The sequence below is a fragment of the Kitasatospora sp. NPDC032757 genome (genome assembly GCF_055579305.1).
Window position 1 is genome coordinate 1 of the sequence record NZ_JBVINN010000022.1, and the last position, 56,253, is coordinate 56,253.

The window sequence follows — 56,253 nt, forward strand, 5'->3', positions numbered from 1 at the left end:
TTTTTGCCCGGGAGGGGGTCCCCCCCCCCAAAACCAACCTCTACCCCGGGGCGTTAGGCACCAGATTCCTCCCCCTCCCCCCCCTCCCGGCCCCCCTCCCCCCCCCCCCCCCCCCTCCCCCCCCCCCCACGCACGGCATCCGGACAAAGGGGGCGCGGCTCACGTCTCCCGGCCGCGGGCCACCTCGGCCGCCCAGCCGATCCCGATCACCAGCGCGAGCACCACGAGCACCGCACCGAGCGCGATCGACGTCCAGCCCCCGCTGGTCAGGCTGTCCAACTGCTCCTGGTAGGTGGTGTCGTGCGGCTCGGGCATCCCCTCGGAGAACGATCCGGTGACCTTGGGGTGGCAGATGTCGCCCGGCTCCATCGGCCGGCCGTAGCAGGTGGGCACCACCGTGTGCAGTTTGCTGACGCCGGACAGGACCAGGCCGGCCCCGCCACCGAGCACAACGAGCAGGATCACGATTCCCATGACCGTCGCGGCCCCCGTCCCTCGTACGGCCGCCGGCCGGCGCGCCCTCGAACGCTTCGACGCGGCACCTACCCCGGCCGGTTCCGCCGAACCGGGCTCCCGCCGTGTCCTCGGGCACACGGCCGCCCGGCGGCGTCACGGCCTCCGAGGATGCGGCCGCCGGGCGGTGCGCCTCAGCCGTGGGCCGCCTTGCCGTCGGCGGCGATCGCCACCAGGCCCTTCTCGGTCGGGCCGTAGAGCCGGCCGCCGCCGGCCCAGTACGGCACAGGGGTCGCACTGCCGCCGCTGGGGTGGAAGTCGAAGGTCCAGCGGGGGGAGCCGGTGGCCGGATCCAGCGCCCGGACCTTGCCGTGGACCCAGATGTAGAGGGTCTCGTCCGCGTAGTGCGCGGCCATGTCGTGGAGCAGCCCGCTGGGCAGGGAGCCCGACCAGCGGACGGCACCGGTCTTGGCATCGAACGCCTGGACGACCGTACAGGCCTTCGCGTAGTGCGCTCCCAGGGCGTAGACGGTGGTGCCGTCGGGGCTCGCCACCGCCCCCTTGAAGGCCCACTCCCCGGCGGACTGCCAGGCCACCTTCCCGTCCGCCGGGTCGACCGCGTAGAGCCGGTCGCCCAGGTAGAGGAAGTAGCCTCCGGCCGAACTGTGCTGGCCGTCGCCGAAGAAGGGCAACATGTTGACCGTGGCGCCGCTGCCCGGAGCCAGCTGCTGCCAGAGGCTCTTGCCGCCGTCGTTGACGTCGAGGGCCTCCAGCTTCCCCGTCTTCTTGTAGGTGTTGAGGTCCAGGTCGTAGGTCTCCCACAGCAGGCGGGTCCCGGTGGAGGGGATCGAGAGCCTGGTGGTCTCCGTCACGCCTCGCGCTCGGACGAGCTGCCACCGGAGCTGACGCGTCGCCGGATCCACCGCCCACACGAAGCCCCCCGTGTAGGCGACCGGGGCCTTCGGGTCGGGGAGACGGAAGGTGCCGATCGCCTCCCCGTGGACGTAGACGAGGTTGTCGAGGAGTCCCACCACCGAGGCGGAGCGGGCGATCCGCAGGTCCGGCCGGTTCAAGGTCCAGGCGACGGTTCCGGTCGCGAGGTCGACGGCTTTGAAGACGTACGTCAGGTCGGTCTCGCCGCCGTACCCCATCACGTAGGCCATGCCCCCGCCGACCGCCACCGGGCAGTCGCCGCTGCCGACCCCGGCCGGCGCGGAGTAGTTGGTCAGCGGTCCCCAGCGGGGCTTCCCCGCCCGGTCGAACGCCGAGACGCCCTTCATTCCCGCGACGACGACGGTGTCACCCTCGCCCGTCACCGCGATCAGCGGCTCGTCCACCGGCGCCGTCCACAGCGGGGTCGCCAGGACGTCCGTGTCCAGCGAGCGCGAGTAGTCGGTCGGGTTCGCGGCCGGGGTCGGCGGCGGGCTGCCGGAGCCCGTCCCGGGCCCGGCAGCGGACTGCGGCTTGTCGCGGTCGCCCGTCCGGGTGAGGAACAGCGCGGTGCCACCGCCGGCCGCGGCCACCGCCCCGCCGGCCAGACCGAGCAGCAGCTTGCGGCGGCCGGGCCGGGCCGGGGGTGCGGGCGTGACCCGGCCGAGCAGCAGCGTCGGCTGCCCCGTCGGCACCTCGGCCGCAGGCCCCACCGGCGGCGGCCCGGCGGGTCCGCCCGGCCCGGGAGGCAGCGGCGGCTGGACCGGCGGGAGCGACGGGGGTGGCGGGGGCGCGGCGGCCGCCAGCGGGGCCATCACCGCTGCCGCCTCCTCGATCGCCGCGACCAGCACCGGGTGCAGCCACGTCCCCGGTGTCAGCGGTCCCACCCCCTGGGAGGCGGCGAGCTGCTGCGGCGTCGGCCGGTCCCCCGGGGCCTTGGCCAGGCAGGCCGCGACCAGCAGCCGCACCCCGCCGGGCACCGCCGCGAGGTCCGGCTCCTCGCTCACCACCTTGCGCAGCATCTCCAGCGGATGCCCGCCGTCGAACGGCCCGGTCCCGCCGGTGGCGGCGAACGCCAGGGTCGAGCCGAGCGAGAACACGTCGCTCGCCGCGCTCGCCCGCTCCCCCATGGCCTGCTCCGGCGACATGAAGGCGGGCGTGCCGAAGATCGCGCCCTCGGCGGTCAACGCGGTGCCGTCGGCCGCCCGCGCGATGCCGAAGTCGATGACGTGCGGCCCGTCCAGCGCCAGCAGCACATTGCTCGGCTTGAGGTCCCGGTGGGTCAGCCCGACGGCGTGGATGTTCCTCAGCTCCTCGGCGATCCCGGCCGCCAGGATGCGCAGCACGTGCTCGGGGAACGCGCCGACCAGCCGGACCGCCTCGTCCAGCGCGACCCCCGGCACGAAGGCGGTCGCCATCCAGGGCACCGGCGCGTCGGTGTCGGCGTCCACGACCGGAGCGGTGAACGCCGAGGAGGCAGCCCTGGCCGCCGAGACCTCGGCCCGGAACCGCGCGCGGAACTTCGCGTCACCGGCCAGCTCGGGCCGGACCAGTTTGACCGCGACGGTCCGTCCGCCGGCCGACCGGCCGAGGTAGACCACCCCCATGCCGCCGGCCCCCAGCCGGCCGAGCAGGGCGTACGGGCCGATCCTGGACGGGTCGTCGGATTCCAGCTGGCGCATGTTCAGGACCCCTTCGCGGGCAGGGAGGTGATCGTGCGGGTGGCCGTGTCGGAGACGCAGAGCCGCCCGGCACCGGCGGTCCAGGCCAGACTCAAGGTGTCCTTCCCCTTCAGCCCGGAGTACTTCCAGCGGGCCTTCCCGTTCGCCGGGTCGAGGGCCCAGATCACGGCGTCGGGCCCCATCCGGTAGAGGTTGCCGTCGGCGCAGAGCAGGCGGGCCCCGAGGAGGGCGGCCTCCGGAGAGTCGAGCGGCAGCGGCGTACTCCAGCCGGTGCGACCGTTCGCCGGGTCCAGCGTGCCCACCGAGTACCCGGCGTCCGCGTCCCTCCGGAGGAAGTACAGGACGCTGCCGTCCTCGCTGCCGGGGAAGCCGTCGCCGCGCGGGGTGGCGCCGACGACGCCGCTCACCGTCCACGCCGGGCTGCCCTTGTCGTCCGGGTCCAGGGCTGTCAGCGTGCTGTCCTTGTCGAGGGCGAGGACGTACTTCCCGGCGGCGCCGAGGCCGAGCGCCGGGAGCCTGCGCTCCCAGGCGACCCCGCCCTTCGCGTCCAGGGCCTTCAGCTGGTCGAAGTTGGAGACCACGATCCGGTCGCCCTGCGGCATCGCCGTCTGGACCAGCATCGTGTCCTCGCCGTACACCCAGAGGCTCCGGCGGGCGGCGAGGTCCACCGCCCAGACGTGGGTGCCACTCGGGGCGGCTCCACGGTCCTTGCCGTCGCCCGTGCCGAGCAGGTAGGCCTTGCCGGCGCGGATCCCGGCGAAGGCGACGACGCCCGTCAGGTTCTTCTGGTCCTGCGCCAGCCTCCAGTCGAGCTTCCCGTCGGCCAGGGTGAAGCTCAGGAGTTCGGGCGCCAGTGCCCCCTGGCCGGGGACGTAGAGCCGGCCGCCGTCCAGCGCGGCGACGGGCCGCGGGGTGGTCGGGTCGATCGCGAAGACGCCGCCAGTGGTGGTGCCGTCCACCGTCCACTTGGTCTTCCCGGCATCGTCCACGCCCCAGATCTTCAGGATGGAGACGCAGACCACCACGCCTTCGGCGGAGAGCACCTGGGGGCAGGGATTCGGCTGCGTCACCTGCCAGCTCGGTCTGGCCTCGGGAACGTCGAGGCCGGACGGCCGCACGAGGGCGGTCGGCGTACCGCTCGAACCGCCTGCCGTGGCCGTGCCGCCGGCACCGGTGCTGCCTCCGCGGTCGTCCAGCAGGGCGATCGTGGTGGCGGTCCCGGCCGCCGCGAGCACGCCGCCGCCGATGCCCAACAGCACGGCCCGGCGGCTCGGGCGGCGGCCGGGTAACGCCTCCGGGGGCACCGCGTCCGGGGGCACCAGGTCCGCAGGGAACGGCCGCATGGCCCCGGGCGGGCCCTGCGGCGTGGCGTGTGGCGGGCCGTCCGGTGGAGCGGCGGGAGGGGCCGGCATCGGCCCGGGCAGCGCCGTCAGGACACCCCGGACGCCGAGGACGTCCGCCGCGACGGCCTGCGGGAGCCAGCCGCCCGCCGGATCCGGGCGGCCGATCCGCTCCACCAGCTCGACGAGCTGGCCCGGCGCCGGGCGGTGGTTCGGATTCTTGGCCAGACACGCGGCGACCAGGTGCCGGATCCCGTCCGGCAGCCCGCCCAGGTCCGGTTCGGTGTTCACCACGCGGAAGAGCACCGCCGCCCCGACGCCGTCGCCGAACAGCCGGGTGCCGAGCGCCGCGTAGGCGACCGTCGAGCCGAGCGCGAACACGTCGCTCGCCGGGGTGAGCGGCTCCCCCAGCGCCTGCTCCGGCGACATGTACGGCGCGGAGCCGATGACCGCGCCGGTCGTGGTCAGCCCGGTGCCGTCGGCCGCCCGGGAGATGCCGAAGTCGATGACGTGCGGCCCGTCCAGCGCCAGCAGCACGTTGCCGGGCTTCAGGTCACGGTGGATCAGCCCGGCGCGGTGCACCTCGGCCAGCGCCTCCGCCAGCCCGGCGGCCAGCGTCCGCACGGTCTCCTCGGGCAGCGGGCCGTGCCGGGCCACCGCCTGCTGGAGCGAGACGCCGACCACGAACGCGGTCGCCATCCAGGGCGTCGCGGCCTCGGTGTCGGCGTCCACCACCGGCGCGGTGAACGCTCCGGCGACCCGGCGGGCCGCCGCGACCTCCTGCCGGAAGCGCGCTCGGAAGGACCCGTCCTCGGCCAGCTCCGGCCGCACCACCTTGACCGCGACGGTCCGCCCGCCGGCCGACCGCCCCAGATACACCGCGCCCATGCCACCGGCCCCGAGCCGCCCCACGAGCGTGTACGGCCCGACCTGTTGCGGGTCCGCGGCGCCGAGTTGCTCCAACGTCTCCCCCTCCCGTGAGCCCTCACAGGCTAGGGGGAACGCGGCGGGCATGACAGGCGATCAACCGCTTTCCCACAAGATGCCCTCGGGGGAGACGGCGGGAGCGGTCACCGGCGGCCGGTGCGGACAGCCGTCGCCGGGGCGGCAAAACGGTGGCACCGTCCCGTACCGGCGTTCCAGGCTCGCGCGTTTCCGCAGGTCGGCAGGTATGGAACGTCCCGGCGTCCCGGATCGGCGGCCGGGCCTGGCGAGTGGAACGGCCTCCGGGCCAGGGTGGTGCCCCGACGCACCGGACGCTGCGTCACACCGTACGAATGACAACGGGGAGTTCCGATGACCACCTTCCGCAGCCGCACCACCGCCCTGGCCACCGTGAGCACCGCCGCACTCGTGCTGACCCTCAGCGCCTGCAACGGCGACGGCGGCGCTGCCGGAGGCGGAGGCGGTGCTGCGGCCAAGGCCGCCGCACCGGCCGCACCGGCCGCCTCGCAGACGCAGCCTGCCCAGGGTGCCGGGGCCTCTCAGGGCTCCGGGGCTTCACAGGGCGCAGGGAGCGGGAGCGGCGCCGGGACCGGGAGCAGCGCCGGGGCCGCGCAGCCCGCCGCCACCAAGGCCCCCGCCCCGACGGCCGCCGGCTCCATACCCCTGTGCGCCGTCAAGGACGTGGCCATCAGCGCCGCCCACCAGGACGGCCCGCCGTACACCCACATCGTCCTGACCGCCAAGAACACCAGCGGCCACAGCTGCAGGCTCAATGACTACCCGCAGATCCAGTTCCTCGAAAGCCACCGCGAGAACGTCCCCGCCGTCGCCAAGAGCAAGCCCGCCGCCCCCGTCGTCCTCACCGCCGGCGCCCCCGCCTACGCCCTCGTGAAGCTCTCCAACGGCGGCGTCCACGAGAACAACGAGCCCGTGATCGCGTTCTCCGTCACCCTGAGCGGCAGCAACGGCCAGACCACCGTCAAGGCACCCGGCGCCGGAGGCATCGCCGTCGACCCGGCCGCCTGGGCCACCGGCTACTGGACGCCCGAGCTGCGCAACGGAGCCGACGAGTTCTGACCCGCGCGGGCCGGGGCTGCACTGCGGGGCCGCGGTCAGAACCCCGTGGTGTCGAGTTCGAACGCCAGCGGGGCCGGCAGTTGCAGCGGGGTGCCGAACGGATGCGGACCTTCCACGCGGGTGTAGCCGAGCTGTCCCGGCTGCGAGAACAGTGTGCACGTGCGTTCCTGGCGGTCCACCAGCAGGTAGACCGGAGCGCCGAACTGCGAGTAGCGGCGTCGCTTGGCCGTCCGGTCGGTGTCGCCGTTCGACGGGGACGTCACCTCGACGACCAGCACGGTCTGATCCGGCAGCAGCGCGCCTTCGGTCCTGGCCAGTGCGGCGGGTACCACCGCCAGATCCGGTACATAGAAGTTCTCCGTGCCGGGCAGGTCGAGGTTCCCGGACCCGGCGCGGAGATCGAGTTCGCGCATGCGGGGCCCGATCTGTTCGCGGATCAGGTCGACGGCGGTCTCATGGGCCCAGGACGGCGACACGAGGGTGATGACTCCCTCGACGATCTCGACGCGGTCACCCGCGATGTGCTGGATCGCGTATTTCAGGGCCTGCTCCGGGTTCGGCACCCGGCTGTAGTCCCCCGGGCCGGCCTGCGCTGTACTCACGTGCTGCTCTCCTGATCCGGACTTCAGCCCTCGGACCGGACCGGTGACAGTCGGGCGTGCCTGCCGCACCCCAACCGCTACCAACCGCACGGCCGGGGGCACCTCGTAACGTTACGCGCGTACGGGCCCGCCGGCGTCACGCACGGTACGCCGGCTGCCACTCGATCGGGCGAACGGGGTGGCAAAAGTCTCTGGCACGTGCCCTCCGACGCTGACACTGAGGCGATATCAACGCCTCCTGATCAGGGAAAGAGTGTGGTGGCCGATGGGGAAGAGCGCGGTCCTGCTGGCATTGCACGAGGGTCCGGTGCGGACGGGCGCCGCCGGTGAGCAGCTCCGGCGGGTCGGCAAGGAGTTGGAGAACCGGGGCTTCGAACTCCGGTGGGCCGCCACCGCCCGGGACGCGCAGGCCGTACTGCAGACGGAGGCGGGGCTCGCCGCGGCCGTCGTCGCCTGGGATCTCGCGCCCGGTGGCGGGCCCGGTGCCGGGCCGGACGGCGCGGAGGGCGGCGGTGCCGCCGTGCTGCGGACGATCGGGCGGCGTTTCAAGGGCCTCCCGTCGTTCCTCGTCCTGTCCGACGCGGAGCGGGAGTTCGAGGCGCTGCCGCTCTGGGTCTCGGAGGTGGTGACCGGCTACATCTGGCCCCTGGAGGACACTCCGGCCTTCGTCGCCGGCCGGGTCGCGGCCGCCGCGCGGACGTACCAGAGCGACATCCTGCCGCCGTTCTTCAAGGCGCTGTGCCGGTTCGACGACGCGCACGAGTACTCGTGGCACACCCCGGCCCACTCGGGCGGCGTCGCCTTCCTCAAGTCCCCGGCCGGGCGGGCGTTCTTCGACTACTACGGCGAGCGCCTGTTCCGCACGGACCTGTCGATCTCGGTCGGCGAGCTCGGCTCCCTCTTCGAACACAGCGGCCCGATCGGCGAGGCAGAGCGCAACGCCGCCAGGGTCTTCGGAGCCGACCGCACGTACTTCGTCCTGCACGGTGACTCCACGGCCGACCGTATGGTGGGCCACTACAGCGTCACTCGCGACGAGATCGCCCTGGTGGACCGCAACTGCCACAAGTCGGTGCTGCACGGGCTGGTGATCTCCGGCGCCCGCCCCGTCTACCTCGTACCGACCCGGAACGGCTACGGGCTCGCCGGGCCGCTGCCGCCGACGCGGACGGATCCCGCGGCGGTGCGCGCCCGGATCGCGGCCAACCCGCTGACGGCCGGGGCGGTCGCTCCGGACGCGCAGTACGCCGTGATCACCAACTCGACCTACGACGGTTTGTGTTACGACACCGTCCGGACCGCCCGCGCGTTCGCGCCCAGCACGCCCCGGCTGCACTTCGACGAGGCCTGGTTCGCCTACGCCCGCTTCCACCCGCTGTACGCGGGCCGCTACGGTATGGCGGTCGGCCCGGAGACCTTCGACGACCCGCTGCGGCCCACCGTCTTCTCCACGCAGTCGACGCACAAGCTCCTCGCCGCCATCTCGCAGAGCGCGATGGTCCACGTGCGGTCGGCTCCCCGGGCGCCGGTCGAGCACGAGCGGTTCAACGAGGCCTTCATGATGCACGGCACCACCTCGCCGTTCTACCCCGGGATCGCCTCGCTGGACGTCGCCGCGGCCATGATGGACGGCCCGCAGGGGCAGTGGCTGATCGACGAGGCGGTCACCGAGGCCATCCGGTTCCGCCAGGCCGTGGTGCGGACGGCGCGGCGGATCACCGGCGCCGGCGACCGGCCCTCGTGGTTCTTCGGGGTGTGGCAGCCGCCCACCGTCACCGATCCCGCCACCGGAGAGCGCTTCGACTTCGCCGACGCGCCGTCCGCGCTACTGAGCCGTGAGCCTCGGTGCTGGCATCTGGAGCCGGGGGCCGACTGGCACGGCTTCCCCGATCTCAGCGAGGGGTACTGCCTGCTCGACCCGATCAAGGTGACCATCACCTGTCCGGGCGTCACTGCCACCGGAGAGACGGCCGACTGGGGCGTTCCGGCCAGGATCCTGACCGCTTACCTGGCCGCCCGCGGCATCGTCGTCGAGAAGACCGACAGTTACAGCACCCTCGTCCTCTTCTCCATGGGCATCACCAAGGGGAAGTGGGGCACCCTGATGGACGCCCTGATGGACTTCAAGGCGCTGCACGACGGTGACACCCCGCTCGACCGCGTCCTGCCCGGCCTCGTCGAGCAGTATCCCCTCCGCTACGCCGGCCTCACGCTCAAGCAGCTCTGCCGGCAGATGCACGAGCACCTGACCGGGGCCGAGCTCATCGACGCCCTCGACACTGCGTTCCGCGAGCTGCCCGAACCGGTGGCGCCGCCCCAGCACTGCTACCAGCAGCTGATCCGGGGCGGTACCGAGCGGCTGCCACTGGCCCGGGCCGCCGGCCGGGTGGCCGCCGCGATGGTCACGGTCACGCCGCCGGGGATCCCGGTGCTGATGCCGGGCGAGGCCGTCGGCGAGGTCGGCGGTCCGCTGCTGCGCTACCTGGGAGCGTTGGAGGAGTTCGACCGGCAGTTCCCCGGGTTCCGCAGCGAGACGCACGGCGTCACGATCGACCCGGCGACCGGCGACTACCTGATCGAGTGCGTCCGGCAGTCGTGACCGGCTGCGCGGAACCGGCCCGGGCACCAGCGCCCGGGCCGGCAGGGGATCCGTCGCCGTGACCGCTCCTGTCCGATCCAGGCAGGCCTCGCCATAGCGGCGGGGCCTGCCTAATTCGCTTGCGGCGGCGCCCTCGCGACTGTAAACCATGTGACATGTTACTGAACGCGAAGGTCGCCCTCCGGGCCCGGCACGACAGCGACGTCCCCGTTCTGCAGGCGGAGCTGTACGACGACGTCGCGACCCGCTCCCGCGCCGACTCCCGCCCCTGGCAGCCCATCTCACCGGGCGCCGCCGAGTCCCCGTACGCCGTGGCGGCTCCGTCCGAGGAGGCGGCCTGCTTCTCGGTCGTCGAGCTCGCGTCGGGCGAGCTGGCCGGCGAGGCGCTGCTCTGGGGCATCGACACCCACAACCGCAGCGCCCACCTCGGCATCGCGCTGCGTCCCGCCTTCCGGGGCCGCGGCCTGGCGAACGAGGTGGTCGACGTCCTCTGTCTGTACGGCTTCACCGTGCGCGGGCTGCACCGGCTGCAGGTCGACACCCTCGCGGACAACGCGGCGATGATCGCCGCCGCGACCGGCGCGGGCTTCGTCCTCGAAGGCACCTTCCGGCGCTCCGTCTGGACGTACGGCACCTACAGCGACGAGGTCGTCCTCGGCCTGCTCGCCGAGGAGTGGGCCCGGCCGGCGGGGGCGGCCACCCCGGCCTGATCCACCGGCCCGACGCCGCACCTCGGCGTCGGGCCCGACGTCACGCGCCACCGGCGGGCCCGACCGTGCGGCCGTCGCGGCCGGGGTGTGCACGCCCCGGCTCGACGCGCCCGGGCAGACGACCCGGCCCGGCGGTGACCGGGAGGAGCCCGGGGCGAAGGCCCGGTCAGGCCGCCGACCAGCCCGGCCCGCCGGCCGCGGCGAGCGCGCCTCCCGTACGCGCTACCTGCCCTCCAACGCCTCCACCAGCTGAGGCAGGGCGCCGCCGGCCACGATGAGGGCGAGATGGTCGTGGAAGTCCCGGCTGCCGACGATCAGGCCGTCGCGGACCCGCAGCACCTGGATGTTGGCGCTCCGGAAGGTCCGTCCGGTCACCCGGTGGTGCACCTCGTAGTCGAACTCGGCGACGACCACCTCCGGGTCGTCGGTCTCCCGGACCACCACGTTCACCGGGGTCAGCTCCACCGGCGAACTCGCGGAGACCTCCGCGAACCGCTCCCTGAGCACGGCCCGCCCCTCGAACCGGCGCGGCCCGACCGGCTCGAAAACGGTCTCCACCACCGCATCTTCGGCGTAGAGCTCGGCCAGTTCCGAGAACCGCCCTGCACCGATGCCCTCGATCAGCTTCTGGAAGACCTCACGCGGTGACAGCGCTATGGACATGATCGACCCCCAGCAGTCTCTGCCGCTAGAATCGGACTAGCGACTCCGTTTTCAACGATACGGACTGGCGACTCCGGTTGTCCACAGTGGTACCGCCTTCGGTGCGGGAGGGAGAGTGGGATGAGCGACGCTCAGGATCGCCCGCTGCGGGCCGATGCGGCCCGCAACCGGGCCAGGCTGCTCGATGCGGCCACCGAGATCTTCACCACCCGCGGTGTCGGCGTGCCCACCGAGGAGGTCGCCCGGGCCGCCGGGGTCGGGGTCGGCACGCTCTTCCGCCACTTCCCCACCAAGGAGGCGCTGCTGGAGGCGGTGATGGTGCGCAGACTGGAGGAGCTGGCGGCCCTGACCGCGCGGCTGGCGGCCGAGGCCGATCCGGCCGAGGCCTTCTTCGGCTGCTTCCGCCTGGTGATCGAACAGTCCGCGGGCAAGAACGAGTTCACCCAGGCGCTCGCCGCGGCCGGGGTGGACGTGCACGCGTCCCTACGGGAGTCGACCGCGCAGATCCAGGCCCGGCTGGCCGAGCTGCTGTCCGGGGCTCAGCGGGCCGGGGTGGTCCGCGCGCAGCTGGGCCTGCCGGAACTGATGGCCCTCCTGGTCGGCACCGGCGCGTCGATGGAGCAGCTCGGGGCCGACCCGGCCGCCCGGGAGCGGATCTTCGAGGTGGTCTTCGACGGACTCCGGCCACGCTGACGGCCGGTGGGACGGCCGTTCGACCAGGGGCGGGCCCCGGCTACGACCCGTCAGGGAAGCGGCGCCCGGGGCCCACAGGCGGGAGCCACCTCCGCCGGCCGAACGTCAGGACGCCCGGAGCGGGATCGAGACGAGCCGGCGGCCGTCGTCGGTGCGCACCTCGAAGTGGTCGATCTCGGCGGCCGGGAAACCGACCCCGCCGTGGGTGACGAGCGGGTCGGTGGCCCCCGGCACGCCGTAGCCGGCCGGTGGGACGGCCCAGCTGGTGACGGGCTGTTCCCTGCCGGAGCGGGAGACCGCGATCAGGGAGCAGTTCAGCGGGCCCTGGACGTTGCCCAGCTGCAGGGCGACGTGGGTGCCCCACTTCTTGTCCTCCAGCGAGACGGTCGCCGCCGCGCCCGTCCCCGGGTCGGTGGCGCTGTGGAGCTCACCGGTGTCCATCAGCCAGGAGGCCGGGCTGGTCGGGTGGTGGTCTGCCGATGCGACGGTGTCGGCGCCGCGTACGGCCGCGCCGAGCAGGGGGCCGCCGATCAGCAGGGCGACGACGGCGGCCACCAGGAACAGCCGGCGGGTGCGGGCCGTGCGGCGGACGGCGGTGGTCCGGGCGACCAGGCGGTCGAGCAGCTGCGGGCCCGGCTGCGGCAGCGGGTCGAACGCGGCCGCGCCCTGCCCGGCGCCGGCCGGCCGGGTGGCCTCGGCGAACTCGGCCAGCAGCGGCTCCAGGCCGGAGAGCTCGGCCAGCTCGGCGGCGCACCGCGCGCAGCCTTCGAGGTGTTCCGCGAACCGCGCCGTCTCCCCGGGTTCGAGCAGCCCGAGGGCGTAGGCACCCACGTCCAGGTGCATTCCCTCCGGGGTGGTCACGATGTCACTCCTCGTTCCTCGAGTGCGATCTTGAGTGAGCGCAGCGCGTAGACGACCCTGGCCCGGACGGTGTCGGCCGGGAGGTCGAGCACCACGGCGGCTTCGTTCACGGTCCGGCCCTTGAGGCAGGTCTCGGCCAGCACCTCGCGATGGGCGGGGGTCAGCGCGTCCATGGCGTCGGCCATCGCCATCAGCCGCAGCGCCTTGTTGAGTTCCTCCTCGGCGGGCATCGACTCCAGGGCGGTGTCGTCGGCTTCGCGGAGTTTCGGGAGGCCGCTGCGGGGCCCGTGGAGGACGATCCGCCGGGCGACGGCGACCAGCCAGGGGCGCAGCGAGCCCTGGCGGCCGTCGAGCCGGTGGATGTTGCGCCAGGCGCGGAGGAGGGTTTCCTCGACCACGTCGTCGGCCCGCTGCCGGTCCCCGCCGACCAGGTGGAGGACGAAGCGCAGCAGCGGGGCGGCGTGCTCCCGGTGCAGGGCGCGGATCAGCTCCGCTCCCGCGTCGGTGTCGGTGCCGGCACCGGGCGCTTGCCCGGTGGCCGCCGGAGGGTAGTCGCTCACGGCCGTATCGTGCCGCATGGGTCTCTCCTCGTCGAGGCCGGGCGGGGCCGGGCGGGGCCGGGCGGGGCCGGGCGGGGCCGGGGCGGGGCCGGCCGCCGCCCGCGGTCCGAGGGTGCGTCAGTAGGAGGAGCCGCCGGTGGGCTGGGCCGCCTGGGCCTTCTTGCCGTCCGGGGTGCTGATGAACCAGGTGCCGCCGACGCCCTGGCCCTTGGTCTCGCCGGGCGCCTTGTCTTCGGCGAAGCGGTACAGGGGCCAGCCGTTCAGGGTGAGCTGCTTGGTGCCGTCGGCGCGGGTCACCGAGCCGACCAGCTTGGCGTCCACGCCCTTGACCGAGGCCTGCTCGCTCACCGGCACCGGCGGCCACTTCGCGGCGCAGGCGTCGTTGCAGTTGGAGGCGGAGGGCTTGGCGGTGTCCTTGTCGAAGCGGTACAGCGTGTAGTTGAGGCCGTCGACGACGATCGGCCCGAACTGCGGCGAGGTGACGGTGGCCAGCGAGCCCTTCGACGCCGCGTTGCCCGGGTCGGACGTGCCCGGCGCGGCGGGCGCGGCCCCGGTGGGTGCGGCCGACGTGGCCGGCGCGCTCGGCGTCGTCGGGGCCTGGGCCGCCGGGGCAGGGTCCCCGTCGGGGCCGCACGCCGTGGCGAGCAGGGCGACGGCCGTGGCGGCTGCGGCGAGGACGGCGGTGCGGCGGAACGCGTACATGGTGTTCTCCCCCGAGGGTATGAGGTCCGGTCGGCTACGGCGTTCGCCCGCCTCGTCGGCTGCGGCCCCGCCCGTTGACCGTCAGTACGGAGGGCGCGGCCGATGTACTCAACGACCCGGCAGATTTTTTCCGGGCCTGTCGGAGGGGAGCCGCCGGGGCCGCCACCGGCCCCCGTCGGAGGGAGCCACCGGTGCCGCCGGCCCCATCCACTTCACCGGCCACCCGGGCCGGCGGACCCTCGGCCCCTGAACGGTGGGCGGTCCACCCGGCCGGACACGGCAGGCGCGTCCGGGTCAGCCCCGTTCCTTCGCGGCGCCGCGTTCGGCGTCGCGGAACTGGCGGACGAGGCCGTCCAGTTCCTTGGTGGCCCGGTCGAAGGCGGTGCGGGAGCCGGGGGTGGTCATGCGGGTGGGGTAGGTGGCGGTGAAGTCCCTCACGGCTTCCAGGAGAAGGGCGGCCGCGGCCAGGAGGGGTGGTTCATCGGCCAGGACGACGCGGTCCCGGCCGCGCCGGCCCGGCGCGACGACGGTTTCGCGCAGCGCCTCCTCGACCTCGCGCACCGCATTGGTGATCGCCTTCAGCCCGTCGTCCATACCGGCCCCCGATCGTGGATAGATCTCTCGTCTCCCGCGAGTGTTCCCAGCGGCCCGCCGGGTTCATGCGCGCGGAAACGGTTCCGAGCGGAGTTGCGCCGTACGGCCGCTTCCTGAGCCGTGAGCGGAACTGATTGCTCGGCGCCTGTCATGGTCATCTTCGTTCATCCGCCGGCTCGGCGCACGTCCGACCGGGCTAGACTCGGGGCATGCTCAAAGCTGATCGCGCCGCCCGCATCCTCTCGCACGTCACCGAAGCGGGGAGCGCCGATGTGCACGCCCTCGCGGAGTTGCTGGGCGTCTCGACCGCGACCGTGCGCCGCGATCTCCAGGAGCTCCACGAACAGGGGCTGCTGCACCGCACGCGCGGCGGCGCGGTGACCGGCTCGGTCAACCTCGAACTGCCGCTGCGCCACCGGAGCGAGAAGCAGCGGGAGGAGAAGCGCAGGATCGCCCAGGCGGCGGCCGAACTCGTGCCGGACGGCGCGGTGGTGGGCCTCAGCGGCGGTACGACCACCAGCGAGCTGGCCCGGGTGCTCGCCGAGCGCAGCGGCCTCACCGTCGTGACCAATGCGGTGAACATCGCGGCGGACCTGATCGTCCGCCCCGAGGTGCGGCTGGTGGTGATCGGCGGGATCGCCCGCACGGCCAGCTACGAGCTGGTCGGGCCGGCCGCCGACCGGATGCTGTCGCAGTACCACCTGGACATCGCCTTCATCGGGGTGGACGGCCTGACCGCGGAGGAGGGCTGCACCACGCACGACGAGATGGAGGCCCAGACCGACCGGGCGTTCCTGCGCAGCAGCGCGCGCTCGGTCGTGCTCGCGGACAGCACGAAGGCCGGCAAGGTCACGTTCGCGCGCATCTGCCCGCTCTCCGACGTCCACGACCTGGTGACGGACGACGGCCTCTCGGACGAGCAGCAGACGGCGTTCACCAACTGCGGCGTGCGGGTCCGCCGGGCCTGACCAGGGCCGGCGGCACCCGCCTGCGCACGACCGCGCGCTCCGGCCCGCGGCGGCGCCGGGGTCTCAGGCCTTGACGCCGCCCGCCGTCAGGTCGGTGCGCCAGAACCGCTGAAGCAGCAGGAAGGCGACGACCAGCGGGACGACGGAGACCAGCGAGCCGGTGACGACCAGGTTGTACGGGGTGTGGTCCTTGAGGCCGTTCCAGTAGTAGAGGCCCAGGTTGACCGGCCAGAGCTTCTGGTCGGAGAGCGTGACCAGTGGCAGGAAGAAGTTGTTCCAGATGGTAGTGAACTGGAACAGGAAGACGGTCACCAGCGCCGGCGAGAAGATCCGCAGGACCACCGTGAAGAAGATCCGGAACTCCCCCGCGCCGTCCATCCGGGCCGCCTCCAGGATCTCGTCCGGGACGGACGCGGCGGCGTAGATCCGGCAGAGGTAGACACCGAACGGGCTGACCATGCTGGGCAGGAGGACCGCCCAGACGGTGTTGACCAGGTGGGCCTTGGAGAGCAGCAGGTAGACCGGCAGGGCGAGCAGCGGCGCCGGGACGAGCACGGCGGCGAGGATCGTGTTGAACACCGCCTCCCGGCCCCGGAACCGGTACTTGGTGAGGGCGTAGCCGGCCATCGCCGCGAGCAGCGTGGCGGCCGCGGCGCCGACCCCGGCGTACAGGACGGTGTTGAGCAGCCAGCGGAAGTAGAGGCCGTCGTTGGCGGTGGCCAGGTCGTGCAGGTTGTCGCCGAGGTGGAAGGCGGAGAACCGGAAGCCGTCACTGCCGAAGAGGTCGCTGCTGCTCTTGGTGGAGGCCACCAGCAGCCACCAGGCGGGCAGCAGGAAGTAGGCGGAGAGCACGAACAGGACGGCCGTGCCGAGGACGTTGGGCCGCGGCCGGCGGCCGGGAGCGGACGGACGGGCGGGCCCGGCGGTGCGGCCGGTGGCCGGGCCGGCGGCCTCGGGGCGCGGGTCGAGGTCGACGGTGCTCATGCGGTCACCCGGTTTCCGGTGAGGCGCACCGAGAGGCGCAGGAAGGTGAAGGACAGGACGCAGGTGGCGAGGGCCAGCAGGACGGCGATCGCCGCCGCCTTGCCGTAGTCGTTGTTGCCGAAGGCCGCGTTGTACGCCGCCATGTTGGGGGTGTAGTCGGCGGAGACGGTCGAGGCCAGCGAGTGCAGGACCATCGGCTCGGTGAAGAGCTGCAGGGTGCCGATGATGGAGAAGATGCCGGTCAGCACCAGGGCGGGGGCCACCAGGGGGATCTTGATGTGCCAGGCGATCCGCCAGGGGCCGGCGCCGTCGAGGTCGGCGGCCTCGTACAGCTCGCTGGGGATGGCCTGCAGGGCGGAGAGGATGACCAGCATGTTGTAGCCGGTCCAGGTCCAGGTGACGATGTTGGCCATCGACCACAGGACGGTGCCGGAGGAGAGGAAGTCGGCCTCGATGCCGAGGTCCTTGAGGCCGGAGACCAGCGGGCTGGTCCCGGGCAGGTAGAGGAACGCCCAGAGGATGGTGGCCACCACGCCGGGGATCGCGTACGGGAGGAAGTAGGCGAGCCGGAAGAACTTCCGCAGCCGGGTGCCCTTGGCGTCGATCAGCAGGGCGAGGCCGAGGGCCAGGCCGAGCATCACCGGCACCTGGACGGCGCCGAACAGCAGGACCCGCCCGATGCCCGCGACGAACGACCCGTCGCCGAGGGCGGCGGTGTAGTTGTCGAGGCCGGCGAAGACCGTTCTGGCCGGGCCGAAGCCCAGGCCGGAGCGCTCGATCCGGAAGAGGCTCTGCCAGACCGCGTACCCGATGGGCAGCAGGAACAGGGCGGTGAAGAGCAGGCCGAAGGGGAGCAGGAAGCCGAGGGCCGCGCGGTTGCGGGCCGGGCCGCGTCGTGCGGTGGCGGCCTTCGGGCCGGTGCGGCCCGTCACCACCGGGGTTGCTGCGCTCATCTGGGGTTTCTCTCTCGTGCTGGCGGTCGGTCCGTCAGTCGGTCGGTAGGGCCGCTGCTCGGTCCGTCAGGAGGACCGTCAGAAGGTCCGTTGATCAGTGCCGGGGCCGGCGGGCCGCGGCCCGTCAGGTGCGCGCGGTCCGCCGGCGGTGCGGGTCGACCGGCGGTGTCGGTCAACCGGCGGGGGGGTCAACCGGCGGTGACCGTCAGCCCCTTCGACTTCATCGCGTCGACCGTCTTGCCCTGGACGGTGCCCAGGGCCCCGGTCAGCCGGCCCTTGGACGCGACGGCCGCGCCGAAGGCGTCGGTGAGGTCGCTGGAGGTCTGCGTCATCGTCGGGCCCCAGCTGAACGGGGCGGCCTGCGCCGACGCCTGCTTGAAGACGTCGAAGACCGGCTGGTTGCCGAAGTACGCGCTCGGCTTCGCCAGCGCCGGGGCGGAGGTGCCGCTGGTGGAGGCGGGGTAGATGCCGGCCTTCTCGACGAGCGTGGCGACGGCCGCCGCGTCGGTGCTCATCCAGTTGGCGAACTGCAGCGCCGCCGCGGTGTTCTTGCAGCCCTTGACCACCGCGGTGGAGGAACCGCCGTCGTTGCCCACCGACTTGGCGCCGTCCTGCCACTGCGGCATCGGGGCCACCGCCCACTTGCCGGACGCCTGCGCCGCGTTCTGCTCGAGGATGGAGGAGAACCAGACCGGGCCGGGGTACGCGGCGAGCGTGCCGTCCTGCAACTCCTTGTAGAGGTCGGGGGTGCCGCTCTGCTCGGACTTGACCAGTCCCTTGTCGACCAGGCCCTGCCAGTAGTTCGCCACCTTCGCGGTCCCCGGGTCGCTACCGAGCGAGACCTTCCAGCCCTTGGTGTCGGTGCCGAACCAGCTGCCGCCGGCCTGGGCGGACATGCCGGCGAACCACCAGGGGTCGTCCGGGTTGAAGACGCTGAGGTAGCCGTTCGGGTTCGCGGCGCGCAGCTTGTCGGCGTCGGCGGCGAACTCCTCCCAGGTGGCCTGCGGCTTCAGGCCGTACTGCGCGTACAGGTCGCTGCGGTAGTAGAGCGCCATCGGGCCCATGTCGACCGGGATGCCGTACACCTGGCCGCCGACCTTGACGGAGTTCCAGGCGGCCTCGCCGTACTGCGGCTGGTACTGGGCGGCCTCCTTGGCGACGTCCTGGACCGCGCCCTCGACGACGAAGCTGGGCAGCGACTCGTAGCCGACCTGGGCGAGGCAGGGGGCGTTGCCGGCCTTGACCGCCGCGAAGATCTTCGCGTAGCCGCCCTTGCTGCCCGAGACGATCTTCTCGAACTTGACCCGGACGTCCTGGTGCGTCGCGTTGAACTGGGCCGCCGCCTCCTCGTAGCCCGGCGCCCAGCCCCAGAAGGTGACTTCGGTGGTTCCGCCGGCCTTCGGGCCGCCGTCGCCCGATCCGCCGTCACCGCCGGAGCTGCAGGCCGCGACGCCGGAGAGCAGCGGAAGCGCCACGGCGGCGGCCAGCAGTCGGGTGCGGATTCGTGTCTTCGCCATGGATCTGGTCCTTTGAGTACGGGAGGTGCTGGGGGATCTTGATTGGGTGTGCCCGAAGCTGTGCTCTTAGGTGTTTATTTCCGAGGAGTATTGTTCAGAATCGAGCATCTGCCTAGAGAGTGCGGAGCACGAAGCGGTCTCGGTTTCGACACGGCCGCGCGGCCCGCGGCAGGGGCGGACGGACGGCCGGTCACGGTGGGGTCAGCCGAGGTCCGGCCGGGGCCCGAGGTCCACGGCGGGGTCGGCGCAGTGGTCCAGTTCGAGGACGGTGATCTCGTTCGGCCCGCTGCGCAGGACGGGCCACGGCAGGTAGAGCGTGCGCTGGGGGCCGCGGTCCCAGTACCGGCCGAGCAGGAAGCCGTTGACCCAGACGTAGCCCTTGGTCCAGCCGGGCAGTGCCAGGTACCCGTCGGCGGGCTCCGCCACCTCGAAGCTGCCGCGGTGGAAGACCGGACCGGGACCACCGGCCGGCGCTGCGGCCGCGTCCCAGGGGAGGCGGTCGGGCGTGCCGTCGGCCAGCGGCATCGGGTCGATGGTCCAGCCGTGCAGGTACTGCTGGGTGTGCAGGGCTCCGGTGATGCCCTTGCGGTCGCCGATCCCGGCGCCGTAGTTGACCCGGCCCATCGACTCGACCAGGACCTCCAGCCGGGCCTCCGCCCCGGGCACCGCGACCTTGAGGGGTTCGTGCTCCACGTCCCGCTCCAGGGTGGCGAGGAGGACGCCGTCGACGTGGATCCGGGCCCGGTCGGCGAGCCCCTCGACCGTCAGCGGGTAGTCCGCACGCGGGCCGGGGATGGTGCTCCGGTAGCGGACGAGGCCGTGCGGGAGGCCGAGTTCCTCGAACGAGAGCGGGACGGCCGACCGAACCGCCCCGGTGGAGAGGTGGTCCACGACGTCCGCCAGCGGCAGCGACCGGTCGAGCTCCACCCGGCACGGTGCCAGCACGGGCGGGAGCTCCTCGGGCTCCGGCACGGCGCCGTCCGCGTACGCCGAGAGGACGTCGCGGAAGGCCCAGAACTTCGCGGTGGGGGCGCCGCGTTCGTCCAGCGGGGCGTCGTAGTCGTAGGAGGTGACGGTCGGCTGGTAGCCGCGGCCGGTGCGGGGGTCGGCGGTGTTGGCGCCCGCCCAGGTGCCGAAGTTGGTGCCACCGTGGGCCATGTAGAGGTTGACGGAGGCCCCGGCCGCCAGGATCTCCCGCAGGGCCCCGGCGGCGTCCTCCGCCCCGCGGGTGGTGTGCCGCTCGCCCCAGTGGTCGAACCAGCCGTTCCAGAACTCCATGCACATCGGCGGGTCCTGGGGGCGGTGGCGGCGCAGTTCGGCGAAGGCCTCGCCGGCGCGGCTGCCGAAGTTGACGGTGGCCAGGTGGCCGGGGAGGGTGCCGCCGGTGAGGAAGAAGTCCTCCGGCCCGTCGGAGGTGCAGAGCGGGACGTCGATCCCGCGGGCGCGCAGGCCGTCGGCGAGGTGGGCGAGATAGCCGCGGTCGGTGCCGTAGGAGCCGTACTCGTTCTCGATCTGGACCATCAGGACGTTGCCGCCGCGGGTGCTCTGGTGCTCGGCGAGGAGCGGGATCAGCGCGTCGTACCAGCGGTCGACGTGGGCCAGGTAGCGCGGGTCGCCGGTACGCAGCGGCAGGTTCCCCTCGGCCTGGAGCCACCAGGGCAGGCCGCCGTTCTCCCATTCCGCGCAGATGTAGGGGCTCGGGCGGACGATCGCGTGCAGTCCGGCGTCCGCGGCGGCGCGCAGGAAGGCCCCGAGGTCGGCCCGCCCGGTGAAGTCGTAGCTGCCGGGCCGCGGCTCGTGCAGGTTCCAGGGGACGTACGTCTCCACGGTGTTCAGGCCCATCGCCCGGAGCATGCGCAGGTGGCGGGGCCACTGCGCGGGCAGGCTGCGGAAGTAGTGCAGGGCGCCGGACAGCAGGCGCAGCGGGCGTCCGTCGAAGGTGAAGCCGGTCGGGGAGATCTGGAGCATGCGGTCCTCGGGGGGGTCGGTGCGTGCGGTGGGTGTGGCGGGCGAGGCGGGTCCGACGGGGCCTCGGCGCGGTGCCGCTTGCCGATACCTGGCGCGTTGGGGGTTGATTCAAGCATCTTTGAACAGATTAGGGAACCAGAGGTGCAGATTTCTGATCGAAGGTGTTGACATCTGTGTGTTCCCGGATCGGATACTGCAGCCGCTGGACCTGACACCGCGACCGGCCCCACCCGCCGCTCGCCCTCGCCCCCGCCGCGAAGGAGACCCCCGTGTCCGCCCCACCCCGCAGAGCACTCGCCGCCGTCCTCGCCCCCGCCCTCCTGGCGTTCGGCGCGGGCACCGCCGCGCCGGCCTCGGCCGCACCACCGGCGCCCGCCACGACCGCCGCCGCCACGTACACGGTGAGCGTCGGAACGCCCGTCACCTACCAGCACCCCACGGACACCCCCGCCGTCCCGTACACCGACAAGGACGGCACGTTCTGGTTCCAGCAGTCCGCCGCCCTCTACGGCGCGAACGACCCCCGCTACTGGGACTTCTTCACCGGCCGGGACTTCGACTCCGCCACCCGGTCGAGCGCGGTCAGCAACGCGGTCGACCCCGCCAACGCCAACGACCGGAACAACGACACCACCTGGCGCTGCAACAACAGCCCCACCGGCCGCGAGGCGAGCTACGCGCCCGCCGGGTCGTCCTACGCCCAGAAGAACTTCTGCGACCTGTCCGGCGTCTGGGTCGACCCGGACACCGGCCACTGGTACGGGCTGGTGCACAACGAGTTCACCCCGCAGCCCTTCGGAGACGGACTGCACTTCGACGCCATCGACTACGCGGTCTCCACCGACCAGGGCCGGACCTGGACCATCAAGGACCACGTCATCACCTCGCCGTACAGCACCAAGCGGGGCGACACCGCGGCCTTCCCCAACCAGACCTTCCACTACGGCGACGGCGACCAGCGCCTCTTCGTCGACACCGCCTCGGGCTACTTCTACGTCTTCTACGGCTCGCGGATCGTCGAGAAGGGCGGCGGCTGGAAGGCCTTCCACGAGCACGTGGCCCGGGCCCCGATCTCCGCGAAGATGGCGCCCGACTCGTGGCAGAAGTGGTACGACGGCGCCTGGTCCCAGCCCGGCGTGGGCGGCCGGGAGAGCAACATGGTGCCCGCCGACCAGGCCCACCCCACCGGCTACACCCCGGCCGCCGGCGAGTACGACCCGGCGAACCCCGGCACCGTCGCCCAGCAGGTCGCGGCCGGCACGATGCCCGCGACCTCGCCCCTGTTCGTCATGGACGTCACCTACAACGCCTACCTGGGCCTCTACATCGGCGAACCCCAGGCGGTCGACCAGAGCGGCTCGGCACCCCAGCAGTACTACGCCACCGCCGACCTCGCCAGTCAGAAGTGGGTCCCGATCGGCGACACCGGCGGCTACCACACCGCGTCCTGGTACCGGTGGTTCCTCGACGGCGCGAACCGGACGAGCTCCACGATCGTCGGCAAGTCCTTCCGCTCGTACTGCGCCTTCGGCTGCTCGGGCGGCGCGTCCGGCGAGTACGTGAACGTGACCATCGGCAGCTCCGCGCCGGCCGCTCCCCCGGTCGACCTCGGCAAGACCTACCGGATCGCCAACGCCGACGGCCGGGTGCTCGCCCAGGTCTCCGGCGGCTCCGCGACGACGTCGGTGGCCGCAGCGACCGGATCGGCCCTGGAGTCCTGGAGCTTCGCCTCCAACGGCGACGGCTCCTACCGCATCGCCAACGCCTCCACCGGCCGGCTGCTCGGCGTCGACTCCACGGCCGTCGCCGGCCGGGCCTGGGGCGCCCTGCCCACCGCGACCGCCGCCGGCGCCGGCGGGCCCGGCGTCGGCCAGCAGTGGTTCGTCGTCCCCCAGAACTCCTCCGCCGGGGAGGCCACCGGCTCCTTCAAGCTGGTCAACCGCTACAGCGGACTCGTCCTCGGCCTCTCCGCGGCCGGCGGCCGGCCCGCCGAGACCACCCCCGTCCGGAGCTGGAGCGACACCAGCGGCAACCCCGTCGGCGGCGCCCGGACCGCCGCCGAGCAGGCCCTCACCCTCACCGCCACCGGCACCGTGCCCAACCCGCCGCTGGACGGCACCCACACCCTGACCGTCTCCGGCAAGGCCCTCGACGACCCCGGCCACTCCACCGCCCAGGGCACCCAGCTGGTCACCTGGGCACCCAACGGCGGCGCCAACCAGGACTGGGTCCTCACCCGACAGGGCGACGGCAGCTACCAGATCGCCAACGGCGAGTCCAAGCTCTGCCTGGACGTCAGCGACGGCTCGACGGCCGCCGGCGCCAAGGTGGTCCAGTGGGCCTGCACCGGAGGCGGCAACCAGCGCTGGCTGGTCACGCCGGCCCCCGGCGGCTACCGGATCGCCTCACGCAAGAGCGGTCTGCTGCTCACCACCGCCTCGGCCGGCGACGGGGCCAAGGTCACCCAGCAGGCCGACACCGGGTCGGCGTTGCAGCTCTGGACGATCGGCTGACGCTGCGGCCCCGGTCCGCAGCACGTAAGGGGGAGCCGGCCCGGCGCACGACGCGCCGGGCCGGCTCCCCCGGTGTCGTCATCGGCCACAGCGCCCCGGCCCGGGGTGAACGCCCGCACGACGGCGACCTGGACCGCTCCCGGTCCCGGTCCCGGCGCCTGCTTCCGCTTCCCTGCCTCCCGCTGCCGACTGCCGGCTCCGGGAAGGGCGACGCCCTCAGCCCGGCAGAACCGCGTCGATCTCCACCTCGACCAGCCAGTCGGCGTCGATGAAGCGGGAGACCTCGACGAACGTGCACACGGGCCGGACGTCGGCGAACCGCTCGCCGTGCGCCCGCGCCGCCTCCTTCCACGTGGTCACGTCGACCAGCATGACGCGCGTCCGGATGACGTCCGCCATCGAGGCGCCGGCCGCCTCCAGCGCCCGCTCGGCGATGTCCAGGCACCGCACGGTCTGCGCATAGACGTCACCGGGCGCCGCCGTGGAGCCGTCGTCCGCGATCGGGGCCGTGCCGGCCACCGCCACGTGATCACCCACCCGGACCGCCCGCGAGAAGCCGATCTGCGGTTCCAGTGGCGACCCGGAGCTGACGGCCTGTCGAATTCCTGCCATCCGGCCATGCTGCCAGACCGCGCTCGCCGCCTTCCACCCGGGCCCTCACCCGCCCGCCGTCGCCCACGAGTTCGGAACCGGAGCACTTAGCACGGACCCCTGCGGCGCGGGGCGGTTTTCCCGTGACACCCCTCGCATGGGCGAACTGGGCGCGGGCTGCGGTCCGGCGAGCCCGGGGCGCGGTAAACCTGGTTCCCGCACAACCCGGACGACGGGACAGGAACCCTGCCCCGGTACGTCCCGGCGGTGTGCGCGACGCGTGGGACATCCGACCGGGGAGGCACCGAAATCAGCTGCAGAGCAAGGCCGTTGAGGCCCGACCGGAGGACCGCCGGCAGCCGGCCGTCCTCCTCACGGCCCGGCCGGCGGCCCGCCCGCCGCACGCTGCCCGCACGAGCCGGTGCCCGCTCGTCGTTCACTACTCTTCCGATCGTTTGAGGATGCTGATGCTTGGTGCTGGATCGTCACCCAGAGGTCGGCGCTCCGCTCCCGTGCTGGTGTGGCTCCTGCCCGTGGTGGTGACGGCGGCGGCCGCTGTCGTCGCGACGGTGGTGGTATCCGCCGGTGCCCGGGCGGGGGTCGCCTGGTGCGGGGTGGTGGGGACGGCGGCGGCCGCCGTGGTGGCCGGCGAGGCCGCGCGCCGGGGGCGTGCGCTGGACGCCCTACGGGCGCAGTGCGCGCGGCAGGAGCGCGAGTTGCTCGCCCGGCTGGCCCGACAGGAGAGCGAGACGGCGCGCCTGGCCCGGGAGGACCTGCCCGCGGCGGTCGCCCGGCTCCACGGCGGCACCTCCGTCACGGACGTGCTGATGGCGTACGAGTCCCACGACGCCATCGCCGGCCCGCAGTTCGAGGCCTCCCGGCACGCCGTGCTGCGCACCGTCCTGGAGGCGGTCGACAACGAGGAGGCGCTGCGCGAGTCCGCCCAGCGCGCCTTCGTCAACATCGCCCGCCGCGTCCAGGCCATCGTCCACCGGCAGGCCCAGGACCTGCGCGAGATGGAGAACCGCCACGGCACCGACCCGGCCGTCTTCGACGACCTGCTGCGCCTGGACCACGGCAACGCGCTGATCGGCCGTCTCGCCGACAGCATCGCCGTCCTGGGCGGTGCCCGCCCCGGCCGCCAGTGGGGCCGGGCGGTGCCGCTCTACAGCGTGCTGCGCGGCGGCATCTCGCGGATCCTGGACTACCGGCGCGTCGAGCTGCACCCGGTGTCCGAGGTCGCCGTGGTCGGACCGGCCGTCGAACCGCTCATCCACGCCGTCGCCGAACTCCTCGACAACGCCACCCGCTACTCCCCGCCGCAGACCAGCGTGCACCTGACCGCCGTCGAGGTGCAGACCGGCATCGCGATCGAGATCGAGGACGGCGGCCTCAGCCTCAGCGAGGAGGGCCGGGCCCGCGCCGAGCGGATGCTCCGGGAGGCGCAGGCCGGCATCGACCTCAACGACCTCGGCGAGACCCCCCGGCTCGGCCTGGCCGTCGTCGGCCGCCTCGCGCGGGCCTACGGCTTCCAGGTCTCGCTGCGGCCCTCCGCCTACGGCGGGGTGCGCGCCGTGCTGATCGTGCCGCAGGAGTGCATCACCACGGCCCCCGCCACCGGCCGTGCCCACGGCATCGGCGCCGCCGCCAAGTCCCGGGCGGCCGGTGCGCCCCGGCCCGCGGCGACGCCCCGTACGGCCGGGATCTCCCGGGCCGCGGGCGGACCGCAGCCGTGGGGGGCGCGGACGGTCTCCGTCTCCGGGACGGGCGCGCCGCCCGGATCGTCCCGCGGGTCCTTCCTCGGGTCGTCGCCCGGCTCCACCTCGGCGGGCGGCTCGGGGCGGTACCCGGCAGAGGACGACATCCCGGTGATCAACGGGCGGACCGCCAACGGCCTGCCGCAGCGCCGCCGTCACGCCGCCCCCTCCTCCCGCACCGTCACCCCCCGGCCGGCCGCCGTCCCCGAGCCGGCACAGGCGCCGGTCCAGCCCGGTCTGTGGCTGGCCGCGTTCACCGAAGGGGTCAACGGACAAGCACCGTCAACCGATGCGGCCGTCCGCACCGGTGAAGAGTCGGCAGAAAAGGGCGAGCAGTAATGCAGCAGCGCAGCAACATGGACTGGATGCTCAAGGACCTGGCGGAGAGCGTCCCGTACACCCGTCACGTCATCGTCCTCTCCGCCGACGGTCTGCGGATCGCCCAGCACGGCGCCGACACCGACACCGCCGACCGCCTCGCCGCCGCCTGTGCCGGGCTGCAGAGCCTGGCCGCCGCGGTCGGCCACGAGTTCCCGTACGGCGACGGCCGGATGCGGCTGGTCGTCATCGAGATGGGCGGCGGCTTCTTCTACCTGATGGCCGCCGGCGCCCGCGCCTTCCTGGCCGTGCTCGCGGACGAGGGCGTCGACGCGGGGCTGATGGGGCAGCGGATGCGCGACCTCGTCGCCCGGATCGGCGAGCATCTCACCACGCCCCCGCGCAACGGCGAGCAGGTCGCATGAGCGCAGCCGACCAGGGCCAGGGCTGGGACGAAGACGACCCCGAACGCCTCTACGTGATCACGCGCGGCCGCAGCGGCGTCACCGAGCAGACCACCTTCGACCTGGTCACCCTCATCGTCTCCCGTGCGGAGCCGACGCCCGCCATGCAGCCCGAGCATGCGGCGATCCTGCGGATCTGCGGCTCCCCGCTGTCCGTCGCCGAGATCTCCGCCTACCTGGGGCTGCCGATGAGCGCCGTCACCGTGCTGCTCTCCGACCTCCTCAACGAGGAACGGATCGAAGCCCGCGCCTGCGTCCCGCAGGCGATCCTCCCCGACCGCGCCCTCTTGGAGGCGGTGATGCATGGACTCCAGAAGCTCTGACACCGTGACGGGTCCGCCCAGCGCGGACCTGCTCCCGGACACGGCCACCATGGCCGTCAAGATCGTGATCGTGGGCGGTTTCGGTGTCGGCAAGACCACCATGGTCGGCTCCGTCAGCGAGATCCGCCCGCTGACCACGGAAGAGACGATGACCCAGGCCGGGGCCGACGTCGACGACACCGCCGGGATCGAACGCAAGACCTCCACCACCGTCGCCATGGACTTCGGCCGTATCAGCATCAACGAGGAGCTGGTGCTGTACGTCTTCGGCACCCCCGGGCAGGAGCGGTTCTGGTTCCTCTGGAACGGCCTGTTCGAAGGGGCGCTCGGCGCGGTCGTCCTGGTCGACACCCGCCGGCTCGAAGTCAGCTTCGACGTGATCGGACGGCTGGAGGACCGCGGCGTGCCGTTCGTCGTCGCCGCCAACACCTTCCCGGAGTCGCCGACGTACCCGACCGAGGAGCTGCGGGCCGCCCTCGACCTGCCGCCCGAGGTGCCGATCGTCCACTGCGACGCCCGGGCCCGCGAATCCAGCCGGGACGTCCTGCTGGCCCTGATGCGCTACCTGTACAACCTCTCGGCCCCGCCCGGGCGCTGAGGCCGCTCCGCCCAGGCACCCACCCGACCACCGCCTCCCGCTCACCCCGGAGAAACCGTGACCTCCCCGTTCACCGACGACGCCTCCCCCACGCCGCTGCCCGGCTGCCCCGCCCACCAGTACGGCGGCCTCGGCGCCGACGGACTCCGGCGGATCTACGGGCCGGAGGCCGAGGCCGACCCGGCCGGCCTGTACGAGAAGCTCCGCGCCGAGCACGGCGAAGTGGCCCCCGTCCTCCTGCACGGCGACCTCCCCGCCTGGCTGGTCCTCGGCCACTCCGCCAACCTCATCGCCATGCGCACCCCGTCCCGCTTCTCCCGGGACTCCCGCCGCTGGACGGCGTTCCGGAAGGGCCTCGTCGCCCCCGACTCCCCGCTGATGCCGGTCATCGCCTGGCAGCCGCTCTGCGTCTTCGCCGACGGCGCCGAGCACAAGCGCCTCCGGGGCGCCGTCACCGACGGCCTCAACCGCTTCGACCGGCGCGGCACCCGCCGTCACGTCACCCGCGCCGCCGACCGGCTGATCCGCGAGTTCGGGCCCACCGGCCGGGCGGAGCTCATCTCCCAGTTCGCCGAGCACCTCCCGATGCTGGTGATGACCCAACTGCTCGGCATGCCCGACGAGTACGGCCCCCGCCTGGTCGACGCCGCCCGCGACCTGATGAAGGGCACCGCGACGGCCATCGCCAGCAACGACTACGTCGTGGCGACGCTGCGCCGCACCATGGAGCGCAAGCGGCTCTCCCCCGGGCCCGACCTGGTGTCCTACCTCCTCCAGCACAGCGCCGGGCTCACCGACGACGAGGTGATGGAACACCTGCGGGTCGTCCTGCTCGCCGCCAACGAGACCACGGTCAACCTGATCGCCGACACGCTCAAGATGGTCCTCACCGACCGCCGCTTCCGCGCCCACCTGTCCGGCGGCCACATGACCCTGGCCGACGCCCTGGACCAGGTCCTCTGGGACTCCGCGCCGATGTCCCTCGTCGCGGGCCGCTGGGCCACCGGCGACACCGAACTCGGCGGCCAGCAGATCAGGACGGGCGACATGCTCCTGCTCGGCCTCGCCGCCGGCAACGTCGACCCGGTCGTCCGCCCCGACCTCGCCGCGCCCCTCCACGGCAACCGCTCCCATCTCGCGTTCGGCGCCGGCCCGCACGAGTGCCCCGGCCAGGACATCGGCCGGGCCATCGCCGAGAGCAGCATCGACATCCTCCTCACCCGGCTGCCGGACCTCGGACTCGCCGTCCCCGAGGAGGAGCTGACGTGGACGTCGGCGTGGATCTCCCGCCACCTGGTCGAGCTGCCGGTGAGGTTCAGCCCCCGGACCATCGCCCCGGAGGACCCGGAGCTCACCGCACCCGTGCGCCGGACGACACCGCCCGAGGCGCCCGTCGCCCCGCCGGCTGCGCCGCCCGTCGTCGGCGCCACCGTCCCCCGGCAGCGGCGCAGTTGGTGGGACCTTCTCACCCGGGTGTTCCGCCGCTGACGCCGGCCGCCGCCCGCCGTGGTCAACCGGCGGGCGGCGGCCCGTAGACGGTGTCCAGCAGGCTCCGGGTGAAGCGATCGAGGTCGTCCAGGCCCGCGGCGGCGAGCGTCACGGGCCCGCCCGCCAGCAGGTGGGGGACGGCCGCGTGCAGGGAGAGCGTGACGGCGGCCGCCCGCTGCGGGGTGACCGGCAGGCCGGCGGCACGCTGGGCGTGCTCGAAGGCGGTGAAGTCGGCGGCGGACACCGCGTCCAGAACGGCCGTCAGCCCGGGCCGGCGCGCGGCCTCGGCGCGTAGTTCGAGGTAGGCGAGCATGCGGGCGCGGCCCGGGCCGGCGACGTTCTCCAGCAGCGCGCGCAGCATCGCCGCCAGGGCTGCGCGGTCCGTGGGCGCGGGCCTGGGCACCTCCCCGTACAGCTCCGCGCACCGCTCGGCCACGGCCGCGAGCAACGCGTCCCGGGTGGGGAAGTAGTTCTTGGCGGTGCCCGCGGGGACGCCCGCGGCGGCGTCGACGGCCCGATGGGTCAGGCCCCGCCCGCCGGCCGCCGCCAGCACCTCGATGGCCGCATCCCGCAGCCGGTCACGTCGGTCCGTGTTCACCTTGCCGATACTACCCCACCCGTGGTACTACAGATGTGGTACCACGGGTGAGGTAGAGCCGCTGGGGTGAAACCGTGGACCGGTCCGATCGGAGGGTGGTCCCGTGCCCATCGGCTACCTGGTGACCGTGGCGTCCGTCGCCGCGGGGACGTTGTTCGCCCTCGCGCCGGCGCGGCGGCCCCGGCCGCTCGCCTACCTGAGCTTCCGTCTCGGCCTCGTCGTCAGCGAGTTGCCGATCGTCGCCCTCGCCTGGATCATCCTCTGGACCGCCACCGCATTCGCCCAGGGCGACATCCACGAGCCCGCCGGGTGGACGGCCGTGGCGGTCGCCGCGGCCACCCTCGCCGGCCTCGCGGTCGTCGTCAGGCGCGGACTGCGCGCCCGGTCCGTCATCGGACACGCCCTCACCGAGGGCCTGGGCGACGACTGGCGGGCCGCCATCGCCCCCGACATCGCCTCCGGCGCCGCCACCGGCCTGCGCCACGGCCGGCCGCTCGCGCGCATCCTGCTCCGCCCGTTCCCCGGCCGCCCGCGCAGCGTCGCCCGGGCCGCGAACCTGCCGTACGGCCCCGCCGGCCGCCGGCACCGGCTCGACGTCTACCACCACCGCACCCGGCCCGCTGGCGCTCCCGTCCTGATCCACCTGCACGGCGGCGGCTACCACGGCGGCCGCAAGAGCAGCCAGAGCATGGCCCTGCTGCACCGTCTCGCGAGCCGCGGCTGGGTCTGCGTGAGCGCCGACTACCGCCTGCGGCCCGACGTCCGGCACCCCGAGCACCTGATCGACCTCAAGCGGGTGATCGCCTGGGCCCGCGACCACGCCCACGAGTACGGCGCCGCCCCAGCCACCCTGTTCGTCGCGGGCAGCTCGGCGGGCGCGCACATGGCGGCGCTGGCCGCCCTCACCCCCGGCGACCCGGCCCTCCAGCCCGGCTTCGAGACCGCCGACACCTCCGTCACCGCCGTCATCGGCCTCAACGGCTACTACGGCCCCTACTACGGCCAGGGCCCCGAGTCATCCCCCTCCGCTCACGTCCGCGCCGACGCACCGCCGTTCCTGCTGGTGCACGGCGACCTCGACACCGTCGTCCCCGTCACCATCGCCCGCCGCTTCACCGCCGACCTGCGGGCCGCCTCCGAGGGTCCCGTGGTGTACGCCGAACTCCCCGGCGCCCAGCACGCCTTCGACCGCTTCCACTCACTGCGCTACGAGGCGGTGGTGGACGGCGTCGAGGCCTTCGCCGCGTGGGTGCGATCGACCGGGCGGGCGGCGGAACCGCCCTGCCCGGCGGTCGCCCGGGGGAGGCGCGCGCCTGGGAGCGGTTCCCCTGCAGCCTCGACCCGGTCGTCCCCGTGACCGGGCCCCGGCGGGCACGGTGCTTGCCGCTCCCGCTCGTTCAGCCGGCCGTGGCGACGAGGCGTCGCAGCGCGGCGTGGGCGGGCGGGCCCCAGGTGGGCTTTCCGCCGGGGCGGCCGCGGTCGCCGGCCTCTCCGATGAGGATGCCGCCGAGGGCGCGCAGCACCGCCCAGCCGCGGGCGCGGCGCAGGGTGGCGGCGTCGGCGACCGGCCGGTAGGCGTCGTGGAACCGGTCGGCGGCACCGTCCGGCAGCAGTGTCCAAGGGGCGGCGAGGTCGCAGGCCGGATCGCCCGCGCAGAGGTCGCCGAAGTCGATCACGCCGCAGAGGGTGCCGCCCGCGGTGAGGACGTTGGCCGGGTGCAGATCGCCGTGGAGCCACAGCGCCGGGCCCGCCCAGTCGGGCGCGGCGGCGGCGTCCTCCCAGACCGCGCGGACGGCGTCCGGGTCGGGGATCAGCCCCAGCTCGGTGGCCGAGGTGAGCTGCTCGGCGAACCCTCCGGCGCAGTCGGACAGCGGCCCTCCGCGGCCACGGCCCGCGGGCGCCCCTTCGGGGGCCGGGCGGTGGAGGGCCGTGAGAAAGGCGGCCAGGGTGTCGGCGGATTCCTCGGCGCGCGTGGCGGGGGCGCGGTCGGCGGGTTCCCCCGGCACCCAGGTCGTGACGATCCAGGGGCGCGGGAACCGCTCGGAGGGCTCGCCGAGGCGCTGCGGGACGGGGACCTGGAGAGGAAGGTGCGGGGCGAGGACGGGCAGCCAGGCGTGTTCCTTGCGCAGCAGCGCGTCCGCGGACCGCGTCGCCCAGGGCAGCCGGACGGCGAGGTCGTCGCCGAGCCGCCACATCTGACTGTCCCAGCCGCGCGCACCGAACCTCAGGGGGCGGTCGGCCAGGTCGGGGTGCTGGTCGCGCAGCAGCTCCCGGACCAACTGGGCGGTGACCTCGGTCTCGGTATGGGTCATGAGAGGAGACGATAGCGCCGCCGACCGCCCCGCAGCGGTGCGGCCGTGGCCGGGGTACCCGGCCCCGGCGGGGCCGGTGCCGGTCGGCGTGGCCGCGGAGACCGACGGCCGAGGACCGGGCACGGACTGCGGGCGGGGCGGCGGCCCGTTGGATACCGTCGCTGGTTGTGGAGGAGATCCGACGGGGTGTCAGCAGGGCTGCGGGGCACGTCTGGTACGCGGCGTACGGCTCGAACATGCATGCCGGGCGGCTGGACTGCTACCTGCGGGGCGGTCGGCCCCCGGGTGGGGCCCGCACCTATCCGGGGTGCCGGGACGGCGGGCCGCCCGAGCGGGCCGTGCCGGTGATGCTGCCCGGGGCGCTGTACTTCGCGCTGGAGTCGGCGGTCTGGGGCGGCGGCATGGGCTTCTACGATTCCGCCCAGGCGGGCGAGATTCCCGCGCGCGCCTATCTGCTCACCGTGGGGCAGTTCAGTGACATCGCGGCGCAGGAGATGTACCGGGAGCCGGGGGCGGATCTCGCGCTGGACGGGGTGCTCGGCGCGGGGCGGGAGCGGCTCGGGCCGGGCCGGTACGAGACGCTGGTGTGTCCCGGCGCCCTGGACGGTGTGCCGGTCCTGACGTTCACCGCTCCGTGGGGCCTTCCGGACGCCGAGCTGAACGTTCCGCGCGCCGCCTATCTGCGCAACCTCGCCGCCGGCCTGGCCGAGGCCCACGGCTGGGGCCCCGGGCGGGCGGCCGACTACCTGAGCAGCCGCCCAGGGGCGGCCGGGCACTGGAGTTCCGCGGCGCTCCTGCGGGAGCTGTAGTGGCAGGCAGGGCCGAATGCCCGCCGAGGCCCGTGCGGGGTGCCCCATCGGGTGACGTCGGGGTGTGGGCTCCGGGCCGGCCGGGCGGGCGCTCGCATAGTCGGAGGTGCTGCCAACTCCTCCGATCGTGAGACGAGCCGATGATGCGCCGCCTGCCTCGCCGAGAGACCTTCGCCGCAGCGGTTGCGCTGCTCCTGACCGTCGCCGGGTGCAGCGGTCCGGCCGTGCGGCCGACCGCGCCGCCGTCGTCATCGCCGGTGGACGCGGGCTCCCCGGCCGGGCCGCGGGCGTTCACGCTGGTCGCCAGCGGGGACGTCCTGCCGCACACCGAGATCATCCGGCAGGCCGAGGAGGACGCCGGGGGTGACGGGTACGACTTCGGCCGGATGCTCGCCGGTGTCAAGGCCGTCGTCGGTACGGCGGACCTGGGCATCTGCCACATGGAGACCGTGTACGGCGCCGAGGGCGGACCCTTCACCGGCTACCCGTCGTTCAAGTCGCCCCCGCAGGTCGCGCGGGCCCTCAAGGACGTCGGCTACACGTCTTGCGACACCGCCTCCAACCACACGCTGGACGACGGCCCCGACGGCATCCGGCGGACGCTCGACGCGATGGACGCCGTGGGGCTGAAGCACACGGGGTCCGCGCGCAGCGAGGACGAGGCCGGCAGGCCCGCGCTGCTCACGGCGGGCGGGGCGACGGTGGCCCAGCTCGCCTACACGTACGGCACCAACGGCATCGCGCTGCCGAAGGGGCGTCCGTGGGCGGTCAACCTCATCGACCGGGACCGGATCCTCGCGGACGCGCGGGCCGCCCGGGCCGCCGGCGCCGACATCGTCGTGGTCAGCGTCCACTGGGGCACCGAGTGGCAGGACGAGCCGGACGCGCAGCAGCTCACGCTCGCCCGTGAGCTGGCCGCCGAGCAGGGTGACGGCGGCCCTCAGGTCGACCTGGTCCTCGGCACCCACGCGCACATCCCGCAGGCGTACGAGAAGATCAACGGCACCTGGACGGTCTACGGCATGGGCGACCAGCTCGCCGGACACATGTTCAACCGCTCCGGGGCGGAGGATCCGCGCGGCAACTGGAGCTCGATCGCGCGGTTCACCTTCTCCCCGCCGGCCCTGCCGGGACAGCGGTGGACCGTGAGCAAGGCCGAGTTCATCCCGCAGCTGACGGACCTCGGCCCGCCGTACCGGGTGCTCGACCTCGCCGAGGCGGTCCGCCGCAACCCCGGCCGCCCCGACTTCGCGCAGGCCCTGGACCACATCCGCTCGGTCGTGCTCAGCCGAGGCGGCGCCTCCGCCGGGCTGACCATGGCGCCCTGAGCGGCCCGGGCGCCTCGCGGTCGCCGGGGCCCGACGACGCCACCGGCTCCCGTGTCACTCCCCCTGCACACGGCGACCTCAAAGTCCGACTTTCGAACATCTCACACCGACTTATAGATAGGTTCATTCGTTCGAGTGAGTTTGCCGACGGCCCACGGCCGATGTTCTGCACCGGAACCATCTGGCCCTCATCGAACACGCTCACGCCACCTCGGCGCGGCCGGAACAATCGTCGCGGCGGTCGGCGAATGCCCGATCTGCCGTGTCCCTCAATGGGTCTGATGCCCATTCAGTTCTCCCGACCAGAGCAGGGAACAGCGATGACGACCGAGACCGTTCAGCAGAGTCAGCCGAGCCGGCAGAGTCTCAGCACCTCCTCCGCCAGGAACCTGGCCACCACCACCAAGACCGCGCCGCAGATGCTCGGGATCACCCCCCGCTACCTGCTGCGCGCCATGCCCTGGGTGGACCTGGAGGCGGGCGTCTACCGGGTCAACCGCCGCCGGGGCTTCATCCTCGGCAACGGGATGATCAGCACCTACGTCGACGGCGACGGCGCCTCCCGGGTGATCGCCGAGGACCTGCGCGAGCTGCCCTTCCTCAGCCAGGTGGACAGCCCCCTGCTCGCCGCCCTCGCCAACGGGTTCGAGGAGCGCGAGGTCGCACCCGGCGAGATGATCGTCGACACCGGCACCCCCGGCGAGCAGTTGCACATCATCGCGTTCGGGCGCGCCGAGAAGCGCGCCACCGGGGAGTACGGCTCGGACGCCCTGCTGACCGTCCTCGGCGACGGCGACTTCTTCGACGCCACCGCCTGGGCCGAGGGCACGCCGATGCCCTACCGGGTCAAGGCGGTCAGCGCGTGCACCGTCCTCTCCCTCGACCGCCGGATGCTCATCGAACTCGCCGACCGCGAGCCCTCGTTGCGCGCCCAGCTGGACGCCTTCAGCGCCGACGGCCGGGAGCCCGCCGACCGCGAGCACCCGATCGACCTCACCTCGGGCCACTCCGGCGAGCCGTACCTGCCGGAGACCTTCGTGGACTACGAGGAGGCCCCCCGCGAGTACGAGCTGAGCATCGCGCAGACCGTCCTCAAGGTGCACACCCGGGTCTCGGACGTCTACAACTCCACGATCGACCAGGTCCAGGCGCAGCTGCGGCTCACCACCGAGGCGCTCCGCGAGCGCCAGGAGTGGGAGATGCTCAACCACCCCGAGTACGGGCTGCTCAACAACGTCGTGCCGAACCAGCGCGTGCGCACCCGCACGGGCGCGCCGACCCCGGACGACATGGACGAGCTGCTCGCCCGGGTCTGGAAGCAGCCGGCGTTCTTCCTCGCCAACCCGCGGGCGATCGCCGCGTTCGGGCGTGAGTGCACCCGGCGCGGGGTGCCGCCGCAGATCGTGGAGCTCTTCGGCAGCCCGTTCCTGACCTGGCGCGGCGTGCCGCTGCTGCCCTCCGACAAGCTCGACCTGAAGGGCTCGGCCAGCTCGGCGCCCGGCACCACCAACATCCTGCTGATGCGGGTCGGCGAGGACCGCCAGGGCGTGGTGGGCCTGCGCCCGTCGAAGGTCCCGGACGAGGTCGAGCCGGGCCTCTCGGTGCGGGCGATGGGCGTCGACCGGCGGGCCATCACCTCGTACCTGGTGACCAGCTACTTCTCGGCCGCCGCGCTGGTGGACGACGCCATCGCCGTGCTCCAGAACGTCGAGGTGTCGAACTACCATGACTACTCCTGACGGATACGGCCGCGGCACCGGGCTCGCCGGGGCGAGCCGGCCTCCGGCCGGCACCGACCGCCCGACCGGCCTGCTACCGGGCGGCCTGGTACCGGGCCAGGTCCCGCTGCCCGCGGCCCTCGCCCACGCGGCGGGCGGTCCCCGGTACTGGCTGCCTCCCCAGCCCGGCCCGGCGGCCGCTACCGCTCCCGCCACCGCGCTCCCCGCGCCGCCGGCCGTGACACCGGGCGGGTTCGACGTCGAGGCCGTCCGGCGGGACTTCCCCCAGCTGCACCGGGAGGTGAACAGCCGCCCGCTGGTCTGGCTCGACAACGGGGCCACCACACTCAAGCCGCGCCAGGTGACCGAGGCGGTCGCCGAGCACTACTCGATGGGCACCTCCAACGTCCACCGCGGCGCGCACACCCTCGCCCAGCAGGCCACCCAGGTCTACGAGGAGGGCCGCGAGGAGGCCGCCAGGCTGCTCGGCACGCAGGACGCCGGCGAGATCGTGTTCGTCCGCGGCACCACCGAGGCCGTCAACCTGGTGGCGCAGTCCTGGGGCCGGGCCAACCTGGGCGTGGGTGACGAGATCCTGGTCTCGGCGGCCGAGCACCACTCCAACCTGGTGCCCTGGCAGCTGATCGCCAAGGAGCGCCGGGCCCGGATCCGGCCCATCCCGCTGCTCCCCGACGGCCAGCTGGACCAGGACGCCTACCGGGACCTGCTCGGCTCGCGGACGAAGCTCGTCGCGCTCACCCACGCCTCGAACGTGCTGGGGACGGTCCCACCGGTGGCCGAGATGACCGCACTGGCACACCGGTACGGCGCCCGCGTCCTGGTGGACGGCGCACAGGCGGTGAGTCACTTCCCGGTGGACGTCACCGCGCTGGACGCCGACTTCTACGCCTTCTCGGGGCACAAGATCTTCGCCCCGACCGGCATCGGCGTGCTCTACGGCAAGCGCGAAATGCTGGAGGCCATGCCTCCGTGGCAGGGCGGCGGCAACATGATCGACTCGGTGAGCTTCGAGGAGACCTCCTACGCCCCCGTCCCGCACCGGCTGGAGGCGGGCACCGGCCACATCGCCGGGGTCGCCGGACTGCGGGCGGCCCTGCGGTACCTGGCCGGGCTGGACCGTCCGGCCGCCACCGCGTACGAGAAGCAGCTCACCGCGTACGCCATGGGTGCGCTGGCGGCCGTCCCCGGGCTCCGGCTGATCGGCGACGCGCCGGGGAAGATCGGCGTGCTGACCTTCCTCCTCCCCGGCACCGACCCGACCGCCCTCGCCGGGGCACTCGACCAGCAGGGCATCGCGGTGCGCGCCGGGCACCACTGCGCGCAGCCGGCACTGGCCGCCTTCGGCCTGCAGAGCGCAGTACGGGCCTCGTTGGCCCTCTACAACACCGTGCAGGACGTCGACGCCCTGGTGTCCGCCCTCCAGGGCATCCTGGCGGCCCCGGCGGAGTAGGTCGGGCCGCCAGGAGGGGGTGTCCGGCATCGGCGGTCGTCACCACCGGTGCCGGACACCCCCTGCTGCGTGCGTGGAGGCGAACCGCGGGGGCGGACGGGTTCGCCGTGGATCACTGTGGGCCGCCACGGGTTCGGCACCGCTCGGCCGGCGCCTGTCAGGACGTCAGGGCCTCGCGCACGCGGGACGCGACCGCCGCGTCGGTCAGGAGGTCGTTGTGCTTGAGGCAGCCGAGCCGGACGTTGTCGGCCCCGGTCAGGCGGGTGCTCTCCGGTGGGGTGATCTGCTCGTCGCAGGCCGACCAGAGGGTCGTGTACCACACCGGTGCCGGGCCGCCGCCCCGCCCAAACACCCGAGCCCCCAGCGGCGGCGCTCGGCTCGTGTGCGCCGCCCGTGCTCGACGCGTCCCGCGGGGCTGAGGCGCCCCGGCGGGTCACCCCTGCCGGGCCGCCCGGTCAGCGGGCCAGGCCCCCGAGGGTCTCGTACGCCGCCGCCAGGGACTTCTCGGCCAGCGGCCTGAGGGCGGCCATCTGCGGCACGACCGCAGCCATGGTCAGCTCGGCGTGCACGAAGCTCAGATCCTCCGCGAGGCCGATCGAGCCGAGGACGGCCCGCAGGTAGGGCTCCTGGTGGTCCCACCCCTCCCGGGGCGTGCCCGGCGCGTACGAGCCGCCGCGGGCCGAGACCACCACCACCGACTTCCCGGCCAGCGGCCCGGGGGCGCCACCGGGGGCCACCATGTGGGCCGGGGTGACGAGCCGGTCCAACCAGGCCTTGACCGTCGACGGGATCGAGTAGTTGTACATCGGCACGCCGATGACCAGTGCGGTCGCCTCACGCACCTCGGCGGTCAAGGCCTCGGTCAGAGCCCGCTCCTGCGGGGGCTCGCCGTGGTCGCCGCTCGGGTCGAGCAGGGCCTCGCGGACGGCGTGCGTGATGTGCGGGACCGGCTCGGCGGCCAGGTCACGGTAGGCGTAGCCGCCCTCCGGGTGGTGCCGGCGCCACTCCGCGGCGAAGTGGGCGGACAACTCCCGGGACGCGGACCCGGTCCGGCGGATGCTCGCGTCGAGGTGCAGGAGCGAAGGCAGCGGTGACGGCATGGCGGTGTCCTCGGGGTGCCGGCGGGATCGGATCGGAGCAGTACCGCCGACAGCGGCGGCGGCGTTCCGTGTGGACGACCGTAGAGATTGACGCCGACGTCAACGCAAGCCCGAGACGTCGACGCAAGCCCGGGACATCGGCCCTTGCCCGCGACGCCGGCCCGGGCCCGGGACGTCGACCCGAGCCCGGACCGGCGTCGTTCCGGGCCTCACCCGCCGACGGCCGCTACGCGCCGAAGCCCTCGATCACCGCCGGCAGGTCGGCGGAGAGGTCGAAGGGCTGCGGCACCGCGTCGAAGTCCGGCCACCACACCGCCGGGACGTCCGGCGCGAGTTCGCGCAGCACGGTGTGCAGGACGGTGAGCGGGGCCGACCAGGGCTCGCGGTCCTCGAAGGAGAACACCCGGCTCCGCAGGTGGTAGGAGAGCTCCGCCCACCGGCTCGGCTCCACCTCGACCCGGATCTCGGCCCAGTCCTCCGCGAAGTCGGCCACCGAGGCGTCCGGCCAGCGCGCCGTCAGTGACGCCTCCAGCTGTACGCGGGTGAACGACCAGGCGCCGCCGGCCTCCCGCGGGTCGGCGCGGACGTAAAAGCTGGATCCCACGGTCGGCTCTCCCTCGCTCCCGCCGCGCTGCGAGGAGCACGGCCCTGGCGGCTCGTCGCGAGCCATTTTCGTCGCGAGCCATTTTCGTCGGCCCCATTCTCGTCGGCGCCATTCTCGTTGGGCGCCCTCGGGACGCGGCACTCGGCGGCCCCTCGTACGGGTGGACTGCCGGCGGCACAGCCACCGCCGACGTCCGGCTCGGCATCGCCTCCGGGATGGGCCCGGAGACGCTCGACGGGACGGTGCAGGCCGACCTCCCCGGCGACCCGGCCCCGGCCGACAACACCTCGCACTTCGCCATCGCCGTGCAGTAGCCCCGGGGACGACGCGGCACGGCGGCCGTCCTGCCCGCGGCGGGCGGGACGGCCGCACCCGTGCCTACTCGGCGACGGTCAGCACGACCTTGCCGGTCACCCGGCCGGTGTCGCCCAGCTCGTGGCCCTTGGCGGCCTGGGCGAGCGGGAAGACGGCCTCGACCACGGCCCGCAGCCGGCCTTCGGTGACCAGGTCGGCGATCGCCTGCATGCCGGCCTGGTCGGCCTCCACCAGCAGCGGGTACGCCCGCACGCCCCGGGCGGCGGCCTGCTCGGCGAGGTCGGCGGGCATCGAGGAGATCGCGATCGTCACCAGCTGGCCGCCCGGCTTGAGGGTGACGAGGGAGCGGCTCACGGTCTCGCCGCCGAGGGTGTCGAAGACCAGGTCGACCGGGTCGATCGTGGTGAAGTCCTCCGTCCGGTAGTCGATCACCTCGTCCGCGCCCAGCTCGCGCAGCAGCGCGTGCTTGGGGGCGCTGGCCGTGCCGATCACGTACGCGCCGCGCGCCTTGGCGATCTGCACGGCGAAGTGGCCCACGCCGCCCGCCGCGGCGTGGATCAGGACCCGCTGGCCGGGCCGGACGTCGGCCGCGTCCGCCAGGACCTGCCAGGCGGTGAGGGCGGCCAGCGGAATCGCGCCGGCCTGGACGTGGTCGATCCCGGCCGGCTTGCGCACCATGGCACGGGCCGGCGCCACCACGTACTCGGCGAACGAGCCGACACCGTACGGGTAGGGCAGCATCCCGAAGACCTCGTCGCCGGGCCGGTGGATCGTGACTCCGGGGCCGGCGGCCTCGACCACGCCGGAGACGTCCCAGCCGAGCACCAGCGGGAAGGTGCCGAGGAAGCCGGTCAACCGGCGGTGCTTCCAGTCGGTCGGGTTCATGCCCGCCGCGTGGACGCGGACGAGCACCTCGGAGGGGCCGGGCACCGGGCGGGCGATCTCGACCTCACGCAGTACGTCGGTTCCGCCGAGGGTGTCCTGGGAAATGGCCTTCATCGTTGTCATGAATCAAGGATGTCCCGGGCCCGAACTGCGCGAATAGCGGCCCGGAGGTCACCATGTGCAAGGATTGGGCCATGCATCGCGTTGTCGTCCTGGCCCTCGACGGGGTCATCCCGTTCGAGCTGAGCCTCGCCTCCCGGCTCTTCGGGACCGCCACGGACTCCGACGGGCAGCGCCTCTACGAGGTGGTCACCTGCTCGCTGGACGGCCGGCCGGTCCGTACCGCCGCCGACTTCTCCATCACCGTCGAGCGCGACTGCTCCGTCCTGGCCGAGGCCGACACCGTGGTCGTGCCGGCGTCCGAGGAGTTCGCCGGAATCACCGACCGGCAGTCCTTGCCCCGCGGCGCCGCCGAGGCGCTGGCGCTGCTGCGCCCGGACACCCGGATCGCGGGCATCTGCATCGCCACCTTCCTGCTCGCCGCCGCCGGCCTGCTCGACGGGCGCGCCGCGGCCACCCACTGGCACCACGCCGACCACTTCCGGCGGCACTACCCCCAGGTCGACCTCGCCCCCGACGTCCTCTTCGTCGACACCGGGCGCATCCTGACCTCGGCCGGCGCGGCCGCCGGCATCGACCTGATCCTGCACCTGATCCGGGCCGACCACGGCAGCGCCACCGCCAACCAGGTCGCCCGGCGCTGCGTCGTCCCGCCGCAGCGCGAGGGCGGCCAGGCGCAGTACGTGGAGCGGCCGGTGCCGGCCGGCACCGACGCCGGGACCTCCGCCACCCGTGCCTGGGCACTCGACCGGCTCCACGAGCCGCTCCGCCTGGGCGACCTCGCCGACCACGCGGGAATGAGCCGGCGCACCTTCACCCGGCGGTTCCGGGCCGAGGTCGGGCTCAGCCCGGGGCAGTGGCTGACCCAGCAGCGCGTCGACCTGGCCCGGCACCTTCTGGAGACCAGCGACCTGACGGTCGACCGGATCGCCGAACGCGTCGGCTTCGGCACCGGCGCCTCCCTCCGGCAACACCTCCACACTGCGATCGGCGTCCCGCCGGGGGCGTACCGGCGGACCTTCCGGAGCTGACGCCGGACCCTCCTCCCTGCTCGGGCAGGCCGCGGGCCCGGGCGGCGTCAGAACACCGACCAGTCACGACGGGCGCCAGAGAACCGACCAGTCATGACGGGCGCCAGAGAACCGACCAGTCATGACGGGCGTCAGAACACCGACCAGCCCGTCGCCGTGGTGAGCGCGTCCAGGGCCGCGACGCCGAGCACCGAGTTCCCAGCGGCGTCCAGGCCCGGGCTCCAGACGCAGACCGTGCCCCGGCCCGGCAGCACCGCCAGCACGCCCCCGCCCACGCCGCTCTTGCCCGGCAGCCCCACCCGGTAGGCGAACTCCCCGGCCGCGTCGTACGTCCCGCAGGTGAGCAGCACGGCGTTGATCCGCTTGGCCTCGCTGCGCGACAGCAGCCGGGAGCCGTCGGCCCTTATGCCGTGGCGGGCGAGGAAGAGCCCGGCCAGGGCGAGGTCACGGCAGCTCGCCTCGACCGCGCAGTGCGCGTAGTAGTGCGCGAGGACGCTGTCCACCGGGTTGCGCAGGTTGCCGTAGCTGGCCATGAAGTGGGCCATGGCGGCGTTGCGGTGGCCGTGCTGGGCCTCGGAGGAGGCCACCGAGTCGTCCACCGCGACGGCCGGGTTGCCGGACTCCGCGCGCAGGAACTCGCGGACCGCACCCACCGCGTCGCCGGTCAGCTTCAGCAGCCGGTCCGTCACGACCAGCGCCCCCGCGTTGATGAACGGGTTGCGCGGGATCCCGTGCTCGGACTCCAGCTGCACCAGCGAGTTGAAGGGATTGCCGGAGGGCTCGCGGCCGACACCCGCCCAGAGGCCGTCGCCGCCCTCCGCCAGTGCCAGGGCGAGGGTGAAGAGCTTCGACACCGACTGGATCGAGAACGGGTGCTGCCAGTCCCCCGCCCCGTACACCTCGCCGTCCACGGTGGCGATCGCCATCCCGAAGGCCGTCGGGTCGGCCTTCGCGAGCGCCGGGATGTAGTCGGCGACCCGTCCGCGCTCCGGCGCCTGCCGGGCAGCCTCCATCGCGTCCTGCAACAACACCTGGTAGTCCACATCGTTCACGCCGCCATTGTGGTCCACCCCCGGTGGCCCGGGTCAAAGCCGGGTCCGGGCCGGCCGGGGGCACCGGCCCGGAGGGGGCGGCCGACCAGAGCACCGGCCCCGCTGTACCGGCCGGCCGCAGGTGAGCGCGGGCGTCAGCCGGGCACCGCCGTCAGGTGAGCGCCGGCGCGAGCAGCCGGGCCGTCCGCTCGACGAGCAGGTTGTCACTGGGACCGGCGGCCGCGTGGGTGGTGGTCAGCACCGCCAGCACGATCGGCGGCCCGGCCGGGGGCCAGACGACGCCCACGTCGTTCGCCACACCGTACGAACTCGCGGTGCCGGTCTTGTCCGCCAGCGTCCAGTCCTTCGGCAGACCGGCCCGGAACCGTGCGGTGTTGGTCGTGTTGGCCGTCAGCCAGCCGGTCAGGCGCGCACGGTCCCGGGGCGGGAGCACGTCTCCGACGAGGAGGCGCGCGTACGTCGACCCGATGGCGCGGGGGCTGGTGGTGTCGGTCGTGCGCCACGGCTCCGCCGAGTTGAGCCCGGGCTCCCAGCGGTCGAGCCGCGTCCGTCCGTCCCCGACCGAGCGGCAGAACCGGGTGACGGCCGTGGGGCCGCCCAGCTCACGGAGGAGGAGGTTGGCGGCGGCGTTGTCGCTCAGGCTGACCGCGGCCGCGCACAGCTCCTCGACGGTCATGCCGTTGGCGAGGTTCGCCTCCGTTCCCGTCTCCGGGCCGTAGCCCGAATCCGTCACGTCCTGCTCGGTGTAGCGGATCCGCTTGGCGAGGAACTCGCCGTCCCGGTCGAGGTCCCGCAGCACCGCCGCGACCGCGAGGGTCTTGAACACCGAGCACATCGGGAACAACTCGTCCGCGCGGTACAGCACCGTCGCCCCCGTGGCCGTGTTCCGGGCGAACACCCCGAGCCGGGCAGCGTGTTCACGCTCCAGCGCGGCCAGCTCGCGGGTGATCGCCCCGTTCGCCGGCGTTGCGGCGTGAGCCCGCCCGCCCGAAAGCAGGCCGCCGGCCAGAACTGCCCCGGCGCCGGCGGCCAGCACCGAGCGGCGGGACGGACGTGCCACGGTGGTCTCCATCGTCGTCTCCTTGTCTCCAACGGTCGCAACAATGATCAACACGCGCCGGGGGACGAAGAGGTTCCACGCCGGCCCGGCCTGCATACGAACGAGTGAGGCAGGCAGCCGGTCCGCCGACGCGAGACCGCGGGCGGACCGGCCGCCGGTCCGCCCCGGGTGCCCCGGCGCCGGCCCCGGCCGGTGCTGCCGTGGAGACGAGCGTGCCGTCCACCGAGGACACCGGCATGCCAGGGCCCGGCGGGTCCACCGGGACCACCGGGACCACCGGGACCACCGGGACCACCGGGCCCCCGGTCCACCGGCCCCCGGGGCGACGGACCGTCAGGCGCCGGTGCCGTGCAGACGGCGCAGGATCGCCATCAGCTCCTCCGGCGGGGCGATCGAGAACGAGCGGGTCGCGTCGTCGATGTGGGTCAGCGAGGTCACGGTGCCCTTGCGCCACCAGTAGAGCCGGGGCGAGAGCGGGCCCGGGTTGTCCTGGTGGGCACCGAGGCCGAAGGCGGCGAGGTCGTTGACCGCATCGACCGCCTGGCGGCCGGCCAGCGGGTGGAAGACCAGGTAGTGCCGGCTCGGCACGGTGAACAGCGCGCCGTCCTCGGGCAGGTCACGTCCGGTCACCGCACGGGCCACGTCATCCAGGACGAGGGCCTTGCTGGCGACGAACATCGACTCGCCGGACACGATGTGCAGGGCCGCGCCGCCCTGGCCCTGGGCCACGTCGTACTCGACCGGCTCCCGGACCAGGTTGGCGCGCCCGGCCGCGCGCAGCGCCTCCAGGCCCACCTCGGCCACCGACCGGTCGTCGAGCAGCCGCACCGCCTCCGGCAGGTCCAGCGCGAGCGCCTCCTGCAACCCGGGCGCGACGGGGCGCACATAGCTGAACGAGGGCGCAGCCTCCGGCGGGAAGGCGTCCTCGGGCAGCAGGCGCAGGTAGGCCGAGCGGAGGATCTGCTCGGAGCCCTGCGGGGTCGCCGCCTCGGCGCCGTCGAGGGCGCGGAAGTGGTGCTCCACCAGCCGGGGCCACTCGCGCGGATCGGCGCGCCGGCACAGCTCGGCGAGGTTGTGGAGGGCACGCGTGCCCTGCGGCGCGTGCACGGCGTCACCGGCGACGGTGATCCGCGGATCGCCGGCGTGGTGCCGGCGGACGAGGTCGCGCAGGTACTCGGCCTGGTCGGTCGTCAGGGCCGGGAGGTGCGGGTCGTGCTGGGGCGTGGCCTTGGAACGGAAGAACTTCATGTGACCCGACCCTATGTGCACCGTCCGACAGGCGGTGACCTGGGGCGGGTGTGTGCGTGAGGATGCGTCAGTCGCCCACCAGCGGGTGCGCTCCGCCGCCTCCGGCGTGAAGGTGGAGCAATGAGCATCGTCGTCCTACTCGAACCCGAGCTCGTCCGCGCCTCCACCATGGGTGACACCACGGAATTCGTCGAGCGCGTGCGCGCCGTACATGCGGCACCGGCCGACCCGTCCGCGCCCGGGGAGCCCGGGGACTTCACGTTCTGCGGTCTGGCCACCGGCCGGATGCGGAGGGACCCGTACCGGGCTGATCGACCCGGCGCGACCTGGTACCCACCCGCGTGGCAAGGGCAGGCCTGTCCGGCCTGCGACAGTGTCCTCCACATGTCCTGAGGTCACGCGCACCTCCTGCCGGTCCGGGCGTCCTGCCCGCCGTCGCCGCGCAGCGTGGACTCACCCAGGACGACGCCGACCCGGCCATCGACCGGTCCGGCGGCTGCCTCGACGTGACCGGGCGGCCGGCTGCGGCTCCGTCCAACCGGACTCCCCCGACGCGTCAGCGACGGGTCGGAGCTCAGATCGCGTCCCGGTCCGGCCGCGGGTAGCCGATCTCTGCGATGTCCTCGGCCAGGTCCGCGAGGGTGACCTCCGCGTTCAGTGAGGACACGAGCTTCTCGTTCAGCGGCCGCAGGGCGTACACGTCGCGTACCGCTCCCAGGTCCACGGGAACCTCGTAGTAGTCCTCGGCCCAGTGCTGGAACGCCTCCGGCGAGCGGTCGACCAGGAGCTCGAACAGGGCCGTCGCCCCGTCGGGGTCGGGGTGGCCGACAGGGAAGTCGATCACGCCGTGCTGCCACCGATCGTCCGTCGCCCCCCGCCACAGGCAAGCCGTCACAGCCGGCACGTCATCCTCGTCGGTGAACGCCGGCTCCTCGACGAAGGGCCCGAAGACCTCCGGGACATCGTCGATCACTCCCGGCCAGGGCTCGTCACCGTTGCCGTACGGGCTCATCGGCGCTTCGTGGTCGAAGCCGCGGACAAAGGCCCCGGCCGCCGAGAACACGATGGAGGACTCGTCCCCCGACCCGTTACGCATCGAGGCCATCTCCTCGCCCTCGGCCCAGCCGGCGTTGAAGGAGTAGTACCGGTCTTCCCAGTCCGGGCTCAGGATCGCATCGAGCATCGCCAGCGAGCGGCAGTGGTCCCGCAGGTCGGCGATGGAGGGGAGCCGGCGAGCCACGTCATAGACAGTCACCTGCTCATCCAACCGGATGCCACTGACACCCAGCCCCCAGCCCTTCCGCCAGCCCGCCCGCCAGCCAGCGTCACCGCCAGGAGCGACCCCCGGGCGCCAGGTGGGTCGATCACCGACAGCCGGCCGGGCAGGGAGGCGGGTGACCCGGACGGTGCGGTCGGCGCGGATCCCGTGCCCGTTCGGTCGTCGCCGCACAGCGTCCGTGGCGGTGGGTCAGGACAGGTGGCGGAGCTTGTCGGGGTTGCGGATGACCCGGATCTCGGTGATCCGGCCGTTCTCGACCTCCACGCAGGAGACGCTGTCCGGCCGTCCGGCCGTGGTGATCAGCAGGCCCGGCCGGCCGTTGACGTCGACGGCCACGAAGCGCGGGGCCTCCATCGGCTGCGCGAGCACGGCCGCGAGGAAGCGGGCCACGTTCTCGGCGCCGTGCAGCGGGCGCAGGGCCGCTCTGACCTTGCCGCCGCCGTCGTTCCAGGCGGTGACGTCGGGGGCGAGCAGTTCCAGCATGCGGTTCAGGTCGCCTCCGAGGCACGCGGCGAGAAACTCGTCGGTGACCCGGCGCGTCACCTCGGCCGGGGTCTCGTAGCGTGGCCGACGTGCCTGGACGTGCGCCTTGGCTCGGGAGCCGACCTGGCGCACCGAGGCCTCGGTGCGGTCGAGCGCCTCGGCGATCTCCCGATGCGAGAAGCCGAAGACCTCCTTGAGCACGAAGACGGCCCGCTCCAGCGGTGAGAGGCTCTCCAGAACCACCAGCATGGCGAGCGAGACCGACTCGGCCAACTCCACGTCCCCGGTGGCGTCCGGCACGGTGACCAGCGGTTCGGGCAGCCAGGGGCCGACGTACTTCTCGCGCCTGACGGCAGCCGAACTCAACCGGTTGAGCGCGAGGTTGGTGATCGTACGGGCCAGGTAGCCGCCCTGGTTGGCGACCGGGCCGGACACCTGGCTGCAGCGCAGCCAGGTGTCCTGGACCAGGTCCTCGGCGTCCGCGACGCTGCCGAGCATCCGGTAGGCGATGCCGAAGAGCATCGGTCGGTGCTGTTCGAAGGCGGCGATCTCGATCACGGACGCGACGGTACCGCACAAGCCTCGGAGAATCCCTGGCTGGTCAGGCCGAAGGCGCTGTTCATCCGGGAGCGCCAGTTCTCCAGGGCGACCATGGCGGTGAGTTCCACGAAGGCGGCCTCGCCCAGCTGTTGGAGCAGCGCCTCAGCGAGCCCGTCGGTGACGCGGGGCTCGGTCTCCGTCATCGCCTCGGCGTACTCCATGACCTGGAGTTCCAGCTCGGTGAAGGCCTCGCGGTGGTCGCGCCACTGCGGCACCTGGGAGACCTTGTCGAGCGGCAGGCCGAGTTCGCCGGCCTCCCACTGGCCGAAGTCCATGCACCAGGAGCAGTTGATCCGGGCCGCGGCGGCCATCACGGCGAGATGCCTCAGGGCCGGTTCCAGCGCGTTCCACTTGGCGACGGAGCGCTCCGTCTTGACGTACGTGAGCAGGACCTTCCGGTTGTGGCCGACCGCGAGCCCGGGGTCGAGCACCTTGCCGTACATCCGCCGGGAGTACCAGGCGCCGATGCGGTTCAGCAGCGTACGCGGCGGCGTGAGTGAGATGCGGGCGGTCATGTCGGGCCTCCAGGCTTCCGGACGGACGTCTCTGGAGGTAGGACAGGACAGCCGCCGAGGATGTGACACCGGCGTCCTGTCGCCGGGCGGTCTCGGCGGCGTCATCGGGTGGTCGCAGGCTGACAGGCCCCACGCTCCGGCCGGACACGGAGGTCACCGGTCCAGGTCACCGGTCCAGGTCACGGGCACCGAGGTCGGTCGGTCGCCGGTCACCGGTCACCGGTCAAGTGCCACCGGGCGCCGGTCACCCGGCCCGACCCGACCCGGATGGTCGCGGACGCGGCGTTGTTCAGCGTGGAACCACCCAGCCGGGCGTCCAGGTCCCGGCGGCGTCGTGGCCGGCCGTGGTGGCGGTGAGGTGGGTGCGCAGGGTGGTCAGCGCCGGGTGGGGGTTGTCGCGGTGCCAGAGGAGCGAGTGGGGGTAGACGGGCGTCGGGTCGGTCACCGGGATGCGGCGCAGGCCGTGGTCGGCGGGCCAGATGAGGCGGGTGTGCTCGCCCATGAAGGTGGCCAGGGCCGGGGTGTCGGCGATGGTGTCGAGGAGTGCGTCGGAGCCGAAGTTGGGGCCGGTCGCCTCGATGGTGAGGCCGAACTCGGCGACGAGGTCGTCGTAGTAGGCGGTCCACTCGGTACCGGGGACGATGCCGGGCATCCAGATCCGGTGCCCGGTGAGCTGGGCGAGGGTCACCGACCGGGCGCCCGCCAGCGCGTGGGCGGGGCCGGTGAGGAGTTGGAGCGGCTCGTCGAGCACCCGGACGGACTCGATGTCCTCGGGGAGGGGCCGGCCGGGTGCGGCGACGGCGCGGAAGGAGGCGTCGATCGCACCGGACCGGATGGCGGCGACGGCCGTCTCGATGTCGAACAGCATCACCACGTCGAGCTCGATGTCGGGGTACGCGCGGTGGAAACCGCGCATCAGGCCCGACTGCGCGCTGCGCGAGGTGATCACGTCGACGCGCAGCGCCCGGTGGCCGGTGCGTACGGACGCGGCCGCGCGCTCGGCGACGCGCAGCAGCTCGCGCGCGTGGGGCAGGAACGCCTGCCCGTCGATGGTGAGCTCGGCGCCGCGGGCCGTGCGGGTGAACAGTCGCACGCCGAGGTTGCGCTCCAGCGCGGCGATGCGCTTGGAGACGGCCTGCTGGGTGACCGCCAGCTCGGCGGCGGCCTCCTGGAACTGCCCCGCATCGGCGGCGGCGACGAAGGTCCGGACGGTGTCGAGGTCCATGCCGACACCCTACGGGTACAACCATGGGTTGTGACCGTCGGCCCTATGGTTGTTTGATCCCAGGGCACGGTGCTCGCTTTGATGCTTCCGATCGCGGATCGGTTGTGCGAGTGAGTGGCGAGGGGCGTCGGGCATGAGGAGCGGGGACGGGCCGGGACGTGCTCCCGGACATCGGCTGGGGCGGCAGTTCGGGTGGCTCTGGGGAGCCTACGGGACCAGCGCGCTCGGCACGTGGCTCGCCTTCGGCGCCCTCCCGCTGATCGCCGTCCGGGTGTTGCACTCCGGGCCGGCCGAGGTCGCCGCGCTCTCCTGCGTGGGGGCGGCGGTGGGCGCGGTCGTGGCGGTGCCGCTCGGCCCGTGGGTGGAGTTCCGCCGCAAGCGGCCGGTGCTGATCGCGACGGACCTGGTGCGCTTCGCGGCGCTGCTGACGATCCCCGCCGCGTTCGCCCTCGGCGTCCTCACCTTCCTCCAGCTCCTCCTGGTCTCGGTCGTCGTCGCGGCGGCCGACATCACCTTCCGTGCCGCCTCCGGGGCATATCTCAAGACGCTGCTGCCGGCCGAGGACCTGCTCGTCGCAAACGCCCGGTTCGAGTCCACGGCCTGGACGACCACCATCATCGGACCGCCGCTCGGCGGCGCCGCCATCGGATTCCTCGGCCCGGTGGCGACCGTGGCGGCCGACGCGGTCAGCTACCTGCTCTCCGCCCTGGGCATCCGCGCGACGGGCGGGCACGAGCCGCGGCCCGCGCGCCGGGAGGCCGCCCGCATGCGGCCCGGGGAGCTGCTCGACGGTTGGCGGTACATCCTCGCCGACGCAACGCTGCGCGCGCTGCTCCTCAACACCGCCCTGTTCAACGGCCTGGTGATGGCCACCGAGCCGCTGCTGGCCGTCCTGATGCTCGGCCCACTCGGATTCGCACCGTGGCAGTACGGCCTCGCCTTCGCCGCGCCCTCGATCGGCGGCCTGCTCGGCTCGCGGCTGGCCCGACCGCTCGCCACCCGGTTCGGGCAGCACCAGGTCCTGGTCGTGTTCGGCGCGGTGCGCGCCCTCTGGCCCGTCGGCCTGGCCTTCCTGGGGCCGGGCACCGCAGGACTGCTGCTGGTGACGGGCGTCGAGTTCGGGCTCATCTTCTGCTGCGCGGTCTTCAACCCCGTCCACGCCACCTACCGCCTCCAGCGCACCGCCACCGACCGGGTCACCCGCACGCTGTCCGCCTGGGCGGTGACGACCAAGGCCTCGACCGCGCTCCTGACGGCCCTCTGGGGCGTACTGGGCGCCCTGCTCGGCCCCCGCACGGCCATCGGGCTGGCCGGCGTACTCCTCCTTGCGACCCCCCTGCTGCTCCCCCGCCGCGCGGCGGTGCTCGTCTCCGGGCCGGAGCCCGAGGCGGAAGCGGAGCCGGCACCGAGCCGCGTCTGACGGGCCGGCTTCGCGGCCCCGGGCCAACGCCGGCCCGGATCCGGGTGGTCGCCGCCGCCACCGCCGCGGCGACCGCGCCGGGCGCGGATCCGGCGACCTCGGATGCGGCGGGGTGTGCGTCAGCCTGCCGGGCCGGCGTCGGCCCCTACCACCCCCGGTCGTCCGAAGTCGGCGCCCGGGCGGTGCCTCTCGCAGAGCCACCCGCCGGGGTAGAGGCGGGCCTCGGCGCCGCACCGCGTCGTGCCCGCCGAGCAGACGCCCGGGCGCAGCGGGGCCACGGGCGGCCGCTCGGGGCGCACCGGCGCGGGCACGGCGGTCGGCGGCACCGCGGTGAGCGGCACGGCGGTCGGCGCCGGCCTGAGGGGCTCGCCCGTGTCGCGTGGCGGGCGGGCGTCGTACCGGCGGTGCCGGCGCTCGGCCCGGTCCAGGACGCACTGCACGCCGCGCCGCCCGCGCGGGGCGGCGTGCGGCGGGTGGGAGCCCGTCGCACGTCCGGCGTCAGGGTCGTCAGGGCCGGCAGCGTGGTCGGCGAGGACGCCGCCGTTGGCGAGGAAGGTGTCCCGGTCGGTGGCGGAGGCCCAGAAGCGGTGCAGCCCGCGGCCGGTCCTGAGGGTGAGCGGGACGTAGGCGCCGCGGGCGATGTCCCGGACGAGGTCGTCGAACTGGCGGCCCCTCGGGTCCCAACGGGGGTGGTGGTGCCTGCAGTTGCCGCTCCCCCGGGGCGGGCAGGACGCCGAGGTACGGTCGCACCGTTCCAGTGTGAGGGCGCGGACGCCGCCGCGGACGAGGAGGTCGCGGCTGTCGCGGATCGCGGCGGCGGGGAGGTTGTCGGTGCGTGTCCAGTGGACGGCGTCGATCAGCGGGGCACCGGCGTCGACCGTGTGCCAGACGGCGGTGATCCCGGCCGCGCGGGCGGCTGCGTCGCGTTCGCGGGCCGTTCCGGCGGCGAGGTAGGAGAGTTGGGGCCGGAACCCGTACCGGCGACCGCCCGCACCGGTGACCAGCACCTCGGGCCGGCGCCTGCCCGGTCCGCCGGCCGCCGCGACCTCGACCCGGTGGCCGTCGGCCTCCGCGGCCCGCACGTACCGCTCCCGGTACGCCTGGTGCGCGTCGCTCTCGAAGCAGTGGTGGCGGCGGACCGGATTGTGGTGGGCGGCGATCCGGAGCCCGCCGCGTTCGTAGACGTACATCCATTCGGGCCGGTCCGGCCGGTTCTCCAGGCAGTCCGGGCAGTACAGGCCGCGCTGTTCGACGGGCCTGCGGTCGGCGAGCAGCTGCTGCCACAGGCCGGGATGTGCGGGGTGTCCGAGGTCGTCACGGTCGAGGTCGAGAACCGCGCCGATGCGGGAGCAGAACACCGGGTTTCGTTGGGGGAGTTCACCGTCGAAATTGTCCATGGCATCTCATTTCTGCCATCAACCACCGAGGTAACGGGCCTGGCCTACGGGCTCCCAATGCCCCGTCGGCCAGGAAAACCAACGTGCCGACCGCCGTAATCCTTCCGGGTTCCCCCCACCTGCCGGGGATTGTCCGGAAACCGACCCGCGGCCGGACGCAGCGGAAACTCCCGCCCCATCAGCAGCACGGAATGGCTTTCCCGCGCCGCCGGCGAAATGAATCGCGACGGACGCCCACCGGCGGCCGAAGCGGGCCCGGGCGTCGAGTGTGAGACGTCAGGCACGACGAGCCGGCGAACCAGGAGACGCCCCAGGCCACCTGGAGGGTCCCGGAAGGGGTGCTGCTAGCCTGCTCTGCATGATCGGGAAGGGCCCCAGACAGCGAATTTCCAGCGTGCCGGCGGCAAACGGTCCACAGCGGGCTCTCATCATCTCGAGCTTCGTCAGTCGGGTGGGCAACGGGCTGTTCAACAGCGCTGCGGTGCTCTACTTCACGCTGGTCGTGCACCTTCCCGCCGCACAGGTCGGTCTCGGCCTCACGATCGCCGGGCTGACCGGGCTGCTGGCCGGGATCCCGGCGGGGAATCTGGCCGACCGGTACGGGCCGCGCACGGTCTGGCTGACGACCCTCGCGATGCAAGCCGCGACGATGACCGCTTTCGTCTTCATCCACAGCTGGGTCACGTTCACGCTCATCGCCGCCCTGGACCGGCTGGCAGCAACGGCGAGCGGCGCCGCGGGCGGTGCGCTCATGGCCCGCGCCGGCGGCGAACGCCCGGCCGCGTTCAGGGCGAGACTCCGCACGTTAGCCAACCTCGGCGTGGTCCTGGGCACCCTCGGCTCCGCCTTCGCCGTCTCGGTCGACACCCGCGCGGCATACACCGCGCTCATCCTCGCCAACGCCGCCAGCTTCGCCTGCGCCGGCCTGATCGCCCTGGTCGGCGTCCCGAACTACCAACCCCTGTCCCGGCCCCGGGAGCACCACGGCTGGGCGGTCCTGGCCGACCGGCCGTACGTGTCCTTCGTCGCGCTCTACGGCGCCATGGGCCTGCAGTACCAGACCGTCTCCCTGCTGCTGCCGATCTGGCTCTCCGCGCACACCGACGCGCCCCGCTGGACCGTGGCGGCGGTCTACGCGGTCAACAGCGGGGTGTGCGTGCTGCTCCAGAGCAGGATCGGCTCCCGGGTGGAAACGCCGCGCCAGGGCGGCCGGGCGTTCCGCCTCGCCGGGCTGCTCTTCCTGGTCAGTTGCCCCTTGATGGCCCTGACCGCGGACGTTCCGGCCTGGGTCGCGCCAGGGCTCGCCGTCCTCGCCGTCTGCGTGCACAGTCTCGGAGAGGTATGGGAGTCGTCGGGCGGCTACGCGCTCGGCTTCGGTCTCGCCCCCGACCACGCCCAGGGGCAGTACCAGGGCCTCTTCGGCATCGGCTTCGGCGCCGGACAGGCCTTGGCCCCGGTGATCCTGACGGCAGTAGTCCTCGGACTCGGACACGCGGGCTGGCTGCTGCTCGGCGCGTTCTTCGCGGCTCTGGGGGCGGCAGGCCCGCCGGTGGCCGCGTGGGCGGAGCGGACCCGTCCCACGAGCCAGGACACGGCCGGCGCTGCACAGGGCCGGTCAGGCGAGGCCCCGCTGCTCGACGCCAACTGATGTGCGGTTCCGGGGAGTCCACTGGTGTCCAGTGGTCATGGGCAGTCAGCGCACGGTGTGCGGTCGCGAGGGAGTCCGGCTCTGTCCTCACACACCGACGTTGGGTTCCGTCCCCTCGTCCGTGGAGGCGATCCCTCTGGCCCGTGTCCATGTGGAGCGCTTGCGGGCCAGTTCCTTCCCCTCCAGGGGCAGGGCCTCGGCGACCAGCAGTCGCGGCAGTAGGTCCGGTTCCAGGGTCATCGCACGGAAGACGAGTGCGACGGTCACGTCGTGGTCGGGACGGTGCACGATCTCGACCGGGTCCTCCGCGCGGATATCGCCGGGTTCGATCACGCGAAGGTACGCGCCGGGCCGTGCCGCCTGCGTGAAGCGCTTGATCCAGCCGTCGCGCTCCAGCCAGCCCTGGAAGGTGGCACACGGGATCCGCGCGCACGACACCTCCAGGACGACGTCCGGCCCGATCCGCCAACGCTCACCGATCAGGGCCCCGTTGACGTCCAGGCCCAGGCTCGTGAGGTTCTCCCCGAAGACGCCGTTCCGAAGCGGCCTGCCCAACTCGGCCTCCCAGGCGTCGAGGTCCTCGCGCGCGTAGGCGTAGACGGCCTGGTCGACGCCGCCGTGGTGCTTCACGTCGTACACCCGGTCGCCAAGGAGGCCGACCTCGCCGCTGCCCTTGGGGCCAGGCGCGGTGACGGGGACCGGGCCGTGGACGGGCTGCTTGTCGATTCCCGTCGCGTTCAGGCCCTTCCACGGGTTGGGCCGGGGCCTGCCGACATTGACGGAGAGCAGCTTCATGAGAGGTGACGGTACGGGTCCGTCAACGCTGCCGCGACTCATTTCCCGGCCACCCGGCACATCCGACGACGGCGGCTGCCCGGAGAACCCGATCGAGAGGGCCACGGCCGGCGGCCGCCCCTGGCCCCGTGTTGCTCAAGCTGACCGGATCCAGGGTGCGCGGGCAATCCCAGGCTCGCCGTCGCCGTCGCCGACCGACTGGACGGGATCGTGGTGCTTGAGTTCGACGAAGTCGGTGTTCCGGTCCCTCCGATTCCTCCCCACTGGTGAAATCGCATGACCGGACTGTGGGGCCGCCGCGCGCTGGAGTATTCAGACCCGTGGAATGGACCTGCTGCTGTCCGGGAATTCGCCGCTGGGCGAAGTCCTGGCCGCCCCCTCAGCCCCGTTGCCGGACGGGATTGCCGTATGCCCGATCGACGTCGCCGACCAGGTCCGGCGCGACCGGCTCATGCGAGGCTGGACGGACGAGACGCCGCGCCTCACCGACCACCACGCGCGATCTGCTTCTGAGACACGCCTGGTTGGTCCTTGCGGCCGGCGTCCGACGGGGCGAAGCGGGCGACCAGGTCGCCGGCGGTGAGGCGCTCCAGCGACTCGGGGGCGGCGTCGAGCGGCCCGGGGTAGAGCCGGTACGCGGTGCCCGAGAGCTGCTCCGGTGCCGGGATGTCGCCGTCGACCAGCGCGACCAACGCCCGCCGCCCGGCGAGCAGCCGGGTGAGGTGCGCGGGCGCGGCGGGATACGCGTCGTCCGGGTCGCGGAGCGTGCGCAGGCGCGCCGCGAACGCCGCCGCCGGCTCGGCCGAGCGGCGGCGCCAGACTCGGACCCCACCGCCACCGCCGCCTCCCGCGCCACCGCCGTCCCGGTCGCGGACCACGACCTCATCCGTCGACCCGGCGGCCAGCGCGCCGGCGAGGTCCCACAGGGTGGCGCGGCTGCCCGGCGAGAAGTGGGTGAGTACGTCCTCGCTGAGGCGGCCGACCTCCTCGTGGTAGCGGCGGACGCTGTGGAAGCCGCCGTCGGCACCGGTGTTGAGGTCGGTCCAGGTGTACCGGCGGTCCGCCAGGTCGATGATCATCGGGACGCAGACCTTGGCGTCCCCGGCGAGGTCGAGCCGCTGTCGGACGGCCTTGGGGTCGTAGTGGCCGGTGCCGCTCCCGGAGCCTTCCCCCAGTTGGAGGAACCCGGCGAAGGCGTCGGTGAGTTGCTCGAACGCCACGTCGTTGTAGCTGAACACGATCATCACCGCGTAGCGGGAGCCGTCCGCCGCGAGCCGCGCGAGGTCAAGGTCGACGAACTCGGTGGCGCCGTGCGGCGGGGGCGCGCTGACGTAGTCCCCGGAGTGGACGGCGGCGCGGTCGCCGTGCACCAGTTGGGTGTAGTCGCAGAGCCCCGTGAAGCGCCAGTCGGCGTCGTACAGCGCGAGCGACAGGTCGAGGTCGACGCGCAGGTGCTCGGGCTGCATCCAGTGCAGGAAGAGCCGCAGCCGGTCGCCCCGGGGCAGTCGCTGGCGGCTCCCGCGCGGCACGCTCACCAGGGTGCGGGCGGCGGCGCGCTCGGCGAACGGGGCCACCAGATCGTCGAGGCCCTCGTCCAGCAGGGCCACGTCGTACCGGTCGCCGGCGGCCCGGCGCAGCAGCTCCGCCTCGATCAACGCGCAGACCTGGCCGCTCAGTCCGGCCGGCACCACGGTGCCGTGGTCCTCCTTGGCGTGCGCCAGCGACACCGTCCCACGGGGGAAGTACAGCCGCCGCTCGCCCTGGGTGCGCGGGCCGCGAAGCCGCCCGTACGCGCCGAGCAGCGGGCCCGGAGCGACCCGGCCGAGCGCCGGCCCGACGGTGCGCAGCAGCTCCTCGGGGAGGGCGGCGCCGGGCGCGGTGGCCGCGTGCACCCGCAGGACGTGGTGGAGCCGCCGGACCAGCTCGCCGGGCCTGCGGGCCAGTACCCGCACGGCGGCGGTCACGTCGCCGGCCGCGAGCCGTTCCTCGACCTGCCCGGGGAAGCCGGTGAACGCCAGCCGGGTGCGACCGGCTGCCTCGACGGCGCGCAGCGGAGCCGGTGGGTCGGTGAACTCGGCGCCCAACGGGTGGTGTTGGAGATCGTTCTCGCGCAGCAGGAAGAAGGCCGCCGCGACCGCGGGGAAGCGGCCGCGGTGTTCGAACGGGTGCAGCAGCTCGCCGGCCCGCAGCCAGGCCGACCGGTGGCGGCGCAGGTCCTCGGCCAGCGCGGCCGGGCCCATCGCGTCCAGGATCGCCAGCAGTTCGCGGCGCAGCGGCCGGGACAGGTTGCGCAGGCGCAGCCGGCGGGCGGTGGCCGGCAGGAGGTCGGGCTCGGCGCCCGACCAGGCCCAGAGCAGCCGCAGGACGTCGGTCGCGGTGTCGATCCG

Annotated in this window: 50 protein-coding genes (1 of these 50 only partly in view); 20 read left to right on the forward strand and 30 right to left on the reverse strand. The window is 73.6% G+C overall.

Features of this window, described 5'->3' with window-relative positions; genetic code table 11:
* Positions 1–159: 159 nt before the first annotated feature.
* From ACZ5WK_RS23120 to ACZ5WK_RS23130, 3 genes are all read right to left on the reverse strand, one after another.
* Positions 160–465, reverse strand: a complete 306-nt coding sequence (locus ACZ5WK_RS23120) for a hypothetical protein (RefSeq protein ID WP_465549576.1) — start codon at positions 463–465, stop codon at positions 160–162.
* Positions 466–647: 182 nt separating this feature from the next.
* Positions 648–3,065, reverse strand: a complete 2,418-nt coding sequence (locus ACZ5WK_RS23125) for a protein kinase domain-containing protein (RefSeq protein ID WP_465549578.1) — start codon at positions 3,063–3,065, stop codon at positions 648–650.
* A 2-nt stretch (positions 3,066–3,067) separates the two neighbouring features.
* Positions 3,068–5,368 (reverse strand): protein kinase domain-containing protein, encoded by a 2,301-nt coding sequence (locus ACZ5WK_RS23130; protein ID WP_465549580.1) that lies wholly within the window; start codon positions 5,366–5,368, stop codon positions 3,068–3,070.
* Positions 5,369–5,701: 333 nt separating this feature from the next.
* Here ACZ5WK_RS23130 and ACZ5WK_RS23135 point away from each other — a divergent pair, with 333 nt between their 5' ends.
* Entirely contained in the window at positions 5,702–6,427 is a 726-nt protein-coding gene (locus ACZ5WK_RS23135; RefSeq protein WP_465549582.1) for a DUF4232 domain-containing protein, read from the forward strand.
* Positions 6,428–6,462: 35 nt separating this feature from the next.
* On the opposite strand, the gene ACZ5WK_RS23140 is transcribed toward ACZ5WK_RS23135, so the two are convergent.
* Positions 6,463–7,029 carry a Uma2 family endonuclease gene (locus tag ACZ5WK_RS23140; RefSeq protein ID WP_465549584.1) on the reverse strand — a complete coding sequence of 189 codons (567 nt, stop codon included), beginning with the start codon at positions 7,027–7,029 and terminating at the stop codon, positions 6,463–6,465.
* A gap of 265 nt (positions 7,030–7,294) precedes the next feature.
* Between ACZ5WK_RS23140 and ACZ5WK_RS23145 the strand changes: the two genes are divergently transcribed.
* A complete protein-coding gene (locus ACZ5WK_RS23145; protein ID WP_465549586.1) occupies positions 7,295–9,628 on the forward strand; it encodes an Orn/Lys/Arg family decarboxylase in 2,334 nt (777 codons plus the stop codon).
* A 155-nt stretch (positions 9,629–9,783) separates the two neighbouring features.
* Positions 9,784–10,338: a GNAT family N-acetyltransferase gene (locus ACZ5WK_RS23150; protein WP_465549588.1), complete on the forward strand. Its 555-nt coding sequence runs from the start codon at positions 9,784–9,786 to the stop codon at positions 10,336–10,338.
* 222 nt (positions 10,339–10,560) lie between these two features.
* Here the strand turns inward: ACZ5WK_RS23150 and ACZ5WK_RS23155 are convergent, their stop codons facing one another.
* Positions 10,561–11,001, reverse strand: a complete 441-nt coding sequence (locus ACZ5WK_RS23155) for a nuclear transport factor 2 family protein (RefSeq protein WP_465549590.1) — start codon at positions 10,999–11,001, stop codon at positions 10,561–10,563.
* Positions 11,002–11,121: 120 nt separating this feature from the next.
* Here ACZ5WK_RS23155 and ACZ5WK_RS23160 point away from each other — a divergent pair, with 120 nt between their 5' ends.
* Positions 11,122–11,694, forward strand: a complete 573-nt coding sequence (locus ACZ5WK_RS23160; RefSeq protein ID WP_465549592.1) for a TetR/AcrR family transcriptional regulator — start codon at positions 11,122–11,124, stop codon at positions 11,692–11,694.
* A gap of 105 nt (positions 11,695–11,799) precedes the next feature.
* Here ACZ5WK_RS23160 and ACZ5WK_RS23165 read toward each other — a convergent pair whose 3' ends face one another.
* The 4 genes from ACZ5WK_RS23165 to ACZ5WK_RS23180 form a co-directional block, all read right to left on the reverse strand.
* Entirely contained in the window at positions 11,800–12,555 is a 756-nt protein-coding gene (locus ACZ5WK_RS23165; RefSeq protein ID WP_465549594.1) for an anti-sigma factor family protein, read from the reverse strand.
* Positions 12,552–13,133: a sigma-70 family RNA polymerase sigma factor gene (locus ACZ5WK_RS23170; RefSeq protein ID WP_465549596.1), complete on the reverse strand. Its 582-nt coding sequence runs from the start codon at positions 13,131–13,133 to the stop codon at positions 12,552–12,554. The genes ACZ5WK_RS23165 and ACZ5WK_RS23170 overlap by 4 nt, the downstream gene beginning before the upstream one ends.
* Before the next feature lie 99 nt (positions 13,134–13,232).
* Positions 13,233–13,817: a hypothetical protein gene (locus ACZ5WK_RS23175; RefSeq protein ID WP_465549598.1), complete on the reverse strand. Its 585-nt coding sequence runs from the start codon at positions 13,815–13,817 to the stop codon at positions 13,233–13,235.
* A 294-nt stretch (positions 13,818–14,111) separates the two neighbouring features.
* Positions 14,112–14,411: a hypothetical protein gene (locus tag ACZ5WK_RS23180; protein ID WP_465549600.1), complete on the reverse strand. Its 300-nt coding sequence runs from the start codon at positions 14,409–14,411 to the stop codon at positions 14,112–14,114.
* A 209-nt stretch (positions 14,412–14,620) separates the two neighbouring features.
* Here ACZ5WK_RS23180 and ACZ5WK_RS23185 point away from each other — a divergent pair, with 209 nt between their 5' ends.
* Complete coding sequence (locus ACZ5WK_RS23185; RefSeq protein WP_465549602.1) at positions 14,621–15,379, forward strand: DeoR/GlpR family DNA-binding transcription regulator; 759 nt, start codon at positions 14,621–14,623, stop codon at positions 15,377–15,379.
* A gap of 63 nt (positions 15,380–15,442) precedes the next feature.
* On the opposite strand, the gene ACZ5WK_RS23190 is transcribed toward ACZ5WK_RS23185, so the two are convergent.
* The 4 genes from ACZ5WK_RS23190 to ACZ5WK_RS23205 form a co-directional block, all read right to left on the reverse strand.
* Positions 15,443–16,363: a carbohydrate ABC transporter permease gene (locus ACZ5WK_RS23190; protein ID WP_331741930.1), complete on the reverse strand. Its 921-nt coding sequence runs from the start codon at positions 16,361–16,363 to the stop codon at positions 15,443–15,445.
* Positions 16,360–17,316 (reverse strand): carbohydrate ABC transporter permease, encoded by a 957-nt coding sequence (locus ACZ5WK_RS23195; RefSeq protein ID WP_465549605.1) that lies wholly within the window; start codon positions 17,314–17,316, stop codon positions 16,360–16,362. Before ACZ5WK_RS23195 ends, ACZ5WK_RS23190 begins: the two co-directional genes overlap by 4 nt.
* A 188-nt stretch (positions 17,317–17,504) precedes the next feature.
* Complete coding sequence (locus ACZ5WK_RS23200) at positions 17,505–18,833, reverse strand: ABC transporter substrate-binding protein (RefSeq protein ID WP_465549607.1); 1,329 nt, start codon at positions 18,831–18,833, stop codon at positions 17,505–17,507.
* A gap of 201 nt (positions 18,834–19,034) precedes the next feature.
* Entirely contained in the window at positions 19,035–20,801 is a 1,767-nt protein-coding gene (locus ACZ5WK_RS23205) for a glycoside hydrolase family 35 protein (protein ID WP_465549609.1), read from the reverse strand.
* Between the two features lie 269 nt (positions 20,802–21,070).
* Between ACZ5WK_RS23205 and ACZ5WK_RS23210 the strand changes: the two genes are divergently transcribed.
* Positions 21,071–23,314, forward strand: a complete 2,244-nt coding sequence (locus ACZ5WK_RS23210) for an RICIN domain-containing protein (protein WP_465549611.1) — start codon at positions 21,071–21,073, stop codon at positions 23,312–23,314.
* Positions 23,315–23,530: 216 nt separating this feature from the next.
* Here ACZ5WK_RS23210 and ACZ5WK_RS23215 read toward each other — a convergent pair whose 3' ends face one another.
* Positions 23,531–23,926: a RidA family protein gene (locus ACZ5WK_RS23215; RefSeq protein ID WP_465549613.1), complete on the reverse strand. Its 396-nt coding sequence runs from the start codon at positions 23,924–23,926 to the stop codon at positions 23,531–23,533.
* 446 nt (positions 23,927–24,372) lie between these two features.
* Here ACZ5WK_RS23215 and ACZ5WK_RS23220 point away from each other — a divergent pair, with 446 nt between their 5' ends.
* Genes ACZ5WK_RS23220 through ACZ5WK_RS23240 form a run of 5 tightly spaced genes read left to right on the forward strand, consistent with a single transcriptional unit; the run spans position 24,373 to position 28,853 of the window.
* Positions 24,373–26,001, forward strand: a complete 1,629-nt coding sequence (locus tag ACZ5WK_RS23220; RefSeq protein WP_465549810.1) for an ATP-binding protein — start codon at positions 24,373–24,375, stop codon at positions 25,999–26,001.
* Positions 26,001–26,405, forward strand: a complete 405-nt coding sequence (locus tag ACZ5WK_RS23225) for a roadblock/LC7 domain-containing protein (RefSeq protein WP_465549615.1) — start codon at positions 26,001–26,003, stop codon at positions 26,403–26,405. Before ACZ5WK_RS23220 ends, ACZ5WK_RS23225 begins: the two co-directional genes overlap by 1 nt.
* Positions 26,402–26,767, forward strand: coding sequence for a DUF742 domain-containing protein (locus ACZ5WK_RS23230; protein ID WP_465549617.1), 366 nt, complete (start codon positions 26,402–26,404; stop codon positions 26,765–26,767). Before ACZ5WK_RS23225 ends, ACZ5WK_RS23230 begins: the two co-directional genes overlap by 4 nt.
* Entirely contained in the window at positions 26,748–27,365 is a 618-nt protein-coding gene (locus tag ACZ5WK_RS23235; RefSeq protein WP_465549619.1) for a GTP-binding protein, read from the forward strand. The genes ACZ5WK_RS23230 and ACZ5WK_RS23235 overlap by 20 nt, the downstream gene beginning before the upstream one ends.
* Positions 27,366–27,422: 57 nt before the next feature.
* Complete coding sequence (locus ACZ5WK_RS23240) at positions 27,423–28,853, forward strand: cytochrome P450 (protein ID WP_465549621.1); 1,431 nt, start codon at positions 27,423–27,425, stop codon at positions 28,851–28,853.
* A gap of 22 nt (positions 28,854–28,875) precedes the next feature.
* Here ACZ5WK_RS23240 and ACZ5WK_RS23245 read toward each other — a convergent pair whose 3' ends face one another.
* Entirely contained in the window at positions 28,876–29,451 is a 576-nt protein-coding gene (locus tag ACZ5WK_RS23245; RefSeq protein ID WP_465549624.1) for a TetR/AcrR family transcriptional regulator, read from the reverse strand.
* Between the two features lie 103 nt (positions 29,452–29,554).
* On the opposite strand from ACZ5WK_RS23245, the gene ACZ5WK_RS23250 reads away from it, so the two are divergent.
* Positions 29,555–30,808, forward strand: coding sequence for an alpha/beta hydrolase (locus ACZ5WK_RS23250; protein WP_465549626.1), 1,254 nt, complete (start codon positions 29,555–29,557; stop codon positions 30,806–30,808).
* Positions 30,809–30,848: 40 nt separating this feature from the next.
* Here the strand turns inward: ACZ5WK_RS23250 and ACZ5WK_RS23255 are convergent, their stop codons facing one another.
* Entirely contained in the window at positions 30,849–31,763 is a 915-nt protein-coding gene (locus ACZ5WK_RS23255) for an aminoglycoside phosphotransferase family protein (protein ID WP_465549628.1), read from the reverse strand.
* A 236-nt stretch (positions 31,764–31,999) separates the two neighbouring features.
* On the opposite strand from ACZ5WK_RS23255, the gene ACZ5WK_RS23260 reads away from it, so the two are divergent.
* From ACZ5WK_RS23260 to ACZ5WK_RS23275, 4 genes are all read left to right on the forward strand, one after another.
* Positions 32,000–32,572, forward strand: a complete 573-nt coding sequence (locus ACZ5WK_RS23260; protein ID WP_465549812.1) for a histone deacetylase — start codon at positions 32,000–32,002, stop codon at positions 32,570–32,572.
* 143 nt (positions 32,573–32,715) lie between these two features.
* Positions 32,716–33,900: a CapA family protein gene (locus ACZ5WK_RS23265; protein ID WP_465549814.1), complete on the forward strand. Its 1,185-nt coding sequence runs from the start codon at positions 32,716–32,718 to the stop codon at positions 33,898–33,900.
* Positions 33,901–34,220: 320 nt separating this feature from the next.
* The gene (locus ACZ5WK_RS23270) at positions 34,221–35,639 is read left to right on the forward strand and encodes a family 2B encapsulin nanocompartment shell protein (RefSeq protein ID WP_465549630.1); all 1,419 of its coding nucleotides are present in this window, start codon (positions 34,221–34,223) and stop codon (positions 35,637–35,639) included.
* Positions 35,626–37,089, forward strand: coding sequence for a SufS family cysteine desulfurase (locus ACZ5WK_RS23275; protein WP_465549632.1), 1,464 nt, complete (start codon positions 35,626–35,628; stop codon positions 37,087–37,089). Before ACZ5WK_RS23270 ends, ACZ5WK_RS23275 begins: the two co-directional genes overlap by 14 nt.
* Before the next feature lie 157 nt (positions 37,090–37,246).
* On the opposite strand, the gene ACZ5WK_RS23280 is transcribed toward ACZ5WK_RS23275, so the two are convergent.
* The 4 genes from ACZ5WK_RS23280 to ACZ5WK_RS23295 all read right to left on the reverse strand — a co-directional run bounded on the left by ACZ5WK_RS23280 (position 37,247) and on the right by ACZ5WK_RS23295 (position 40,107).
* Complete coding sequence (locus ACZ5WK_RS23280; protein ID WP_465549634.1) at positions 37,247–37,411, reverse strand: hypothetical protein; 165 nt, start codon at positions 37,409–37,411, stop codon at positions 37,247–37,249.
* 133 nt (positions 37,412–37,544) lie between these two features.
* Complete coding sequence (locus ACZ5WK_RS23285) at positions 37,545–38,189, reverse strand: FMN-dependent NADH-azoreductase (RefSeq protein WP_465549636.1); 645 nt, start codon at positions 38,187–38,189, stop codon at positions 37,545–37,547.
* A gap of 226 nt (positions 38,190–38,415) precedes the next feature.
* Positions 38,416–38,793: a hypothetical protein gene (locus ACZ5WK_RS23290; protein WP_465549638.1), complete on the reverse strand. Its 378-nt coding sequence runs from the start codon at positions 38,791–38,793 to the stop codon at positions 38,416–38,418.
* Between the two features lie 378 nt (positions 38,794–39,171).
* Positions 39,172–40,107: an NADP-dependent oxidoreductase gene (locus tag ACZ5WK_RS23295; protein WP_465549815.1), complete on the reverse strand. Its 936-nt coding sequence runs from the start codon at positions 40,105–40,107 to the stop codon at positions 39,172–39,174.
* An 80-nt stretch (positions 40,108–40,187) separates the two neighbouring features.
* On the opposite strand from ACZ5WK_RS23295, the gene ACZ5WK_RS23300 reads away from it, so the two are divergent.
* Positions 40,188–41,144 (forward strand): GlxA family transcriptional regulator, encoded by a 957-nt coding sequence (locus tag ACZ5WK_RS23300; protein WP_465549640.1) that lies wholly within the window; start codon positions 40,188–40,190, stop codon positions 41,142–41,144.
* A 131-nt stretch (positions 41,145–41,275) separates the two neighbouring features.
* Here the strand turns inward: ACZ5WK_RS23300 and ACZ5WK_RS23305 are convergent, their stop codons facing one another.
* The 3 genes from ACZ5WK_RS23305 to ACZ5WK_RS23315 all read right to left on the reverse strand — a co-directional run bounded on the left by ACZ5WK_RS23305 (position 41,276) and on the right by ACZ5WK_RS23315 (position 44,504).
* The gene (locus ACZ5WK_RS23305) at positions 41,276–42,187 is read right to left on the reverse strand and encodes a glutaminase (protein ID WP_465549817.1); all 912 of its coding nucleotides are present in this window, start codon (positions 42,185–42,187) and stop codon (positions 41,276–41,278) included.
* Between the two features lie 160 nt (positions 42,188–42,347).
* A complete protein-coding gene (gene bla / locus ACZ5WK_RS23310; RefSeq protein WP_465549642.1) occupies positions 42,348–43,268 on the reverse strand; it encodes a class A beta-lactamase in 921 nt (306 codons plus the stop codon).
* Positions 43,269–43,589: 321 nt separating this feature from the next.
* Positions 43,590–44,504, reverse strand: a complete 915-nt coding sequence (locus tag ACZ5WK_RS23315; protein ID WP_465549644.1) for a hypothetical protein — start codon at positions 44,502–44,504, stop codon at positions 43,590–43,592.
* Positions 44,505–44,624: 120 nt separating this feature from the next.
* On the opposite strand from ACZ5WK_RS23315, the gene ACZ5WK_RS23320 reads away from it, so the two are divergent.
* The gene (locus ACZ5WK_RS23320) at positions 44,625–44,897 is read left to right on the forward strand and encodes a hypothetical protein (protein WP_465549646.1); all 273 of its coding nucleotides are present in this window, start codon (positions 44,625–44,627) and stop codon (positions 44,895–44,897) included.
* Between the two features lie 181 nt (positions 44,898–45,078).
* On the opposite strand, the gene ACZ5WK_RS23325 is transcribed toward ACZ5WK_RS23320, so the two are convergent.
* The 4 genes from ACZ5WK_RS23325 to ACZ5WK_RS23340 all read right to left on the reverse strand — a co-directional run bounded on the left by ACZ5WK_RS23325 (position 45,079) and on the right by ACZ5WK_RS23340 (position 48,606).
* Positions 45,079–45,759 (reverse strand): hypothetical protein, encoded by a 681-nt coding sequence (locus ACZ5WK_RS23325; protein WP_465549648.1) that lies wholly within the window; start codon positions 45,757–45,759, stop codon positions 45,079–45,081.
* A 213-nt stretch (positions 45,760–45,972) separates the two neighbouring features.
* Complete coding sequence (locus tag ACZ5WK_RS23330; RefSeq protein WP_465549650.1) at positions 45,973–46,824, reverse strand: RNA polymerase sigma-70 factor; 852 nt, start codon at positions 46,822–46,824, stop codon at positions 45,973–45,975.
* Positions 46,821–47,381: a carboxymuconolactone decarboxylase family protein gene (locus ACZ5WK_RS23335; protein WP_465549652.1), complete on the reverse strand. Its 561-nt coding sequence runs from the start codon at positions 47,379–47,381 to the stop codon at positions 46,821–46,823. The genes ACZ5WK_RS23330 and ACZ5WK_RS23335 overlap by 4 nt, the downstream gene beginning before the upstream one ends.
* A 289-nt stretch (positions 47,382–47,670) precedes the next feature.
* Entirely contained in the window at positions 47,671–48,606 is a 936-nt protein-coding gene (locus ACZ5WK_RS23340) for a LysR family transcriptional regulator (RefSeq protein WP_465549654.1), read from the reverse strand.
* 133 nt (positions 48,607–48,739) lie between these two features.
* Here ACZ5WK_RS23340 and ACZ5WK_RS23345 point away from each other — a divergent pair, with 133 nt between their 5' ends.
* Positions 48,740–50,026, forward strand: a complete 1,287-nt coding sequence (locus ACZ5WK_RS23345) for an MFS transporter (protein WP_465549656.1) — start codon at positions 48,740–48,742, stop codon at positions 50,024–50,026.
* Positions 50,027–50,145: 119 nt separating this feature from the next.
* Here the strand turns inward: ACZ5WK_RS23345 and ACZ5WK_RS23350 are convergent, their stop codons facing one another.
* On the reverse strand, positions 50,146–51,423 hold the full coding sequence (locus ACZ5WK_RS23350) for a hypothetical protein (protein ID WP_465549658.1): 1,278 nt from the start codon (positions 51,421–51,423) through the stop codon (positions 50,146–50,148).
* A 451-nt stretch (positions 51,424–51,874) separates the two neighbouring features.
* Here ACZ5WK_RS23350 and ACZ5WK_RS23355 point away from each other — a divergent pair, with 451 nt between their 5' ends.
* Positions 51,875–53,071, forward strand: a complete 1,197-nt coding sequence (locus ACZ5WK_RS23355; RefSeq protein WP_465549660.1) for an MFS transporter — start codon at positions 51,875–51,877, stop codon at positions 53,069–53,071.
* Between the two features lie 87 nt (positions 53,072–53,158).
* Here ACZ5WK_RS23355 and ACZ5WK_RS23360 read toward each other — a convergent pair whose 3' ends face one another.
* Positions 53,159–53,866 carry an MOSC domain-containing protein gene (locus tag ACZ5WK_RS23360; protein ID WP_465549662.1) on the reverse strand — a complete coding sequence of 236 codons (708 nt, stop codon included), beginning with the start codon at positions 53,864–53,866 and terminating at the stop codon, positions 53,159–53,161.
* A 482-nt stretch (positions 53,867–54,348) separates the two neighbouring features.
* Positions 54,349–56,253: the 3' portion of an MXAN_6230/SCO0854 family RING domain-containing protein gene (locus ACZ5WK_RS23365; protein WP_465549664.1), read on the reverse strand. Its footprint extends 849 nt past the window's final position; only the last 1,905 of its 2,754 coding nucleotides appear in the window; its start codon lies beyond the right edge, outside the window; the stop codon is at positions 54,349–54,351.

Coding starts and splice junctions, on each gene's coding strand:
- ACZ5WK_RS23225 (WP_465549615.1), top strand. CDS start 26,001: ATGCAGCAGCGCAGCAACATGGACTGGATGCTCAAGGACCTGGCGGAG.
- ACZ5WK_RS23230 (WP_465549617.1), top strand. CDS start 26,402: ATGAGCGCAGCCGACCAGGGCCAGGGCTGGGACGAAGACGACCCCGAA.
- ACZ5WK_RS23215 (WP_465549613.1), bottom strand. CDS start 23,926: ATGGCAGGAATTCGACAGGCCGTCAGCTCCGGGTCGCCACTGGAACCG.
- ACZ5WK_RS23295 (WP_465549815.1), bottom strand. CDS start 40,107: ATGAAGGCCATTTCCCAGGACACCCTCGGCGGAACCGACGTACTGCGT.
- ACZ5WK_RS23220 (WP_465549810.1), top strand. CDS start 24,373: ATGCTTGGTGCTGGATCGTCACCCAGAGGTCGGCGCTCCGCTCCCGTG.
- ACZ5WK_RS23180 (WP_465549600.1), bottom strand. CDS start 14,411: ATGGACGACGGGCTGAAGGCGATCACCAATGCGGTGCGCGAGGTCGAG.
- ACZ5WK_RS23200 (WP_465549607.1), bottom strand. CDS start 18,833: ATGGCGAAGACACGAATCCGCACCCGACTGCTGGCCGCCGCCGTGGCG.
- ACZ5WK_RS23235 (WP_465549619.1), top strand. CDS start 26,748: ATGGACTCCAGAAGCTCTGACACCGTGACGGGTCCGCCCAGCGCGGAC.
- ACZ5WK_RS23320 (WP_465549646.1), top strand. CDS start 44,625: ATGAGCATCGTCGTCCTACTCGAACCCGAGCTCGTCCGCGCCTCCACC.
- ACZ5WK_RS23185 (WP_465549602.1), top strand. CDS start 14,621: ATGCTCAAAGCTGATCGCGCCGCCCGCATCCTCTCGCACGTCACCGAA.
- ACZ5WK_RS23360 (WP_465549662.1), bottom strand. CDS start 53,866: ATGAAGCTGCTCTCCGTCAATGTCGGCAGGCCCCGGCCCAACCCGTGG.
- ACZ5WK_RS23150 (WP_465549588.1), top strand. CDS start 9,784: ATGTTACTGAACGCGAAGGTCGCCCTCCGGGCCCGGCACGACAGCGAC.
- ACZ5WK_RS23145 (WP_465549586.1), top strand. CDS start 7,295: ATGGGGAAGAGCGCGGTCCTGCTGGCATTGCACGAGGGTCCGGTGCGG.
- ACZ5WK_RS23160 (WP_465549592.1), top strand. CDS start 11,122: ATGAGCGACGCTCAGGATCGCCCGCTGCGGGCCGATGCGGCCCGCAAC.
- ACZ5WK_RS23350 (WP_465549658.1), bottom strand. CDS start 51,423: ATGGACAATTTCGACGGTGAACTCCCCCAACGAAACCCGGTGTTCTGC.
- ACZ5WK_RS23170 (WP_465549596.1), bottom strand. CDS start 13,133: ATGCGGCACGATACGGCCGTGAGCGACTACCCTCCGGCGGCCACCGGG.
- ACZ5WK_RS23190 (WP_331741930.1), bottom strand. CDS start 16,363: ATGAGCACCGTCGACCTCGACCCGCGCCCCGAGGCCGCCGGCCCGGCC.
- ACZ5WK_RS23300 (WP_465549640.1), top strand. CDS start 40,188: ATGCATCGCGTTGTCGTCCTGGCCCTCGACGGGGTCATCCCGTTCGAG.
- ACZ5WK_RS23195 (WP_465549605.1), bottom strand. CDS start 17,316: ATGAGCGCAGCAACCCCGGTGGTGACGGGCCGCACCGGCCCGAAGGCC.
- ACZ5WK_RS23285 (WP_465549636.1), bottom strand. CDS start 38,189: ATGCCGTCACCGCTGCCTTCGCTCCTGCACCTCGACGCGAGCATCCGC.
- ACZ5WK_RS23265 (WP_465549814.1), top strand. CDS start 32,716: ATGCGCCGCCTGCCTCGCCGAGAGACCTTCGCCGCAGCGGTTGCGCTG.
- bla (WP_465549642.1), bottom strand. CDS start 43,268: ATGGAGACCACCGTGGCACGTCCGTCCCGCCGCTCGGTGCTGGCCGCC.
- ACZ5WK_RS23155 (WP_465549590.1), bottom strand. CDS start 11,001: ATGTCCATAGCGCTGTCACCGCGTGAGGTCTTCCAGAAGCTGATCGAG.
- ACZ5WK_RS23135 (WP_465549582.1), top strand. CDS start 5,702: ATGACCACCTTCCGCAGCCGCACCACCGCCCTGGCCACCGTGAGCACC.
- ACZ5WK_RS23125 (WP_465549578.1), bottom strand. CDS start 3,065: ATGCGCCAGCTGGAATCCGACGACCCGTCCAGGATCGGCCCGTACGCC.
- ACZ5WK_RS23340 (WP_465549654.1), bottom strand. CDS start 48,606: ATGGACCTCGACACCGTCCGGACCTTCGTCGCCGCCGCCGATGCGGGG.
- ACZ5WK_RS23345 (WP_465549656.1), top strand. CDS start 48,740: ATGAGGAGCGGGGACGGGCCGGGACGTGCTCCCGGACATCGGCTGGGG.
- ACZ5WK_RS23335 (WP_465549652.1), bottom strand. CDS start 47,381: ATGACCGCCCGCATCTCACTCACGCCGCCGCGTACGCTGCTGAACCGC.
- ACZ5WK_RS23270 (WP_465549630.1), top strand. CDS start 34,221: ATGACGACCGAGACCGTTCAGCAGAGTCAGCCGAGCCGGCAGAGTCTC.
- ACZ5WK_RS23315 (WP_465549644.1), bottom strand. CDS start 44,504: ATGAAGTTCTTCCGTTCCAAGGCCACGCCCCAGCACGACCCGCACCTC.
- ACZ5WK_RS23260 (WP_465549812.1), top strand. CDS start 32,000: ATGCATGCCGGGCGGCTGGACTGCTACCTGCGGGGCGGTCGGCCCCCG.
- ACZ5WK_RS23175 (WP_465549598.1), bottom strand. CDS start 13,817: ATGTACGCGTTCCGCCGCACCGCCGTCCTCGCCGCAGCCGCCACGGCC.
- ACZ5WK_RS23275 (WP_465549632.1), top strand. CDS start 35,626: ATGACTACTCCTGACGGATACGGCCGCGGCACCGGGCTCGCCGGGGCG.
- ACZ5WK_RS23205 (WP_465549609.1), bottom strand. CDS start 20,801: ATGCTCCAGATCTCCCCGACCGGCTTCACCTTCGACGGACGCCCGCTG.
- ACZ5WK_RS23255 (WP_465549628.1), bottom strand. CDS start 31,763: ATGACCCATACCGAGACCGAGGTCACCGCCCAGTTGGTCCGGGAGCTG.